This window comes from Cellulosimicrobium sp. EB106-03-01-XG111, from assembly GCF_058792115.1.
In genome coordinates this window covers 57672-107346 of record NZ_JBYTEQ010000020.1, presented here as the reverse complement: position 1 = coordinate 107346, position 49675 = coordinate 57672, and the positions used below count along the sequence as shown (strand labels likewise).

The 49675-nt window shown below is 75.8% G+C and carries 46 protein-coding genes and 1 tRNA gene (1 of these 47 running past the window's edge); 14 read left to right on the top strand and 33 right to left on the bottom strand.

The features are described 5' to 3' along the window. Nucleotides 1–256 precede the first annotated feature (256 nt). The 4 genes from AC3WT4_RS15855 to eda form a co-directional block, all read right to left on the bottom strand. Complete coding sequence (locus AC3WT4_RS15855; protein ID WP_492315890.1) at nt 257–721, bottom strand: TFIIB-type zinc ribbon-containing protein; 465 nt, start codon at nt 719–721, stop codon at nt 257–259. 111 nt (nt 722–832) lie between these two features. Next, entirely contained in the window at nt 833–1228 is a 396-nt protein-coding gene (locus AC3WT4_RS15850) for a DUF8817 family protein (RefSeq protein ID WP_143031191.1), read from the bottom strand. Nucleotides 1229–1315: 87 nt separating this feature from the next. Continuing rightward, nucleotides 1316–2437 carry a PfkB family carbohydrate kinase gene (locus tag AC3WT4_RS15845; protein ID WP_492315889.1) on the bottom strand — a complete coding sequence of 374 codons (1122 nt, stop codon included), beginning with the start codon at nt 2435–2437 and terminating at the stop codon, nt 1316–1318. Between the two features lie 2 nt (nt 2438–2439). Continuing rightward, complete coding sequence (gene eda / locus AC3WT4_RS15840) at nt 2440–3099, bottom strand: bifunctional 4-hydroxy-2-oxoglutarate aldolase/2-dehydro-3-deoxy-phosphogluconate aldolase (RefSeq protein ID WP_108047384.1); 660 nt, start codon at nt 3097–3099, stop codon at nt 2440–2442. A 70-nt stretch (nt 3100–3169) separates the two neighbouring features. Here eda and AC3WT4_RS15835 point away from each other — a divergent pair, with 70 nt between their 5' ends. Beyond that, complete coding sequence (locus AC3WT4_RS15835; RefSeq protein ID WP_108047386.1) at nt 3170–4027, top strand: IclR family transcriptional regulator; 858 nt, start codon at nt 3170–3172, stop codon at nt 4025–4027. A 45-nt stretch (nt 4028–4072) separates the two neighbouring features. Further along, nucleotides 4073–4456: a universal stress protein gene (locus AC3WT4_RS15830; protein ID WP_074809141.1), complete on the top strand. Its 384-nt coding sequence runs from the start codon at nt 4073–4075 to the stop codon at nt 4454–4456. A 51-nt stretch (nt 4457–4507) separates the two neighbouring features. Here the strand turns inward: AC3WT4_RS15830 and AC3WT4_RS15825 are convergent, their stop codons facing one another. Then, on the bottom strand, nt 4508–5386 hold the full coding sequence (locus tag AC3WT4_RS15825) for an SDR family oxidoreductase (protein WP_061266945.1): 879 nt from the start codon (nt 5384–5386) through the stop codon (nt 4508–4510). 141 nt (nt 5387–5527) lie between these two features. On the opposite strand from AC3WT4_RS15825, the gene AC3WT4_RS15820 reads away from it, so the two are divergent. Then, nucleotides 5528–5935, top strand: coding sequence for a winged helix-turn-helix transcriptional regulator (locus tag AC3WT4_RS15820; RefSeq protein ID WP_074809138.1), 408 nt, complete (start codon nt 5528–5530; stop codon nt 5933–5935). A 4-nt stretch (nt 5936–5939) separates the two neighbouring features. On the opposite strand, the gene AC3WT4_RS15815 is transcribed toward AC3WT4_RS15820, so the two are convergent. Together AC3WT4_RS15815 and AC3WT4_RS15810 are read right to left on the bottom strand one after the other, a co-directional pair. After that, nucleotides 5940–7016, bottom strand: coding sequence for a hypothetical protein (locus AC3WT4_RS15815; RefSeq protein WP_492315888.1), 1077 nt, complete (start codon nt 7014–7016; stop codon nt 5940–5942). 2 nt (nt 7017–7018) lie between these two features. Next, the gene (locus AC3WT4_RS15810; protein WP_492315887.1) at nt 7019–8182 is read right to left on the bottom strand and encodes an SPFH domain-containing protein; all 1164 of its coding nucleotides are present in this window, start codon (nt 8180–8182) and stop codon (nt 7019–7021) included. Between the two features lie 237 nt (nt 8183–8419). On the opposite strand from AC3WT4_RS15810, the gene AC3WT4_RS15805 reads away from it, so the two are divergent. Further along, complete coding sequence (locus tag AC3WT4_RS15805) at nt 8420–9142, top strand: nucleotidyltransferase family protein (protein WP_492315886.1); 723 nt, start codon at nt 8420–8422, stop codon at nt 9140–9142. A gap of 51 nt (nt 9143–9193) precedes the next feature. Here the strand turns inward: AC3WT4_RS15805 and AC3WT4_RS15800 are convergent, their stop codons facing one another. Genes AC3WT4_RS15800 through AC3WT4_RS15790 form a run of 3 tightly spaced genes read right to left on the bottom strand, consistent with a single transcriptional unit; the run spans nt 9194 to nt 14291 of the window. Beyond that, nucleotides 9194–12151 carry a molybdopterin-dependent oxidoreductase gene (locus tag AC3WT4_RS15800; protein WP_492315885.1) on the bottom strand — a complete coding sequence of 986 codons (2958 nt, stop codon included), beginning with the start codon at nt 12149–12151 and terminating at the stop codon, nt 9194–9196. Then, nucleotides 12148–13017 (bottom strand): FAD binding domain-containing protein, encoded by an 870-nt coding sequence (locus AC3WT4_RS15795; protein WP_400110400.1) that lies wholly within the window; start codon nt 13015–13017, stop codon nt 12148–12150. Before AC3WT4_RS15795 ends, AC3WT4_RS15800 begins: the two co-directional genes overlap by 4 nt. Continuing rightward, the gene (locus AC3WT4_RS15790; RefSeq protein ID WP_492315884.1) at nt 13017–14291 is read right to left on the bottom strand and encodes an XdhC family protein; all 1275 of its coding nucleotides are present in this window, start codon (nt 14289–14291) and stop codon (nt 13017–13019) included. The genes AC3WT4_RS15795 and AC3WT4_RS15790 overlap by 1 nt, the downstream gene beginning before the upstream one ends. Before the next feature lie 256 nt (nt 14292–14547). On the opposite strand from AC3WT4_RS15790, the gene moaA reads away from it, so the two are divergent. Further along, nucleotides 14548–15654 carry a GTP 3',8-cyclase MoaA gene (gene moaA, locus AC3WT4_RS15785; RefSeq protein ID WP_074809126.1) on the top strand — a complete coding sequence of 369 codons (1107 nt, stop codon included), beginning with the start codon at nt 14548–14550 and terminating at the stop codon, nt 15652–15654. Between the two features lie 100 nt (nt 15655–15754). After that, on the top strand, nt 15755–16027 hold the full coding sequence (locus AC3WT4_RS15780; RefSeq protein ID WP_143031189.1) for a hypothetical protein: 273 nt from the start codon (nt 15755–15757) through the stop codon (nt 16025–16027). Nucleotides 16028–16194: 167 nt separating this feature from the next. Here AC3WT4_RS15780 and AC3WT4_RS15775 read toward each other — a convergent pair whose 3' ends face one another. The 4 genes from AC3WT4_RS15775 to AC3WT4_RS15760 all read right to left on the bottom strand — a co-directional run bounded on the left by AC3WT4_RS15775 (nt 16195) and on the right by AC3WT4_RS15760 (nt 20057). Further along, nucleotides 16195–16644, bottom strand: a complete 450-nt coding sequence (locus tag AC3WT4_RS15775) for a molybdenum cofactor biosynthesis protein MoaE (protein ID WP_492315883.1) — start codon at nt 16642–16644, stop codon at nt 16195–16197. Then, entirely contained in the window at nt 16641–17960 is a 1320-nt protein-coding gene (locus AC3WT4_RS15770; RefSeq protein WP_492315882.1) for a molybdopterin molybdotransferase MoeA, read from the bottom strand. The genes AC3WT4_RS15775 and AC3WT4_RS15770 overlap by 4 nt, the downstream gene beginning before the upstream one ends. Nucleotides 17961–18042: 82 nt before the next feature. Next, entirely contained in the window at nt 18043–19518 is a 1476-nt protein-coding gene (locus tag AC3WT4_RS15765; protein ID WP_492315881.1) for an NCS2 family permease, read from the bottom strand. A 59-nt stretch (nt 19519–19577) separates the two neighbouring features. Beyond that, nucleotides 19578–20057, bottom strand: a complete 480-nt coding sequence (locus tag AC3WT4_RS15760) for a nucleoside deaminase (RefSeq protein WP_400110392.1) — start codon at nt 20055–20057, stop codon at nt 19578–19580. Nucleotides 20058–20453: 396 nt separating this feature from the next. Between AC3WT4_RS15760 and nhaA the strand changes: the two genes are divergently transcribed. Then, nucleotides 20454–21869, top strand: coding sequence for a Na+/H+ antiporter NhaA (nhaA, locus tag AC3WT4_RS15755; protein WP_492315880.1), 1416 nt, complete (start codon nt 20454–20456; stop codon nt 21867–21869). Between the two features lie 75 nt (nt 21870–21944). On the opposite strand, the gene AC3WT4_RS15750 is transcribed toward nhaA, so the two are convergent. Further along, nucleotides 21945–22487 carry a DsbA family protein gene (locus AC3WT4_RS15750; RefSeq protein WP_255438050.1) on the bottom strand — a complete coding sequence of 181 codons (543 nt, stop codon included), beginning with the start codon at nt 22485–22487 and terminating at the stop codon, nt 21945–21947. 34 nt (nt 22488–22521) lie between these two features. Then, nucleotides 22522–23652, bottom strand: coding sequence for a T6SS phospholipase effector Tle1-like catalytic domain-containing protein (locus tag AC3WT4_RS15745; protein ID WP_257419085.1), 1131 nt, complete (start codon nt 23650–23652; stop codon nt 22522–22524). Between the two features lie 193 nt (nt 23653–23845). On the opposite strand from AC3WT4_RS15745, the gene AC3WT4_RS15740 reads away from it, so the two are divergent. Beyond that, complete coding sequence (locus AC3WT4_RS15740; RefSeq protein WP_492315879.1) at nt 23846–24967, top strand: M15 family metallopeptidase; 1122 nt, start codon at nt 23846–23848, stop codon at nt 24965–24967. Between the two features lie 57 nt (nt 24968–25024). Here the strand turns inward: AC3WT4_RS15740 and AC3WT4_RS15735 are convergent, their stop codons facing one another. The 3 genes from AC3WT4_RS15735 to AC3WT4_RS15725 all read right to left on the bottom strand — a co-directional run bounded on the left by AC3WT4_RS15735 (nt 25025) and on the right by AC3WT4_RS15725 (nt 27849). Continuing rightward, a complete protein-coding gene (locus AC3WT4_RS15735) occupies nt 25025–25306 on the bottom strand; it encodes an acylphosphatase (RefSeq protein WP_492315878.1) in 282 nt (93 codons plus the stop codon). Beyond that, entirely contained in the window at nt 25303–25779 is a 477-nt protein-coding gene (locus tag AC3WT4_RS15730) for a dsRBD fold-containing protein (protein ID WP_061266925.1), read from the bottom strand. The genes AC3WT4_RS15735 and AC3WT4_RS15730 overlap by 4 nt, the downstream gene beginning before the upstream one ends. 75 nt (nt 25780–25854) lie before the next feature. Continuing rightward, nucleotides 25855–27849, bottom strand: a complete 1995-nt coding sequence (locus tag AC3WT4_RS15725) for a thioredoxin domain-containing protein (RefSeq protein ID WP_492315877.1) — start codon at nt 27847–27849, stop codon at nt 25855–25857. A 95-nt stretch (nt 27850–27944) separates the two neighbouring features. On the opposite strand from AC3WT4_RS15725, the gene AC3WT4_RS15720 reads away from it, so the two are divergent. Then, entirely contained in the window at nt 27945–30212 is a 2268-nt protein-coding gene (locus AC3WT4_RS15720; RefSeq protein WP_492315876.1) for a serine/threonine-protein kinase, read from the top strand. A gap of 68 nt (nt 30213–30280) precedes the next feature. On the opposite strand, the gene AC3WT4_RS15715 is transcribed toward AC3WT4_RS15720, so the two are convergent. From AC3WT4_RS15715 to AC3WT4_RS15685, 7 genes are all read right to left on the bottom strand, one after another. Continuing rightward, a complete protein-coding gene (locus AC3WT4_RS15715; protein ID WP_492315875.1) occupies nt 30281–30763 on the bottom strand; it encodes a hemerythrin domain-containing protein in 483 nt (160 codons plus the stop codon). 261 nt (nt 30764–31024) lie between these two features. Continuing rightward, complete coding sequence (locus AC3WT4_RS15710; RefSeq protein WP_108047417.1) at nt 31025–31822, bottom strand: amino acid ABC transporter ATP-binding protein; 798 nt, start codon at nt 31820–31822, stop codon at nt 31025–31027. Beyond that, on the bottom strand, nt 31819–32748 hold the full coding sequence (locus AC3WT4_RS15705; protein ID WP_051876628.1) for an amino acid ABC transporter permease: 930 nt from the start codon (nt 32746–32748) through the stop codon (nt 31819–31821). The genes AC3WT4_RS15710 and AC3WT4_RS15705 overlap by 4 nt, the downstream gene beginning before the upstream one ends. Nucleotides 32749–32755: 7 nt before the next feature. Continuing rightward, complete coding sequence (locus tag AC3WT4_RS15700) at nt 32756–33637, bottom strand: ABC transporter substrate-binding protein (RefSeq protein WP_074809105.1); 882 nt, start codon at nt 33635–33637, stop codon at nt 32756–32758. A gap of 199 nt (nt 33638–33836) precedes the next feature. After that, a tRNA-Met gene (locus tag AC3WT4_RS15695) sits at nt 33837–33910 on the bottom strand. Between the two features lie 62 nt (nt 33911–33972). Next, nucleotides 33973–35025 carry an aldose 1-epimerase gene (locus tag AC3WT4_RS15690; protein WP_492315874.1) on the bottom strand — a complete coding sequence of 351 codons (1053 nt, stop codon included), beginning with the start codon at nt 35023–35025 and terminating at the stop codon, nt 33973–33975. 131 nt (nt 35026–35156) lie between these two features. Beyond that, entirely contained in the window at nt 35157–38216 is a 3060-nt protein-coding gene (locus AC3WT4_RS15685; protein ID WP_257418479.1) for a UPF0182 family membrane protein, read from the bottom strand. A gap of 163 nt (nt 38217–38379) precedes the next feature. Here AC3WT4_RS15685 and AC3WT4_RS15680 point away from each other — a divergent pair, with 163 nt between their 5' ends. Then, nucleotides 38380–39009 (top strand): PPA1309 family protein, encoded by a 630-nt coding sequence (locus AC3WT4_RS15680; protein ID WP_228087919.1) that lies wholly within the window; start codon nt 38380–38382, stop codon nt 39007–39009. A 15-nt stretch (nt 39010–39024) separates the two neighbouring features. Here the strand turns inward: AC3WT4_RS15680 and AC3WT4_RS15675 are convergent, their stop codons facing one another. Both AC3WT4_RS15675 and AC3WT4_RS15670 read right to left on the bottom strand, forming a co-directional pair. Then, on the bottom strand, nt 39025–40134 hold the full coding sequence (locus AC3WT4_RS15675; protein WP_492315873.1) for a YlbL family protein: 1110 nt from the start codon (nt 40132–40134) through the stop codon (nt 39025–39027). A 68-nt stretch (nt 40135–40202) separates the two neighbouring features. After that, nucleotides 40203–41315: an NAD-dependent epimerase/dehydratase family protein gene (locus AC3WT4_RS15670; RefSeq protein WP_492315872.1), complete on the bottom strand. Its 1113-nt coding sequence runs from the start codon at nt 41313–41315 to the stop codon at nt 40203–40205. 69 nt (nt 41316–41384) lie between these two features. On the opposite strand from AC3WT4_RS15670, the gene AC3WT4_RS15665 reads away from it, so the two are divergent. Next, entirely contained in the window at nt 41385–42971 is a 1587-nt protein-coding gene (locus tag AC3WT4_RS15665) for a zinc-dependent metalloprotease (protein ID WP_492315871.1), read from the top strand. Between the two features lie 16 nt (nt 42972–42987). Here the strand turns inward: AC3WT4_RS15665 and AC3WT4_RS15660 are convergent, their stop codons facing one another. Next, the gene (locus tag AC3WT4_RS15660) at nt 42988–43572 is read right to left on the bottom strand and encodes a YgjP-like metallopeptidase domain-containing protein (protein ID WP_400110368.1); all 585 of its coding nucleotides are present in this window, start codon (nt 43570–43572) and stop codon (nt 42988–42990) included. Between the two features lie 235 nt (nt 43573–43807). Here AC3WT4_RS15660 and AC3WT4_RS15655 point away from each other — a divergent pair, with 235 nt between their 5' ends. Beyond that, complete coding sequence (locus AC3WT4_RS15655; RefSeq protein WP_492315870.1) at nt 43808–44908, top strand: ThiF family adenylyltransferase; 1101 nt, start codon at nt 43808–43810, stop codon at nt 44906–44908. Here the strand turns inward: AC3WT4_RS15655 and AC3WT4_RS15650 are convergent. The 3 genes from AC3WT4_RS15650 to AC3WT4_RS15640 all read right to left on the bottom strand — a co-directional run bounded on the left by AC3WT4_RS15650 (nt 44882) and on the right by AC3WT4_RS15640 (nt 47868). Further along, nucleotides 44882–45313, bottom strand: a complete 432-nt coding sequence (locus tag AC3WT4_RS15650; RefSeq protein ID WP_081600232.1) for a WhiB family transcriptional regulator — start codon at nt 45311–45313, stop codon at nt 44882–44884. The genes AC3WT4_RS15655 and AC3WT4_RS15650 overlap by 27 nt on opposite strands. Nucleotides 45314–45491: 178 nt before the next feature. Beyond that, nucleotides 45492–45647, bottom strand: coding sequence for a hypothetical protein (locus AC3WT4_RS15645; protein ID WP_167405678.1), 156 nt, complete (start codon nt 45645–45647; stop codon nt 45492–45494). A 166-nt stretch (nt 45648–45813) separates the two neighbouring features. Beyond that, nucleotides 45814–47868 (bottom strand): ATP-dependent helicase, encoded by a 2055-nt coding sequence (locus tag AC3WT4_RS15640; protein WP_492315869.1) that lies wholly within the window; start codon nt 47866–47868, stop codon nt 45814–45816. A gap of 126 nt (nt 47869–47994) precedes the next feature. Between AC3WT4_RS15640 and AC3WT4_RS15635 the strand changes: the two genes are divergently transcribed. Continuing rightward, nucleotides 47995–48261, top strand: coding sequence for a mycoredoxin (locus AC3WT4_RS15635; protein WP_074809076.1), 267 nt, complete (start codon nt 47995–47997; stop codon nt 48259–48261). Between the two features lie 136 nt (nt 48262–48397). Here AC3WT4_RS15635 and nudC read toward each other — a convergent pair whose 3' ends face one another. After that, nucleotides 48398–49537, bottom strand: a complete 1140-nt coding sequence (gene nudC, locus AC3WT4_RS15630; RefSeq protein WP_492315868.1) for an NAD(+) diphosphatase — start codon at nt 49535–49537, stop codon at nt 48398–48400. Between the two features lie 125 nt (nt 49538–49662). Here nudC and AC3WT4_RS15625 point away from each other — a divergent pair, with 125 nt between their 5' ends. Next, nucleotides 49663–49675: the start of a phosphotransferase gene (locus tag AC3WT4_RS15625; RefSeq protein ID WP_108047431.1), read on the top strand. The gene runs 908 nt beyond the window's last position; 13 of the gene's 921 nt are visible here — the first part of the coding sequence; it begins with the start codon at nt 49663–49665; its stop codon lies beyond the right edge, outside the window.

Below are 49675 nucleotides of genomic sequence, written 5' to 3'. Positions count from 1 at the left end.
GGGGGGGGGGGGGGGGGGGGGGGGGGGGGGGGGGGGGGGGGGGGGGGGGGGGGGGGGGGGGGGGGGGGGGGGGGGGGCGCGGGGGCCCCCCCCCCCCGCGGTGGTCGCCGTGACCGCGACGCGGGCCCCCGCCTCGCCGAGCGCGCGGGCGACGGCGCGCCCGATGCCGCGGCTGCCGCCGGTGAGCAGGGCCGTGCGGCCGACGAGCGAGAACGAGTCGAGGACGGTCACGCGGGACAGTCGACCACGGGGCGCGTCAGAAGTCGAAGAGGTCCTCGAGCCACGACTCCTTCTTCTTGCGCTTGCGGTAGCGGGGGTCGTAGCCGTCGCGGCCGTCGTACCGGCGGTCCCGGTCGTCGCGGTACCGGTCGTCGCGGGGACGCTCGTCATAGCGGTCGTCGCGGTAGCGGTCGTCGCGGTAGCGGTCACGGTCGTCGTCGCGCCGGTCGCCGTACCGCTCCCCGGAGCGCGGGGCGGGGCTGCCGTAGTCCGCGGCGGCGGCCGGCGGGTACGACGTCGGTGCCGGTGCGGCGGGTGCGGGCGGCGCGGCGGCGCCCGGGCCCGCGGCCTCGGCGGCGATCTCGCCCTCCACCGAGCGGTCGATGATCTTGTCCAGCTCGCCGCGGTCGAGCCACACGCCGCGGCACGTGGGGCAGTAGTCGATCTCCACGCCCTTGCGCTCGGTCATGACGAGCACGGTCTGGTCGGTGGGGCACAGCATGTCTGCCTCCTCGCGAGATGGGCCGGGCGCGGTCGGCGCCCGCACCGGTACTGCGCAGTCCAACGCGGTTCCCGCGCGGGCGGTTCCCGGCCCGGCAGGTGGGACGGCGGGTCAGCCCGTGCGGCGCTCGCTCGCGAGGCGGTCGCGCAGCTCGTCGGCGAGGTGCACCTCGTCGTCGAGGGCGGCGAGCGCGTCGGCCACGCGCGGGAGGAAGTCGGCCCCGGCGCGGAACCACTCCACGCCCTCGAGGAAGCGCGCGGCGGCCGCGTCGTCGTGCAGGGCGAGCGCGAGGTCGGCACGGAGCACCAGGGCGCGGAACCGGACACGCTCGGCGACGGTGCGGGTCCGCACCCCCTCGGCCGCGAAGGCCCGGTCCAGGACCTGGGCGGCACCGGCCGGGTCGCCCGCCGCGCGGAGGATGCGCGCGTGCTCCAGGGCTCGGCCCAGGTCCGGCGGTTCCTCGGCGCCGCGGCGGGGCAGCCCGGGCACGAAGGCCCCACCAGCCACGCCGCACCTCCCGCCTCCCGCCGACAGCGCGCCCACACTAACCCTGGACGTGCGGCCCGGCACGGCGGGAGACGGGTGGCGAAGGGGTCAGCGCTGCACGCGCGCGCTGCCGCCCGACGCGAGCTTGCGGACCTCGGCGAGCGACGCCGTCGACGTGTCGCCGGGGGTCGTCATCGCGAGCGCCCCGTGCGCCGCGCCGTACTCGACGGCCTCCTGGATCGAGCCGAGCTCCATGAGCCCGTACGCGAGGCCCGACGCGAACGAGTCGCCGCCGCCCACGCGGTCGAGGATCTCCAGGCCGGGGCGGTGCGTCGCCTCCGCGAAGCCCTGCACGCGCGACCACGCGATCGCGCCCCAGTCGTTGACCGTCGCGGTCCGCACGCCGCGCAGCGTCGTCGCGACGACCTGGAAGTTCGGGTACTCCTCGGCCGCGCGCGTGATCATCGCGCGGAACGCGGACGTGTCGAGGTCGGTGAGGTTCTCGTCGACGCCCTCGACCGCGAACCCGAGCGACGCGGTGAAGTCCTCCTCGTTGCCGATCATCACGTCGACGTACCGCGCGAGGCGGCGGTTCACCTCCTGCGCGCGCTCGACGCCGCCGATGCCCTTCCAGAGCGAGGGGCGGTAGTTGAGGTCGTAGGAGACGACCGTGCCGTGGCGGCGGGCGGCGGCCATGGCCGCCTCCGCGACGTCCGCGGACGACTCCGACAGCGCGGCGAAGATGCCGCCGGTGTGGAACCACCGGATGCCGCGGCCGAACACGTCGTCCCAGTCGACGTCGTCGGGCCGGAGCTGGGCGATCGCGGTGTTGCCGCGGTCGGAGACGCCGACCGCGCCGCGCACCCCGAACCCGCGCTCGGTGAAGTTGAGCCCGTTGCGCACCGTGCGGCCGATGCCGTCGTCCTCGCGCCACCGGACCCAGCGCGTGTCGAGCCCGCCCGTGAGCATGAGGTCCTCGACGAGGCGCCCGACCTCGTTGTCCGCGAGCGCGGTGACGATCGCGCCGCGCAGGCCGAACGCGCGACGCAGGCCGCGCGCGACGTTGTACTCGCCGCCGCCCTCCCACACGTCGAAGCTGCGGGCCGTCTTGATGCGGCGCTCCCCCGGGTCGAGGCGCAGCATGACCTCGCCGAGCGCGACGACGTCGTAGGCGCAGTCGGCCGCGGGGCGGACGGCGAGCGGGGCCCGGGCGGTGAGGGTGTCGGTCATGGTCAGGCTCCTTCGGCGGGGTGGGGGGCGGACGCGGCGAGCGCGACGGCCTCGCGCGTGCGGCGCGTGATCTCGGCGGTGTCGCCCGCGCGCACGAGCGCGGCGTCGACCATCCAGGAGCCGCCGGCGGCGAGCACGGCGGGCAGGGCCAGGTAGTCGAGCAGGTTGGCGGCGCTCACGCCGCCGGTCGGCACGAACCGCAGGCCGGGGAACGGCGCGGAGAACGCCGTGACCGCGGCGGGCCCGCCGACGACGTTCGCGGGGAACAGCTTGACGACGTCGAGGCCGAGGTCGAGCGCGGCGATGACGTCCGACGGCGTCGCGACGCCCGGGACGACGGGCACGCCGAGCTCCTGCGCGCGGCGCACGACGCCGGCGGAGAGCCCGGGCGAGACGAGGAACCGCGCCCCGGCGTCGACCGCCTCGTCGACCTGCGCGGCCGTGACGACGGTGCCCGCGCCGACCAGCACGTCGGGCACCTCGCGCGCGATCGCCTCGATCGCCGCGCGCGCCCCGGCGGTGCGGAACGTGACCTCGGCGACGGGCAGGCCGCCGTCGCGCAGCGCGCTCGCGACGAGGACGCCCTGCGCCGCGTCGTCGACGACGACGACCGGCACGACGCGGGCACGCGCGATCCCCTCCAGGGGTCCCAGGGGTGACATCCAGGCTCCGTTTCGCTATGGTGAACACCTGTTGTTCACTACGGAACGCACTCTAGGCGAAGGAGTCACGATGGCGGAAGCCGGACGTGCGCCGTCGGGCACCCCGGGGGCGGCCGAGAGCCCGCTCGGCAGCGTCGACAAGGCGCTCGTCGCGCTCGAGGCGCTCGCCGCGGCCGGTCCCGGGGGTGTCGCGCTCGGGGACCTCGCGCGCTCGCTCGGGCTGCACAAGGCGTCGCTGCACCGCACGCTCGCGGCCCTGCGGTTCCGCGGGTACGCCGAGCAGGACGCGACGACCGGCGACTACCGCCTCGGCCCGGCGGCGACGGCGCTCGCGACGGTCTACCTCGGCGAGGAGAACCTCCCCGCGCTCCTGCACCCGGTGCTCGTCGCGGTGTGCCGCGCGACCGACGAGCTCGTGCACCTCGGTGCCCTCGCCGGCACCGAGATCGTCTACCTCGACAAGGTCGAGCCGGCGCGCGCCGTCCGCGTCTGGTCGGCCGTCGGCCGGCGCCGCCCGGCGGCGACCACCGCGCTCGGGCGCGCGCTGCTCTCCCAGCGGGCTCTCGACGAGGGTGCGCTCGCCTGGTACGCGGCCGCCGCGCCCGAGGACCACCCCGTGACGCCCACCGCGCTGCGGGCGACGTGCGAGGCCACGCGCGCGACCGGGTTCGCCACGGAGACGGAGGAGAACGAGCCGGGCATCAGCTGCGTCGCCGTCCCGGTCCTGCGCGCCGGGCAGCCGGTCGCCGCCGTGAGCGTCACGGCGCCCGCCGAGCGGCTCGGCGCGCGGCGCCGGCGGGAGATCGAGGCGATCCTGCGCGAGGTCGTGCCGCCCCTGCTGCCCCCGACCCTGGCGGTGCCCGACGCCGTGCTCCGCGACCCCGGTGACGGCGCGACCCGCCGACCGGCGACGGACGCCGCGCTGTGAGAGAGTTCAACCGCAGCACGACGGAATGACGGAAGGGCCCGCGCGATGACCGTCCTCGTGGCGTACAACGACTCCCCGCAGGGCGAGACCGCATTCCGGGCGGCCGTCGCCGAGGCGGTCCACCGCTCGACCCCCCTCGCGGTCCTCGTGCTCACGCCGCAGGACGCCGACGCGGGCGTCCCCGCGAGCCTCGCGCACCTGCTCGACACGCTCCCCGCCCAGGTCGCGCGCCCCGAGGTCTCGTACCGTCCCGAGCACCGCGACCCGGCCGAGGCGATCATCGACGAGGCCGAGCGCACGACCCCCGACCTCGTCGTCGTGGGGGCGCGCAAGCGCTCGCCCGTCGGCAAGTTCCTGCTCGGCAGCACCACGCAGCGCGTCCTGCTGGACTCGCCCGTCCCGGTGCTCGTCGTCAAGGCGTCCCACTGACGGACGCCGCCGCGCGGCCGCCCGGTCGCCCGGACGGCCGCGCCGCCCGGCTCAGCCCTGCGCGACGGCGGCGCGCAGCCCGTCGACGAGCGGCGTCGTCGGGCGGCCCAGGAGCCGGCGGAGGTCCTCGGTGACCTCGGCGAGCAGGCCGTCGCGGATGTTGCCGTCCAGCGCGACGACGAACCCGGCCGTCCCCTCGTCCAGGCCCGCGCCCAGCAGGAGCGCGCGGTGCTCGTCGGGCGACACGCGCCGGTAGACGACGGGGCGCCCGAGCACCTCGGCCGCCGCGGCGGCCAGGTCGTCGTACGTCCACGCGACGTCACCGCTCAGCTCGTACACGGCGCCCGCGTGCGCGGACGCGTCCTCGTGCGCGGCGAGCGCGACGACGGCCGCCGCCTCGGCGAAGTCCGCGCGGCTCGCGCTCGCGACGCGGCCGTCGCCCACGCTCGCGACGATCTCGCCGGACTCGCGCGCGGCGAGCACGTCGCCGACGTAGTTCTCGGTGTACCAGTTGTTACGCAGGACCGTCGTCGCGAGGCCCGAGGCGGCGAGGAGCTCCTCGGTCGCCTTGTGCTCGGGCGCGAGCACGAGCGCGGACGTCGTCGCGTGCGGGGCGCTCGTGTAGACCACGCGCGCGACCCCGGCGGCCCGCGCGGCGTCGACGACGTTGCGGTGCTGCTCGACGCGCTGCCCGACCTCGGACCCGGAGACGAGCACGAGGACGTCCACCCCGGCGAGCGCGGGGGCGAGCGTCTCCGGCTGTGCGTAGTCGGCCTCGCGGACCTCGACGCCGCGGTCGGCGAGGTCCGCGACCTTGGCGGTCGTGCGCGCGAGCGCGACGACCTGAGACGCGTCGGCCCCGCGGGCGAGGAGGGACTCGACGACGAGGCGGCCGAGGTGGCCGCTTGCTCCGGTGACGGCGATGGACATGCGCGGGCTCCTTCGAGTGCGGGGCGCGGCCGGTCGACCGCGCGACCACCAGCATGCGCTTACTTTTCGTAAGTGCCAACCATGAGTGAGTGCGACCTATCTCACAGCACTCGCCACAGGCGGGCGCCGTATCCTGGGGCGATGACCACCGACGCCCGTCCCGTGGAGGACACCGGACCCACCGACGCGATGGTGGCCGACGTCTTCCAGCGCGGCTGCACCTCGCGCCACGTGCTCGAGGCCGTGACCGGGCGCTGGGGCGTGCTCACGGTCGCGGGCCTGCGCGACGGCGCGGTGCGCTTCAACGCGCTCCGCCGCCGCATCGACGGGGTCAGCGAGAAGATGCTCGCGCAGACCCTCCAGTCGCTCGAGCGCGACGGCATCGTCGTGCGCGAGGTGCGGGCGAGCATCCCGCCCCACGTCGAGTACTCCCTCACCGACCTCGGGCGCCGCGTCGCGGACAGCCTCTCGGGGCTCATCGACGTCCTCGAGGGCGCGGTCGACGAGGTGTCGGCGTCCCAGCGCGCGTACGACGCGCGCCGGGACTGACCGCTCACGTCTGCGAGCGCACGTACCACCAGACGAGCGCGGCGACCACGAGCAGGCCCGCCACGACGGCGAGCACGATCTTGCCGACGCTGTAGGGACGTCGTCCGACCACCTGTCCCGTGTTCGCGTTGACCATGACCTGCCACTGCCTGCCCGCGTACACGTACGTCGCGACCCACAGCGGCAGGAGCACGAGCTTGAACATCACGTCGGCGTAGGCGGTGCGGACCGACCCCACGCGCTGCTCGTCGCCGCCGATGTCGCGCTCGACGTCCCTCCGGATCACCGGGGCCATCTTCTGCTGCGCCCGCTCGAGCCCGACGGGCGGCTCGACCTCGTAGCGCGCCGCGGCGAACCCGGCGAGGTACTCGGCGCGGAACGGCACGGCCTGCGCGAGCGGCCACGGCCCGAGCCGGGCGAGGTCGCGCTCGGCGACCTGGGACGACGCGGGCACGAGCACGTCGTCGAAGTCGCGCGCGACGTGCCCCGCGACGTGCGTCCAGCTCACGCGCCGCTCCTGGCGCTCCTGGTCCCCCTGCTTCACGGTGACGTAGTACGCGTCGCCGCGCTGCCCCGTGTACGCGGACGACGTGCGCGCGTCGAACGTCCAGTGCGGCACGTACGAGCCGTGCAGCGACTCGGTGTCCCCCACCTTCTTCAGCTCGGCCGGCGCGAACCAGCGCGAGCGGACCCACCGCCGGAACGCCTCGCGCGCCTGCGCCTGCTCGACGCCGAACGGCACGACCGCCTCCGGCTGCACGAGCCCGTCGGTCTCGGCCGCCACGACGAGGTGCCCGCCGCAGAACCGGCACGCGACGGACAGGTCCGTGCCCTGCGTCGTCGCGCCGCAGCCGTCACACACGAGGGTGCGGGCGTCGAGGAGCCCGGCGCGCACGCCCCCCTGTGCCGCGGCCCACGCGTCGAAGGAGTGCTCGTCGACCGCATCCCCCGGCGCGTGCACGATGTCGACCGTGCCGCCGCACGCGACGCAGCGCAGGTGCTGCGTGCCCGGCGCGTACGCGAGCTGCGACCCGCACGCGTCGCAGCGCGTGCGGACCAGCTCACCCCGGGTGTCGCTCACCGTCAGCCCGCCGCCGGGTCGCTGGAGGTGCCGGTCGGGGTGCCCGTCGGCGGCAGCGGCGGCGGGGTCGCGGCGAACAGCGACGCGAGCGCGGGTACCTGCCCGGCGGGCGTCCACGCGTTCATGCCCTGCTGCCAGACGAGCGAACCGCGCGTCAGGGCCCCGGACCGGACGTGGCCCGCGAGGTCCGCCGTCGTGCCGGGACCCGCCTGCGCGCCGTCCACGGCCCAGTACCAGGGCGACTCCGCGGCGGGCAGCGGCGGCGGACCGGCGGGCGCCGCCGGGGCCTGCGGGGCCGACGGCGTCCCGAGCGACTGCGCGAGCTGCTGCCCCATCGCGGCCCCGAGGCCCATCCCCGCACCGAGGCCCAGGCCGTCGCCCGCCCCGCCGGGGTTCCCCGCCGCGGTCTCGATCGCGTTCGCCGCCTGGAACCTCGTGTACTGGTCGAGGTTCCCGACGACGGCCATCTGGGTCCGCTTGTCGAGCGCCGCCTCGACCTCGGGCGGGAAGGAGACGTTCTCGAGGACGAAGCGCCGGACGGCGATGCCGTACTCCGACAGGTCCTCCGAGAGCTGGCCCGCGAGGCGCGTGGCGATCTGGCCCTGGTTCGCGGCGAGGTCGACCGCCGCGACGCCGGCCTCCGCGAGCGCCGGCCCGAGCTGGCCGACCACGAGGCGGCGGAAGTAGTCGCCGATCTCGTCGGTGCGGAACTGCGGGTCGGTGCCCACGAGCTGGTGCAGCAGCGCCGCCGGGTCCACGACCTGCAGCGCGTACGTGCCGAACGCGCGCAGCCGCACAGCGCCGAGCTCCGGGTCGCGCAGGATCACCGGGTTCTGCGTGCCCCACGTGAGGTCGGTGAGCTGGCGCGTCGTGACGAAGTAGACCTCCGCCTTGAACGGTGAGCTGAACCCGTGCTTCCAGCCCTGCAGCGTCGACAGGATCGGCAGGTTCTTGGTCTCGAGCGTGTACGTGCCCGGCCCGAACACGTCGGCGAGCCGGCCCTCGCTCACGAAGACGGCGCTCTGCCCCTCGCGCACGACGAGCTTCGCCTGGTTCTTGATCTCGTTGCCCTGGCGCGGGAAGCGCCAGACGATCGTGTCCCGGCTCTCGTCGAGGAACTCGACGATGTCGATCAGCTGGCCGCGCAGCTTCTCCATGAAGCTCATCCGGACTCCTTCGCTCGTCGTGCGGGACGGTCGTCGGCGAGCAGGTCCGCGACCCGCCGCGTCGCCCCGGCGCGCCGAGCATAGCGGCATCCCAGCCTGCCGATGAAACCCCCAAGGCTTGGTAAAAACGACTGGTCGCCGCGCGGTCGTGTCCAGGCCGACGAACCCGCGGCTGCGGCCCACGGACGAGGCCGCCCGAGGAGGGACCCGGTGTTCGGCGGCACCTATCCTGGCCGGGTGCCGACCCCGCCGACGACCGCGCCCGCGACGCCCACCGTCGCCGTCCTCCTCGCGGCCGGGGCCGGGACGCGCCTCGGCCGCGGCCCCAAGGCGCTGCTCCCCCACCGCGGCGGGACGCTCGTCGAGCACGCGACGAGGACCCTGCTCGCGGGCGGGTGCGACGCCGTCGTCGTGGTGCTCGGCGCCGAGGCCGCGCGCGTGCGTGCCGGGTCGTCGCTCGACGGCCCCGGGGTGCGCGTCGTCGAGAACCCCGACTGGGCCACCGGGATGGCCTCGTCCCTGCGCGTCGGCGTCACCGCCGCTCTGGACCTGGTCCCCGCCCGGGTCGTCGTCGCGCACGTGGACCAGCCCGGCGTCGGGCCCGACGACGTCGCGCGCCTCCTCGCCGCGCACCGCCCCGGGCGCGTGACGGCATCGCGGTGGCTCGCCGCCGCCGAGGGCGTGTCGCAGGGCGCGGTGGGGTCGCAGGGCGCTGCCGACGACGCTCCGGGCGCGGAGCGCGCGCCGACGGCGGGACGACCTCGGTGGGCGCACCCGCTCGTCCTCGACGCCGCGCTCGCGGGACCCGCCGCCGCGAGCGCCCGCGGCGACCACGGCGCGCGCGACTTCCTGCGCGCCCACGCCGACCTGGTCGACGTCGTCGACCACCCCGGCGACGGCCGCGACCTCGACACCGCGGCCGACCTCGACCTCCTCGACCCGCCGCCCCGCCCCCGCTGAGTGCATGAAACAGTCGCGCCGACCGACGTCGGACGCGACTGTCTCACGCACTCAGCGGGTGGGGGTGGCGGCCTTGATGCCCAGGTAGACGCGGTCGCGGGCGAGCGGGAGCTCCGTGAACCGCACGCCCGTCGCGGCGCGGACCGCGTTGGCGAGCGCGGGCGCGACGGGGTTGAACGGGCTCTCGCTCATCGACTTCGCGCCCATCGGGCCCACCGTGTCCGACGTCCGCGCGAAGTAGACCTCGCTGCGCGGGGTGTCCGCGAACGTGGGCAGGTGGTACTGGCGGAAGATGTCCGTCGTGACGCGGCCCGACTCGTCGACCACCACGTTCTCGTAGAGCGCCGCGCCGAGGGCCTGCGCGATGCCGCCCTCGACCTGGCCGCGGCACTGGCGCGGGTTGACGACCTCCCCGGCGTCGGCGGCCTGGACCGACTGGAGGATGCGGATCTCCCCCGTCCCGCGGTGCACCGCGACGCGGAAGCCGTGCACGTTGAACGCGACGGAGCGCGGGGTGCCGCCCCAGCGGCCCTCGGCGACGAGGTCGATCCCCGCGTCGCCGGCGGCGCGTGCGACGTCGGCCAGCGGCAGGACCGTCCCGGCGCAGTCGACGCCGCCGGGCACGAGCCGGCAGTCGCCGGGCGCCGCGCCCGCGACCCCGGCCGCGACCTTGAGCACGGCCTCGGCAAGATCTTGTGCGGCGGCGAGCGACGCCTTGCCCGCGACGACCGTGCCGGTGGACCCGAACGCCCCGGTGTCGTGCTCGACGAGGTCGGTGTCGGACTGCCGCACGACGACGTCGGCGGCGTCCTGCCCGAGCGCGCCGGCGACGAGCTGGGCGTGGACGGTCGTCGTGCCGTTGCCGAACTCGGCGGTCCCGACCTCGGCCTGGACGACCCCGTCCGGCCGGATCCGCACGCGGGCGTGCGAGTAGTGCCCGCGGGGCGGGACGGTGTCGATCATGGACAGCGCCGTCCCCTCGCCGACACCCCACTCCGGGCCCAGGTCCGGGAGCGCGTCCGGCCCGGACCCGGCGCCCGCCCCGTACGCGGCGACGTCGCGCGCCCGGCCCCGTGCGAGCGCGTCGGCGGCCAGGTCGAGGCACTGGTCGAGCCCGTAGCTGCCGTAGAGCACGTCCTCCTCGGGGGTCGGGTGCGTGGAGAGCATGGGGTCGCCGTCGCGCACGACGTTGCGCCGCCGCAGCTCGACCGGGTCCATCCCGAGCCGGCGCGCGAGCTCGTCGACCGCCGACTCGACCGCGAAGATCATCTGCGACAGCCCGTACCCGCGGAACGCGCCCGCGGGCACCGTGTTCGTGTAGACGCAGTGGGCGTCGACCTTCTTGTTGTCGCACCGGTAGACGGCGAGCGACTCGCCGCACCCGTGGAACATGACGCCCGGGCCGTGGTTCCCGTACGCCCCGGTGTTGCTGAGGACGTCGAGGTGCAGCGCGGTGAGGGTGCCGTCGCGGCGCGCGCCCGCGCGCACGCGGATGCGGAACGGGTGGCGCGTCGTCGTGCCGACGAACTGCTCGCGGCGCGTGAGCTCGAGCTGCACGGGCCGGCCGAGCCGCAGGGTCGCGAGCGCGACGACGTCCTCCGTGAGCACCTCCTGCTTGCCGCCGAACCCGCCGCCGACGCGCTCGCAGTGCACGCGCACGCGCTCCGGGTCGAGGTCGAGGACGCGCGCCAGGTGACGGCGCGCGAGGAACGGCACCTGCGTGGACGACCGCACGACGAGCCGCCCGTCGTCGTCGAGCGACGCGACGGCGCAGTGCGTCTCGAGCGCCGCGTGCTGCACGCGGTGGGTGCGGTACGTGGCCTCGTGCACGACGTCGGCCTCCGCGAGCCCGCGCTCGACGTCGCCGAGCTCGCTGTGCACCTCGGCGACGACGTTCGCCTCCGGCCGCGAGACGCGCGCGGCGGCGGCGTCGAGCTCGGGGTGCACGAGCGGGGCGCCGGGCGCCATGGCCTCTTCCGGGTCGACGACGGCGGGCAGCGGCTCGTACTCGACGCGGACCCGACGCACGCCCTCCTCGGCCGCGGCGACGGTGTCGGCGACGACGGCCGCGACCCGCTGGCCGACGTGCCGCACGACGTCGTCGAGGATCCGCGTGTCGTCGGGGTCGTCGGTGAACAGCTCGTGCTGCGCGGTCGAGAACCGGGTCGCGGGAGCGTCCTCGTGCGTGAGCACGGCGTGCACGCCGGGCACCGCGAGCGCGTCCGTGGTGTCGATCGCGACCACGCGCGCGTGCGCGTGCGGGGAGCGCACGAGCTTGAGGTGGAGCAGGCCCGGGTAGTCGGCCGGGTCCACGTCGAGCGTGTACCGCACCGTCCCGGTGACGATCCCCCGCCCCGTCGGCGCGGGCACGTCGCGCCCGAACGCCCGACCCGCCGAGGGAGAGGCCTGGTCACCCGAGGTAGAGGCCCGGTCGCCGCCCGACGGCGCGCGCTCGCCCGTGCCCGGTGCGGTCCCGGTCGTGTCGCCGCGGTCGAGGACGGCGTCCTCGATCGCGCGGTACCCGGTGCAGCGGCACAGGTTGCCCTTGAGGTTGCGCGGCAGGTTCTCGCGCTGCGCGTCGTCGAACGTCGCGGCGGTCATGATCATCCCGGCGGTGCAGAACCCGCACTGGAAGCCCTGCGCGTCGAGGAACTGCTGCTGCACCGGGTGCAGCGCGTCCTGCGGGCCGTGGGGGGCGTGGTCGCACGCGCCCGCGGGCTCGTCCCCGGCCGCGCCGCCCGGGCACGACGTCGCCGCGAGCCCCTCGATCGTCGTCACCTCGTGACCGGCCGCGCGTCGTGCGGGGTAGACGCACGAGTGCACGGGGACGCCGTCGACGTGCACGGTGCACGCGCCGCAGTCACCGCCGTCGCACCCCTTCTTCACGCCGAGCGCGCCCTGCTCGCGCAGGTAGGTGCGCAGGCACTGGCCCGCCCGCGGCTCGGTGCGGGCGGTGCGGCCGTCGATCGTCACCGGCGGGGCCGGGTGCGGGGCGGGCGTCGTCGTCATCGGAGGCCTCCGTCCGAGGTCGTGCCGTCGACGAGCTCCGCGCGGATCTGCTCGCCGAGGCGGTAGGTCATGTCCCGGCGCCACTCGGGCAGCCCGTGGATGTCGTCGTGGTAGAGGTCGGCGGGGATCGCGCCGTCGAGCGTGGTGACGAGGTCGGCGGCGGTGGGCAGCGCGTCCGCCGCGAAGCGGAGCTGCACGGGCCGGCGCGTCGAGGCGGTGACCGTGAGGACGAAGGCGCCCCCGGCGTCGGGCGGGTCGACCCGGCCGACGAGCAGCACGCCGGAGCGCCCGAGGTTGGACAGCGACAGGCGGCGGAACGCCGTGCGCGAGCGCAGCGCGTGGTCCGGCAGACGGATCGCGCGCAGGAGCTCCCCGGGCGCGAGCGTGTTGCGCAGCTCGCCCGTGACGAGGTCGACGACGGGCTGCTCCCGGCGGGTGCCGCCCGGCCCCCAGACCTCCGCGACGCCGTCGAGCGCCGCGGTGAGCGAGATCATCGGCCCGGCCGGCAGGGACGTGCAGACGTTGCCTCCGACGGTCGACGTGTTCCAGATCTTGAACGACGCGACGAAGCTGTCGCAGCACGGCCGCACGAGGTCCAGCGCGCGCCACCGCTCGCGCACGGGCGCGGCCTGCGCGCTCTCCTCGAACGCCCACAGCTCGGCGACGGTGCACGTCGCGGCGATCTCGAGCCCGTCGTCGGTGACCGTCAGCGCGGGCCACCCCGCGCTCGTCAGGTCGAGCAGGCGCCGGAGCGTCTCGCTGCCGTAGGAGAACAGGACGGTCCCGCCCGCGAGCCACGCGTCGCCCTCGCGCCATTCGGCGGGGTCGGCGGTCGGGACGAGGTCGGTGACGGTGCCCAGGTCCATCAGGGGGCCTCCTCGGGGTGGGGGCGGTGCGTCGGTGCACCGTCCGGTCGTGCGGCGGACTCCGCGTGGAGCGGGCCCGAGCTGCTGCTGAGCGGGACGACGGCGGAGCGCCCGTGCCGGGTGGCGACGAGCTCCGCGGTGACGGAGACGGCGACCTCCTCGGGCGTGACGGCGCCGAGGTCGAGCCCGATGGGCGACCGCAGACGCGCGAGCGCGGCCTCGCCCACGCCCTCGGCACGCAGCGCGGCGGCGCGCTGGGCGTGCGAGCGGCGCGAGCCCATCGCGCCGACGTACGCGAGCGGGAGGTCCAGCGCGAGCCGCAGGAGCGGCACGTCGAACTTCGCGTCGTGCGTGAGCACGGCGACGGCGGTCCGCGCGTCGAGCCGGCCCGCGGCGGCCTCCGCGGCGAGGTAGCCGTCGGGCCAGTCGACGACGACCTCCGCCTCGGGGAAACGGCGTGGGTCCGCGAACACCTCGCGCGCGTCGACGAGCGTCACGCGGTAGCCGAGGAGCCGGACGTGCCGCACGAGCGCGCCCGCGAAGTCGTTGGCCCCGCACACGAGGAAGCGCGGCGCGGGCAGCCGCGTCTCGACGAGCAGCGTGACCGGCTCGACGTCGTCGCACGGGTCACCCGGGACGGCGGCTCCTGCCCGGACCGGCGCGCCGGCGCGCGCCTCGGGCGACGACGGACGCGCGCCCGGCCCGCCGTGCGCCGCGTGCACGGTCGCCGTGCCGCCCGCGCGCAGCACCGCCACGACCTGCGCCGCGGCGGCGGCCAGGCTGTCGGGGCCGACGAGCCCGCGCAGCACCCGGGCGACCGCTGCCTCGTCGGCGGCGCCCGGGTCGTCCACGACGACGGCCGTGCGCGCGCCGCCGTCGATGCGGCGGACGAGGGCCACGGGCGCGGCGGGCTCTTCTCGCGCCGCGAGCGCGTGCAGGGCGCGCGTCGCGTCGTCGTCCGGCAGGACAGGCTGGACGTGGACGTCCAGCGTCCCGCCGCAGCTCAGCCCGACGGCGAACGCGTCGTCGTCGCTGTACCCGAACGTCTCGCGGTGGCTCGTGCCGGACGCGATCGCGTCGAGCGCCGCGGCGTGGACGGCGCCCTCGACGCACCCGCCGGACAGGCTGCCGAGCACGGCGCCGTCGGCGCGGACCGCCATCGCGGTGCCGACCGGGCGCGGCACGGACCCCGACGCGGCGACCACCGTCGCCACGGCGAAGGGCGGCTGCCCCGGACCGAGCCAGGGGGCGAGCCGGTCGACGATGTGGAGCATCGTGGCCTCGCTTCCGCAGGGTGCCGGCGTACCGGCGTCCTTCCAGTGAACCCTTGCGGTGAGTCCCCTGCGTGTCCTGGCCCGCGTCCGCTGTGACGCGCCCGAAACACAGGGCTTGAATCCGCCGTGGACCCCCTCCGACCCACGAAGAGGAGTTCCGCCTGATGGAATTACAGTTCCATTCGACGAACTCCACGCTAGCACGGGGTGAGGCGCAGGTCACCGTCCCGGCGCGGCGGACGACTACCATCGGCCCATGACCGCCGTCTCGCTCGGGATGCCCAGGGTGCGGTCCGCCGCGCCTCCGGGCGCCCCGGACGGCCTCGACCCGGCCCGCCCGGCGACCGACGCGCTCGTCGACCGGTACGGCCGCGTGGCGCGCGACCTGCGCATCTCCATCACCGAGAAGTGCTCGCTGCGGTGCACGTACTGCATGCCCGCCGAAGGGCTGCCCGCGATCCCCCGCGAGGACCTGCTCACGCCCGACGAGATCGGCCGCGTCGTCCGGGTCGCGGTGGCGCGGCTCGGCATCACCGACGTCCGGTTCACCGGCGGCGAGCCGCTCCTGCGGAACGACCTCGCCGACATCCTGCGCGCCGCGCGCGCCGCCGCGCCGGGCGTGTCCCTCTCGCTGACGACCAACGCGATCGGCCTCGACAAGCGCGTCCGCGGGCTCGTCGACGCCGGGCTCGACCGCGTGAACATCTCCCTCGACTCGGTCGACCGCGCGCACTTCGCGCGCCTCACGCGGCGCGACCGCCTGCCCGACGTGCTCGCCGGGATCCGGGCCGCGCTCGACGTCGGCCTCGCCCCGGTGAAGCTCAACGCCGTCCTCATGCCCGAGACGCTGGCGGGCGCGGCCGACCTCCTCGCGTGGGCCGTCGAGCACGGCTGCCACCTGCGGTTCATCGAGCAGATGCCGCTCGACGCCGACGGCCGCTGGACACGCGACGACCTCGTCTCCGCGACGGACCTCCTGGACGTGCTGGGCACCCGCTTCGACCTGCTCGAGGTCGGGCGCGACGACCCGTCGGCGCCCGCCGAGGAGTGGCTCGTGGACGGCGGACCCCAGACGGTCGGCGTCATCGCCTCCGTCACGCGCTCGTTCTGCGGCGCGTGCGACCGCACCCGGCTCACCGCCGAGGGCACGGTGCGCTCGTGCCTGTTCGGCGACGACGAGACCGACCTGCGCGCGATCCTGCGCTCGGACGACCTCGACGAGGACGAGCGCGACGACGCCCTCGCCCGCGCGTGGCAGGGCGCGATGTGGCGCAAGCCGCTCGCGCACGGCAGCGACGCCCCGACGCTCGCCGCCGACGCCTTCGCGGCGACGACGCGCAGCATGGGCGCGATCGGCGGCTGAGCCGCGCACCGGCAGTGGTGGCGCAGATCATAGGGTGAAGCCGGTCACCTCGGTGCATCAGCCCAGGTCAGAGCCGCCGTCTCTTCCTACCATGGATCTCGTGACGACGATCTCTCCCGCACCCACCAACCGCCCCTCCTCCTCGATCTCCGGCGCGTCCTCGACGACCCCGGACAACAGCGCGTCCGCGCTCCCGATCTACCGCACCGACGAGCGGTCCGGCTCCTGGAAGGCCGGCACCAAGAGCGTCCTGGGCGCGGCCGTCGGCGCCGTCGTCGGGGTCGTCGTGCTGAGCTGGTTCGGTCTCGTCCTCGGGACCGCCGTCGGCCTCGGCATCGGCATGCTGCTCGACAACCGCCCCACCGCGCGCTGACCCGACCGTCCCCTCCCGGCCCGAGCGGCCGGGCAACCCGCCCGACATCGTCGTCGCCCGGCGGTCCCGAAGGAACTCACGAGAGGCGAGAAGTGGCCCCTCCCCGGCTCCGGCCGGGGGCCACTTCTCGCCTCTCGTCGTCTGGCCGGCGGTCCGGGGGCGTGGCCCTACAGCCCGACCCACTCCGAGACGCCGTCGTCGAAGTGCTGGCGCTTCCAGATCGGCACCTCGGCCTTGATGCGCTCGACGAGCAGCGAGCAGGCCTCGAACGCCTCGCGGCGGTGGCCCGCGGCCGCGGCCGCGACGAGCGCGACGTCACCGATCCCCAGGCTGCCGTACCGGTGGACCGCGGCGACCCGCAGCCCCGTCTCGGTCGACACGTGCGCGACGCAGCGCCGGATCACGGCCGTGGCGTCGGGGTGCGCCTCGTAGTCGAGCCGCGTCACGCCCCGACCGCCGTCGACGTCGCGCACCACGCCGCGGAACGTCACGACCGCCCCGCACTTCGGCCCCCCGACGGCCTCCTCGACGGCGCGCGACACGGCGTCGTCGAGCACGTCCGTCGTCACACGGCTGGGATCCGTGGGCGGCGCGCCGCCGTCCGAGTCCTGCGTCACAGCTCCCGCACCTCCACCTCGGTCCCGGCGTCCCACTCTGTCACGTCGGCCGGGACGTCCACGAGCACGTCCGCGCGCGCCATCGACGCGACGAGGTGGGAGCCCGCTCCCCCGACGACGCGCACCGTGCCCCCCGGACCCGTCGCGCCCCGCAGGAGCTGCCGCTTGCCCGCGGGCGAGGTCAGCGGCTCGGCGAGCACCGCCGTGCGCACGCGCTCGGCGCCGGGCAGGCCCGCGGCCCGCTCGAGCGGCTCGCGCAGGAACATCGCGAACGACACCTGCGCGCTCACCGGGTTGCCCGGGAAGGTGAGCACGGGCACCCCGTCCACGGTGCCGAACCCCTGCGGCCCGCCCGGCTGCATCGCGACCGAGCGGAACGTCACGTCCGACGACGCACCCCCGCCGAGGACGTCCTTGACCACCTCGTACGCGCCCTGCGACACGCCTCCCGACGTCACCACGAGGTCCGCGACCGCCGCGGCCTCGGCGAGCACGACGGCGAACCGCTCGGCGTCGTCGCCGCACCGGGCCGTGAGCACCACGTCGCCGCCCGCGCGCCGCACGGCGGCACCGAGCGCGTCGGCGTTCGCGTCGAAGACCTGCCCGGGGCCCGGGGTCTCTCCCGGGCCGACGAGCTCCGACCCCGTCGACAGGACCGCGACGCGCGGCCGCGCGACGACCCGGACGCGCCCGACCCCGCACGCCGCGGCGGCGGCCAGGTGGTGCGGCGCGAGGACCGCCCCGTCGGGCAGCAGGACGTCGCCGGGGCGGACGTCGGAGCCCGCCTCGCGCACGAAGTCCCCCGCGGCCCGCGGTACCCGGACCTCGACGGCCTCCGCCGTGCCCGGCGCGGCGAGAGCGTCTCCGGCCGCCGGACCGGTGCGGTCGTCCCGCGCCGCACCCGTGGGCGTGCGGGCGAACGTCCCGGTCGCGGTGTCCTCGACGGGCACGACGGCGTCCGCCCCCTCGGGAACGGGCGCGCCCGTCATGATGCGGGCGGCCGTGCCCGGCGCGAGCCGGGGCGGGACGCCGGGCGCCGCCGCGATCTCGGCGACCACGTCCAGCCGGACGGGGGCCTGCGCCCGCGCGTCGGCGACGTCCGCGGCGCGGACGGCGTACCCGTCCATCTGCGAGTTGCGGAACAGCGGGACGGCGACGGGCGCGACGAGGTCCCCCGCGAGGACCCGGCCGAGCGCGTCGGCGAGGTCGACGTCCTGGGTGCGGGCGCGCCGTCGGTCCGCGTCCGCGAGGGGTGCGAGGAGGGCCGCGACGTCCGCGCGGTGCTCGTCGACGCTCACCCGTGCTGTCCCGGCCATGCCCGTCCTTCCCGTTCCCCGCACGCCGACGGGCCACCCGGAGGAGCGGGCGACCCGTCGGCCGTGCGGTCGATGTCGAGGCTCAGCCTCCCACGACCGCGGTGAGCGGACCGCGCACGAAGTACACGACGAACCCGGCCGCGACCACCCACAGCAGCGGGTGGACGTCGCGCGCCCGCCCGCACGCGGTCCGCAGCAGGACCCACGTGACGAACCCGATGCCGATGCCGTTCGCGATCGAGTACGTGAGCGGCATCGTCACGATCGTGAGGAACACCGGCAGCGTCACCGTGAAGTCGGTGAGGTCGATCTCCTTGATCTGGCCCATCATCATCGCGCCCACGACGACGAGCACCGCGCTCGCGACCTCGATCGGCACCACCGCCGTGAGCGGCGTGAGGAACATCGCGACGAGGAAGAGCCCGCCCGTGACGACCGAGGCGAGGCCCGTCCGCGCGCCCTCGCCCACGCCCGCCGCCGAGTCGACGAACACCGTGTTCGACGACGACGACGTCGCCCCGCCGACGACCGCGCCCACGCCCTCGACGACGAGCGCCGACTTGATGCGCGGGAAGTTGCCGTCCGCGTCGGCGAGGCCGCCCTGCTTGGCGAGCCCCGTCATCGTGCCCATCGCGTCGAAGAAGTTCGTGAAGAACAGCGTGAACACGAGCATCGTCGCCGCGAGCGCCCCGATCCGGTCGAACGCGCCGAACGAGAGCTGCCCGAACAGGCTGAGGTCGGGCACCGACACGAGCGAGCTGGGCAGCGCCGGCACGGTGAGGTGCCAGCCGCCGGGATTCGTCTCCGACGCCGGGCCGAGGTGCAGCACGGACTCGGCGACGATCGCGACGACGGTCGTCGCGACGAGCCCGATCAGCAGCCCGCCCTTGACCTTGCGGGCCACGAGGACGCCCATGGTGAGCAGCCCGACGACGAAGACGAGCGTCGGGACCGAGGTGATGGAGCCGCCGTCGCCGAGCTGCACGGGCGGCCCGCCCGGGGTGCGCGTGACGAACCCCGCGTCGACGAACCCGATGAACGCGATGAACAGGCCGATGCCGACCGTGATCGCGGCCTTGAGCTGGCGCGGGACGGCGTTGAAGATCGCCGAGCGCGCGCCCGTCACGGCGAGCAGCACGATGAGCAGGCCGTTGACGAGCACGAGCCCCATCGCCTCGGGCCACGTGACGTCGCCGATGACGGCGACGGCGAGGAACGAGTTGATGCCCAGCCCGGCCGCGAGCGCGAACGGGAGGTTCGCGACGAGCCCGAACAGGATGGTCAGGCCACCGGCGGCGAGGCCGGTCATCGCGCCGACCTGCGCCGTCTGGAGCCAGCCGCCCGCGACGTCGACGGGCGCGTTCTCGGCGCTCGTCCCGCCGAGGATGAGGGGGTTGAGGATGACGATGTACGCCATCGCGAAGAAGGTCACCAGCCCGCCGCGGAGCTCGCGCCCCGTGGTCGATCCGCGCTCGGTGATCCGGAAGAAGCGGTCGAGCCGGCCGGCGGCCGGCCCCGTGCCGCGTGCGTCGTCGTTCCCGGCGGTCTGCCGCCGCATGCCGAGGAGAGTCACGTCCTTGTGCCCTTTCCCGAGGTACCGATCGACCGCGCGGCCGGTCAGTACTCGACCCGGGAGTCGAGGGCGCGCCAGGCGTCGAACGGCGCGGTGGCGGTGGCCGTGCGCTCGTGCACGACCTGCATGACCCGGTCGGCCGGGTCGGCGTCGAAGAAGTCGTAGAAGGCGGCGTCGTCGAAGCCGGCGCGCGCGGCGTCGTACCGGTCGGCGGCGTAGTGCACCGCGTGCACGCGCGCCCAGAGGGCGGACGCGAGGCACATGGGGCACGGCTCGCAGCTCGAGTAGAGCGTCGCGCCCGTGAGGTCAAAGGTGCCGAGCGCGGCGCACGCGCGCCGGATCGCGGTGACCTCGGCGTGCGCGGTGGGGTCGTTGTCCTGCGTGACCCGGTTGTTGCCCTCGAACACCTGCCCGTCGGCGGTGACGACGACGGCGCCGAAGGGTCCTCCGGCGTGCGCGACGCTGTCGACCGCGAGGGCGACGGCTCGGTCCAGGTGTGCTGTGTCCACGACAAGAGTGTCCATGGTGAGTCTCCACGGTTCGGGCAGCGACGCCGGGTGCTCCGCCTCCGGCGTCCGGGCTCGTCGGTGAGCCGGGAGGAGGCGGCCGGCGGGCCGCTGCAGGCGAGTTGTCACGTCCGCCTGGTAGGTAGCTGCCGGTGTCGGATCGATCGTGTCGACCACCGAGCGTGTCGCTCGGCCCGGGCCCGCCGTTGGCACTCTCGACGGTAGCAGCGCGTGACGGACGCCACAAGGGTTTCGGAAGAACTTTTCCGAGATGCGGATATGTCGGACGGACAGAGCCCCGCGCTCGATGCTCCCGCGAGGTCTGTTGCGGAAGGATCTGCCGCCCGGAAGAGTTGTCCCAGCGCAGGTCCGACGCCCGGGGCGTCGCCCCGTCCCGACCCACCCGGAGGCCCAGTGACCGAGCCCGCTCCGCCGTCGTCCCTCCCCGTCGTCCGCGTCCCCGCCCGACCGGGCCCGCCGCTGCGCTTCCAGCTCCGCCCCGTGGCGCCCTCGCTCCGCTCGTTCCTCGCGACCGAGGCGGGCGGCGCCGTCCTGCTCCTCGCCGCCACGGTCGTCGCGCTCGTGTGGGCGAACTCCGCGTGGTCCGGCGCCTACGACGCGCTCTGGTCCACGGAGGCGGGCTGGCGCGTCGGGCCGTGGACGTTCGAGATGGACCTGCACCACTGGGTCAACGACGCCGCGATGGCCGTGTTCTTCCTCGTCATCGGCCTCGAGATCAACCGCGAGGTGACGAGCGGCGAGCTCCGCAACCGCCGCACCGTCGCCGTCCCGGCGCTGGGCGCGCTGGGCGGCCTCGCCGTGCCCGCGCTGATCTACCTCGCGTTCAACGTGGGGTCCCCCGCGCAGCACGGCTGGGGCATCGTCATGTCGACGGACACCGCGTTCCTCGTCGGCATCCTCGCACTGTTCGGGCCGCGCTGCCCCGACCAGCTCCGGCTCTTCCTCCTCACGCTCGCCGTCGTCGACGACATCGGCGCCATCACCGTCATGGCGCTCTTCTACACCGACGACCTGTGGCTCCCGGGGCTCGGCGTCGCCGCCGTGCTCGTCGCCGTGATCCTCGTGCTGCGCTGGCTCGGCGTCTGGCGCCTCACGCCGTACGCGTTCGCCGGGATCGCGCTGTGGGGCGCGGTGTACGCCTCGGGCGTGCACGCGACGCTCGCGGGCGTGCTCGTGGGCCTGCTCGTGCCGTCGGGCTCGTCGCGACCCGTGGACGTCGCCGTCGTGCCGAAGTACGCCAAGCGGCTCGCGCAGGAGACGACGGCGGAGCGCGAGCACCTCACCGAGCTCGCCGCGCGCGCGGCCGTGCCCACGAGCGAGCGCCTCCAGCGCGTGCTGCACCCGTGGAGCGCGTACGTCGTCGTGCCCGTCTTCGGCCTCGCGAACGCGGGCGTGCGGCTCGACGGCGAGTCGCTGCGCGCCGCCGCCACGTCGCCCGTGACGATCGGCGTCGCCGTCGCGCTCGTCGTGGGCAACGCCGTCGGCATCTTCGGGGCCGCGACGCTGGCCCTGCGGCTCGGCCTCGGCGACCTCCCGGGGCGGGTGCGCTATTCCCACCTGCTCGGCGGGGCGATCCTCGCCGGCATCGGGTTCACCATCTCGCTCTTCATCGCCGAGCTCGCGTTCGACGACGAGGCGCTCATCGAGCAGGCCAAGATCGGCATCCTCGCGGGCTCGCTCGTCGCCGCCGTGCTCGGCTCCGTGGCGCTCCGGCTCTTCGGCGAGCGCTGGCCCCTGTGCTCGCCCGGGGCGGACGGCCCGCCGCCCGAGCTGCCGCCGCTCCCCTGGCACCCGCCCGCGACCACGTGACCGCACGGCGCGGCGCGGCGCGGCACGGCGCGGGCCGGGGTCCGGCCGGCCGGGCGCTCGGGCCTGCGCGGTGACCTACGACCGCGCGGCGGCGATCGCGGCCCGCAGGCCCTCGGCGGTGACGCGGCCGCGGTAGCGGACGCCGTCGACGAAGAGCGTCGGGGTGCCCTGCACGCCGACCGCGAGCGCGTCGGCGTAGTCGCGCTGCACCGGGGCGGCGTGCTGCTGGGCCGCGTCCCCGACGACCGACGCGCCGTCGAGCCCGAGCTCCTCGGCCCGCTCGGCGAGCCCGGCCTCGCCGAGCTGGTCCTGGTGCGCGAACAGCGCGGCCTGCATCTCCCAGAACCTGCCCTGGGCGGCGGCCGCCTCGACGGCGAGCGCGGCCGACAGCGCGTGCGGGTGGATCTCGAACAGCGGGAAGTGGCGGAACACGAGGCGCACCCGGCCGCCGGAGGACTCGACGACCTGCCGCAGCACCGGGGCGGCGGCGGCGCAGTACGGGCACTCGAGGTCGCCGAACTCGACGATGGTGACGGGCGCGGCGGGGTCCCCGAGGACGTGCGCGTCGGCAGGGACGAGCTGCTCGGCCGGGACGCGGTCGGGGGTCTGCTCGCTCACGCTGCCCAGCATGGCACGCGGGCGGCACCCGTGGTCAGGCGAGGGCGAGCGGCCGGGTCTCCTGGGCGGCGCCCGGCACCGGCTCGACGAGGCGTGCGAGGTCCGGGCCCGCGCTGTCGCGCCACCAGCCGAGGTTCCGCGCGTGGCGCGCGTAGACCGACGCGGGGTCGGCGCTGAGCGTCACGGCCGTCTCGGCGAGGAGGACGGCGTCGACGGTCTCGGGCGGGGTCGGGACGCCCGCGAGGACCCGCAGCGCGCCGCGGAAGCGCGGGCGGTGGTGCAGGCGCTTGACGAGGTTGAGCGCGCCGAAGAGCAGCCCGGGGCGGACCCGGCAGACGAGCTCGTCGTCGCGGTGGAGCTGCGCGCGCAGGCGCTCCTCATCGACGACGAGACCGCGCGCGACGGCCTCGCCGAGCATCCACAGCAGCGCGGTGTCCGAGAGGGCGCGCGCCCGCGCGCCGCCGCCGACGTCGCTGTGCCCGCCGGGGAACCAGACCTGCTTGACCCGGGACGCCATGGCCACGGGCACGTCCCACAGGCACGGCTCGAACGTGATGCGGCGGTCGTCGATGGCGAGCGCCTGGCGGGCGCACCGGACGTCGGTCGACAGACGCAGGTCGTGGAACCGGCTGCGGCGGCGTGACAGCCCGGGGACGCCGAGCGCACCCACCGTGTCGAACACCCCGAGGAACGCGACGGGCACGTGGTCGTGGCAGTACGCGGCGCGGAACGTGCGGGCACGCTCGGCCCGGCGGGCGGGGTCGCGGTCGCGGTAGACCTCCTCGGCCTCGCACAGGTGGTCGCGCGCGAGCGCGTCCTGGGTGAGCAGCCCGACGGTCGCGACCATGCCGACGACGCTGCGCGCCGTGTACGCGCCGCGGCTGAACCCGAAGACGTAGATCTCGTCGCCGGGCTCGTAGTTGAGCGCGAGATGCCGGTACCCCGCGACGACGTTGCGCGTCAGGCCGTACCCGAACGCCCCGCCGAGGAGCCGGTCGACGAGGTAGCCCTGCGCCCCGACCCCCTCGACGGAGAACACCATCTGCTGGACGCCGTCCGGTCCGATGCCGGTGCGGACCGAGCGCGCGATCTTCTCGATGTTCGACACGCTCGCGTTCACCGGCGAGTTCCACGTGCCGTCGCAGCACAGCACCAGCCGCTTCATGGTCCCTCCTCGATCCGCCCCCGGCGGCGCGTCGGGGACACCATCTGGGGAGGGTCGTCGCGCCCCGGCTGATGCACGACGGCGCCCGCCGACGCACGGACCGGTCGGGGTTCGTGAGCAAGCCGTGAGCGTGTCCGTGCGCACCCCCGGATCCGTCCGGGACGGTCGCCGTCGTGCCGTAGGTTCTGGCGGTGTGACCGCCACGAGCACCGCCCCGCCCGCCGGCCCCGCGGACCACCCGCCGGGTGGTCGGGAGCGCCGGCACGCGCGCGAGCCGCGCCGGCACCGGGGCGCGTGGATCGCGGCCGTCGTGGCGCTCGTCCTCGTCCTCGGCGGGGGCGGCGGGGCGTTCGCGTGGTACCGGGACACGGAGTACGACGCGCTGGCCGACCGGACCGCGACCGCCGAGGACCTCCTCGCGGCGTCGGACGGGAAGGTCGCCGACCCGGCGGTCCGGGCCGCGCTGACGACCGAGGTGGACGACGCCCGCGCCCTGCTCACGGCGCCGTTCCTCGACCGGATGACCACGGGTACGGACGCGGCGGACCGGTCGCTCGTGTCGGCCTCGGACGCCGTGCACGCCTCGATGCTCGACCACGCGCGCGACGAGGTGACCGCGGCGCGCGCGAGCCTCGCACCCGCCCGCGAGCTCGGCGAGAAGATCTACGCCGCGACGGAGGGCCTCGGCGCCGACGAGGCGGTCCGGGCCCGGCTGCGCGACGCGCTGGACACCGCGGCCGCGGCCGACGACGCCGCGGAGGCGGGGCTCGCGGGCGACGACCTCGCGACGCTCGAGCAGGCGGTGCTCGACCTGGGCGCGGGCCTCGGGGTCGTGAGCACGTCGACGGAGGAGACGTCGGTCGCGCAGGACGCCGTCTCGTGCCCGGCGCCGGACCAGGTGTGGGACCCCGACGGCGGCCGGGTGCCCGACTCCGCCCTCGCGCCGATCCCGTGGTCGCCCGGCGACCGGGTGCGCGCCGACGTGCTGGACGGGCTCGTCGCCCTCGACGCCGCGCACGTCGAGCGGTTCGGCGTGCACCTGACGATCAACTCCTCCTACCGGACGTTCGAGGAGCAGCAGGGCCTGTACGACCCGTCGTCGCCGATCGCTGCGCCGCCCGGGTGCTCGAACCACGGGCTGGGGTTCGCCGTCGACCTGGGCGGCGGCGTCCAGGCGTTCGGCACCCCGCAGTACGAGTGGCTCAAGCAGCACGCCGAGACCTACGGCTGGACGCACCCCGACTTCGCCGAGCCCGACGGGCGCGTGCCCGAGCCGTGGCACTGGGAGTCCGTGCTGGCCCGCGCGGACGGCTGAGCGCGGCGCCGTTCCGGGTAACGCCGAGGAGCGCCGAGGAGCGCCGGGCGCGAGTCCTCAGGAGGCGTGCGCCCGCTCGACGTCGACGTGCGTGACGTCGCCCGGCGTCGGGCCGTCCCGCAGCCAGGCGACGAGGCGGTCGACGGCGTCCGGCGCCCCGGACGCGACGACCTCGACGGTCCCGTCGGGCCGGTTGGTCGCCGTGCCGTCGAGGCCGAGCACGGCGAGCCGCTCGCGCGTCGCCCAGCGGAAGCCGACGCCCTGCACGCGCCCGTGCACGAGCGCCCGCACCGCGGCGTCCGCAGCACCGGGTGCCGCGCCCCCGCCCGGGCGCGTCACTGGTGCACGTGCGCCGGGGCGCCCGTCGACGACGCGATGTCCGACTCGGCGTCGTCCAGCAGCCGGTCCGCGAGCCGGCGCAGCGCCCGCCCGACGGCGATCTCGTCGCCGATGAGCGGGACGTCGCGGTCGTGCGGGTCGCGCCTCGCCCGCCCGACGGTCCGCACGTGCTCGGGCGTCTCCGCGACGAGGACCGCCTCCGCCGTGGTCCGGCCCTCCGACTCGACGACGCTCACCTGCACGCGCCACACCTTCGTGGTGTCCGTGCCGTCGCCCGTCTCCGCCCCCGGGACGTGCTCGACGTAGCTGTCCGACCCCGGGTAGACGAGCGTCCGCTCGCCCGTGTCGGCCCACTCGACGAGGTACGGCGGCGAGCCGTCCTCGTGCCGCAGCTCGACCACGACCCCGTCGCGCACCGCCCCGCCGACGACGCCCGAGGCGGTCACGATCCTGTCCCCGACCGATGCCCTCATGGCTCCTCCTCGTGCCGCACCGCTCTTCCATCATGCGACCGTGGTCCGTGCCCTGCACCCCGGTGCGCGGGGACGTCACGCCCCGAGCTGGGCCCGCAGCGCCGCGGGGTCGTGCACGGGGAGCCGGCACACGAAGTCCGCGCACAGGTAGGCGCCTGGCCCGCGGTCGGCGAGCAGACCGACGCCGTCGGCGGCGAGGGCCGCGGCGTCGCCGGGCGTCGCGGCGAGCAGCAGCCCGCCCGGGTGGTACCAGTCGCGCGCGGCGGCGAGGAACCCCTCGCGCCGGTCGGCGTCGGCGACGACCACGAGCTGGTGGGGCGGCTCCGCGAGCCCGACGGCGACGCGCAGCACGCCCGCCGCGCCGAGCGGGTGCTCGCTCGCGGAGGCGGACGCGGCGACGTGCGCGAGCGCGGCGTCCCGGTAGCGCGGCTCGCCCGTCGCGAGGTGCGCGAGCAGCGCGGCCCGGGCGGCCGCCGTCGTGCCCGAGGGCACCGCGCCCTCCGACGGGTCCGCCGCCGCTCCGGCGGCCAGCCCGAGCTCGGTGAGCACCGGGTCCGTGCCCTGCGGGGGCGTGAGGTCGCCGTCCGGGCCGACGGTCGCGTCGACGAGGCGCAGGCCCTCGCGCACGTACCGCACCTCCCCGGTGAGTCCCCCGAGCACGAGGAGCGCCGCCGCGAACGCGCCGTGGTCCTCCAGCGTCGCGACGGCGTCCGAGACGACGCCGCCCTCCGACGCCCGCACGAGCGACCCGTCGGCCCGGACGTGGGTCGCGAGCAGCCGGTCGGCGGCCGCGCGCGCGGCGTCCGTGAGGTCGGGCAGCGCCAGGTGGTGCCCGGCGCGCGCGAGCGCCTCGATCGCGAGCGCGTTCCACCCCGTGAGCACCTTCGTGTCGAGCGGGGGCGGCTCGTGGTGCGCGCGCTCGCCCGGCGGGAGCAGGTGGTACCCGCCCTCGACGCGCTCGCCGTCCACGACGGACTCCGAGTCCTGGGCGCTCGCGAACGCGCCGTCGGCCAGGCGCAGCACGCGCAGGAGGAAGCGCCCGACGTCGCCCGCCACCTCGGCGGTCGCCTCGCCCGGGTCCGGCGTGCCGGGCGCCTCGGCGGGCGTGCGCAGCGGTCCGTCCACGGGTCCGGTGCGGCGCAGCACGGCGAGCGTCGTCGCCGCCGAGAGCAGCTGGGCGTTGTCGTAGAGCATCCGCTCGTAGTGCGGCTCCGACCAGTCGGGCCGGGTCGCGTACCGGAAGAACCCGCCGTCGACGTCGCGCAGCGGGCTCGCCGCCATCGCGTCGATCGTGCGCCCCGCGAGGACGAGCGCGCGCCGCGCGACCTCCGGGTCCACGACGGACGACGCGGCGACGTCGAGCAGGAGCTCGAGCGCCGGGGCGACGGGGAACTTGGGCGCGCCGCCGAAGCCCCCGTGCACGCGGTCCTCCGCCGCCTCCAGCCGGTCGACGACCCGCCGGGCGTGCTCGGCCGGGTCGGCCACGAGCCCGCCGTCGGCGGCGGCGGACGTCCCCGAGCCGTCGACCGCCGTGGCGGCCGCGCGGGGCACGCCCGTCCGGCGGCCCGCCGCCGCGTCGCGCAGCGCGGCGCGGATCGCGTCCCCGGTCTCGACCGCCTGGTCGCGCCGCTGCTCCCAGGCCTGCGCGACGGCGTCGAGCACGTCCCGGAACGCGGGTCGCCCGGCGACGGGGACGGGCGGCCAGTACGTGCCCGCGTAGAACGGCGCGCCGTCGGGCGTCGTGAACACCGTGAGCGGCCAGCCCAGGTCCGGGGTGAACGCGCTCGCCGCGGCGAGGAGGCTCGCGTCGACGTCGGGGTGCTCCTCGCGGTCGACCTTCACCGCGACGAACCCGCGCGCGAGGAGCGCTCCGACGTCCGGGTCCGAGAAGCTCTCGCGCGCCATGACGTGGCACCAGTGGCACGTGGCGTACCCCACCGACACCATGACCGGCACGTCCCGGCGGCGCGCCTCCGCGAACGCCTCGGCGCTCCACGGGTACCAGTCGACCGGGTTGCCGGCGTGCTGGCGCAGGTACGGGCTCACGGCGGCGGCGAGGCGGTTGACCATGACGTCCAGCCTCCCAGGTCGACGCGACGCTCGCGGCCCGGGCCGTCGGAGTCGTCTGCTCCGGCCAGGAGCGGCGCGCTTGTAACGTTGCGCCCATGCCCGGCCCCGAGCAGTCCCCCCTCGCGGTGGCGACCGACGACGACACCCGCCTGACCACGCAGGCCCCCGCCGACCACGCCGGGCCGACGTCCGCCGCGCGCGAGGTCTCCGTCCGACGTGCTGCCACACCGGAGGCCGGGCCGGGCCCCGCGCCCCTGCCCCGCCGGCCCGTCCGCCAGGTGCCGGCGAGCGGTGACCGCAAGGGCCCGTTCACCCTCGCCGACGTGCTCGGGCACGGCGGGTTCGCGCACGTCTACCGCGCGACGGACGCGGACGGCGCGGAGGTCGCCGTGAAGGTGCTCACGGGTCTCCAGGAGGGTTCCCGCGAGCGCTTCACGCAGGAGGCGAGGCTGCTGCAGGCCGTGGGCGGGCGCGGCTTCCCCGCGTTCGTGCGCTCGGGCCTGGACGACGACCAGCCGTGGTTCGCCATGGAGCTGGTCCCCGGCGCCACGCTGCGCGAGCAGGTCCGCGCGTCGGGCCCGCTGGACGGACGGCAGGCGCTGCGGCTGGCGTCGCACGTCGCGGAGGCCCTGCTCGTGCTGCAGGAGCAGCACTGCGTGCACCGCGACCTGAAGCCCGCCAACATCATGGTCGACGGCGACCGGGCGGTCCTCATCGACCTCGGCATCGCCAAGCTGTTCGACACGGCGACGTCCACCCAGCCGGTCGGGACGCTCGCGTACATGGCGCCGGAGCTGTTCGCCCGCCGCGTGCACCCCCGGTCGGACGTGTACGCGCTCGGTCTGCTCCTGATCTTCGCCACCACGGGAGTCGTGCCGGCGGACCTCAACTTCCTCGGCCGCGACCTCGAGGCCGACGACCTCGTGCGGGAGGTCCCGGACGACCTGGTCGGGGTGCCGGCCGGGACGGAACCGGCCCCGTCCCCCGCCGAGCTGCCCGAGATCGACCCCCACCTGCAGGACCTGATCCTGTCGATGACCCGCTACCAGCCGAACCACCGCCCCGCGCTCGAGAGCGTCGTCGCGGTGCTGCGCGCCCGGCTCGCCGGTGAGGCCGCCGACGACACCCTGCTCGTCACGTCACGGATCGTGGCCGACGGCGCCACCGCGGCCGAGCGCGCGCTGGGCCCGGTCGCCGGGCTGGCCGCCGCCACCGGCGCACCCGTCCGGGCCGAGCGGGCGGCGCAGGTCCCGTCGGTCGGCAGGGCGGCCGACGCCGCCCGCGTCCGGGAGCCGTGGCACGCCCTGGTCTACGACGCGACGCTGATGAGCGTGCTGGCCGAGGTGCACGGCGACGGGTTCGACGGCGCGGCCGCCGAGGTCATCGCCGACCACGTCGCGAGCATCGGCGCCCACGTGGCCGACGGCCGGACCCCGGCGGAGCTCAAGGACTGGCTCTGGCAGGCGATGCGGTGGCAGGCCGCGGCACCGCCCGCGGGGCACGCCGACACCCTGCGCGGGTGGCGCGAGTACCGCCGCCCGACGCCCCCGATGCTGCTCGTGCCAAGCTCCGGCGCCGAGCCCGCGGCCCGGGCCGCGCGGGCGCGGGCGGACGGCCCCGTCCCCGTGCCGGCGTCCGCCTCCCCGGACCCGCGTCCCTGGCCGGTGCCCGTGCAGCGCGTCTCCACGCTGGGCCGCGGTCCGTCGGCGCTGCCCCGGCCGGAGCCGGTCCCGCCCGCTGTCGGGCGGACCCGCGTCATGGACTCCCCCGACCTCGTCGCCACGCAGGTCGGCCGGCCGGTCCCGCCGTCGGTCCCGCCGCGCCGGAGCCCCGTCCAGCACCTCGGCCCGACGCCGTCGTCGCCCTCCGCGCGTCCGGGGTCCGCCCGGCCACGGATCGCCGGCGCGGCGGTCACGAGCACCCCGGCCCCGCGCGCCGCCGGCCCGTCCGCGGCCACGACGGCGCCGCACGAGGAGGCGGCCCCGGCGTCCGCCACGCGGTCCGCACGGCCCGTCCGACCTGCCGCGTCGTCGTCCCGGGACCGCTCCCGGGTCGGCGGCGCGCTCCTGCGGGCTCTTCCGCGCGTCCTCGCGGTCCTGGCGGTCCTGCGCACGCTGTGGCTCGTGCCCGACGGCGCGGCCCGCCAGAGCCAACCGTTCGTCCCCCTGCCGCCCCAGCTCCTGGAGACCCTGCGCGTCTCGGTCGACCTGGCCCCGCTCGTCGACGGTCCCGTGCTCGCCCTGGCGGCGCTCGCGGTGGCCGTGGTGCTGCGTGTCACCGGGCAGCGCACGTGGACGTGGCCGTACGTCCTCGTCGCCTGCGCGTCGGTCGCTGCCACGGTCGTGCTCGTGCTGCGAGGCTGACCGGGGTCCGGGCCGGCCCGGGCGGCGCCGCGCGGTGCCGCCCCACCGCGATCTCGGAGCGCGTGGGCTCAGAGCGGCCCGAGCACGTCGTCGCGCGGCGCCCTGAGGTCGAGCGCCGCGAGGACGCCCCCGAGCGCGCGCTCCTCGTACCGGAAGTGCGACTCCATGATCGCGCCCACCCCGTCCAGGTGACGCACGACGGCGTCCCGCGACGCGACGCGGTCCGTCGCCCGGTCGAGCGCGTGCTCGAGGTCGGCGACGAGGTACGCGATCATCCCGTGGTCCTGGCGCAGACGCCGCAGGACGTCGGCGAGGTCGGGGTGACGCCGCTCGAGCTCGGGGAAGAGCACCGCGTCCTCGGCGGTGTGGTGCCGGGTCAGCGCGGTGCAGAAGCCCCGGCAGTACACCAGCAGGTCGGCGACCGGATCGGCCGGGTCCGGGTCGTCGTGGGCCGTGTCCCGTACCAGCTCCAGCGCGCGTCGCAGCCGGCCGTGCACCGCCTGCATCTCGTCGTACCAGGCCTCGAGCCTGACCTTCTCGCCCTCACCCACCGGTGAGGAACGAGGAAAGGGTCCGTGACGTCACGGCTCCCCCTTCCGGGTTCGGCGCCTCCATGCCTGACGCGGTCCGCCACCGGCACGCGACGCTGGGCGCGAACCTACCAGCAGGATCGCCGGGTCGTCCTGCGTCGCGCCGTCGGACGAGAACGACCTCACGCGCCGTCGAGCACGACGTCGCCGTCGTCCCGGGCGTCAGGACGACGGCAGCCTCGTGCTGGGCGCGGTCCCGAGGGCGCGGTCCCGAGGGCGCGGTCAGGCGTGCAGACGGCGCAGGAACGCGCGGGTCCGCTCGCGCTGCGGGTCGCCGAGCACCTGCTCGGGCGTGCCGCGCTCGTGGACGCGGCCCTCGTGGAGGAAGCAGACCTCGTCGGCGACGCGGCGCGCGAACCCCATCTCGTGCGTCGCGACGAGCATCGTGCGGCCCTCCGCGCGCAGCTCGGCGAGCAGGTCGAGCACCTCGCCCACGAGCTCGGGGTCGAGCGCGGACGTCACCTCGTCGAGCAGGAGCAGCTCGGGACCGTTGACGAGGGCGCGCGCGATCGCCGCGCGCTGCTGCTCGCCGCCCGAGAGCTGGTCGGGATAGGACGTCACCTTGTGCCCGAGCCCGACGCGGCCCAGCATCTCGACCGCCGCCGCCTCCGCCTCGTCGCGCGAGCGCCGGTGCACGAGCCGGGGCGCGAGGGTCACGTTGTCGAGCACCGTGAGGTGCGGGAAGAGGTTGTACGCCTGGAAGACCATGCCCATGCGGGCGCGGACCCGGTTGGCGTCGAGGCGCGGGTCGGCGACGTCCTCGCCGTCGAGCAGGATCTGGCCGTCGTCGACCTCGTCGAGCAGGTTGACGACGCGCAGCAGCGTCGACTTGCCCGAGCCGGACGACCCGACGAGCACGACGCACCGGTGCGCGTCGACGTCGAGGTCGATGCCGTCGAGCACGACCCGCCGCCCGCCCGGGGCGCCCGTGGCCGGGTACGTCTTGCGCACGCCCCGCAGAGACAGCAGATGACGCCCGTCCCGGGGGCTCGTGCCGGTCGGCGTCGCCGAGGCGCTCATCGGATGTCCCCCGCCCCGCTCACCGTCGCGAGCGACCGGCCCCAGCCGCGACGCGCCTGGTACGCGTCGACCGCGCGCGTCAGCGGGAACGACACGAGGAAGAACAGGATCCCCGCGACGACGTAGGGCGTGAAGTTGTAGCTGCCCGTCGTCGCGATCTGCGCGGCGCGGATCGCGTCGACGGCGCCGAGGACGGAGATGAGGCCCGAGTCCTTCTGCAGCGAGACGAGGTTGTTCGCGAGCGGCGCGGTGACGTTCCGCACCGCCTGGGGCAGCACGACCCGGCGCGTCGTCTGGGCCCGCGTGAGGCCGAGCGAGCGCGCCGCCGCGACCTGCGACGGGTGCACCGACTCGATCCCCGCCCGGAACACCTCCGCCAGGTACGCGGTGTACGTGAGGACGATCGCGAGCGCCCCGAGGAACGCGCCCGACGTCGGCAACCACTCCAGCCGCAGCGCCGGCAGCCCGAACCCGACGAGCAGCAGCACGAGCAGGAGCGGCACGCCGCGGAACAGGTCGACGTACACCGTCGCGAAGGCCCGCAGCGGGAACAGCGCCGGGATGCGGCTCGTTCGCGCGACCGCGAGGCCGAGGCCGAGCACCGTCCCGACGACGCCCGCGACGACCCACACGCGCAGGTTGAGCCACAGGCCCTCGAGGATCGCGGGCAGCGACTCCCACGCCATCGCCGGGTCGAAGAACGCGGTCCGCGCCCGCTCCCAGCCCGGCGCGTTGACGACGACGAGCACGACCGCCGCGACGACGAGCACCGTGCTCACGAGCGCGACGAGGAGCGAGCGACGCCGCTGCGCGCGCCGGAACGCGGCGCGGTCGAGCGCGAGCGGCGACGGCGACCACGCGGCAGCCGGCACGGCGTCGGGCGACCCGACGCGCCCGGGCGGGCGCGCGTCGTCGGGCACGGTCATGGCCGGGTCACTGGAGGACGGGGATGTCGTCCGACTTGAGCCACGTCGTGCGCAGCTCGGCGAGCGTGCCGTCCGCCTCCAGGTCGTCGACGGCCTGCGACACGCAGCCCGTGAGCTCCGAGCCGAGGTCGAGCACGAGGCCGTACTGCTCGACGACGCCCTCGTCGGGCAGGGTGCCGATGACGACGGAGTCCGGGAAGTACTCGGTCGAGGCGGCGACGCCCTGGTCGACGTCCATGACCATCGCGTCGATCGTGCCGGACTGCAGCGCCTGCATGCCGTCGCCCGCGGCGCTGTACGGCGAGATGTCGGCGTCCTCGCCCCACGCGGCCTCGGCGAGCGTGAGGCTCGTCTGGGCGGCGGTGACCCCGATGCGCGCGCCGTCGAGCTCGGCCAGCGTCGTCGCGCCCGCGTACGGGCCGTCCTCCATGACGATGACGCCCTGGCGCGTCGTGAGGTACGGGCTCGAGAAGTCGACGGCCTGCTTGCGCTCGTCCGTGATCGACGTCTGGTAAGCCGCCACGTCGAACGGCTTCACGGCCGGGCTGATGATCTGCTCGAACGTCACGGTCTCCCACACGACGTCGTCGGCCGCGTAGCCCAGGCGGTCCGCGACGGCGTAGATGAGCGCCGACTCGAAGCCCTCGCCCGAGTCCTGCTCCCCCACGTACCACGGGGAGTACGGCTCGCCGGCGCCGACGGTCAGCACGCCGTCGGTGAGCGTCGGGAGCGCACCCGGCTCGCACTGCGCGGCGTCACCCGACGCGCTCTCGCTCGGGCTCGCGGCGTCGCCGCCGTCGTCGGCACCCGACGAACAGGCCGCCAGCGTGAGCGCGGCGACCGCCGTGACGGCGGTCAGGACGGCGGGACGGGGACGCAGACGGCGCATGGTGACCTTCCGGGTGTCGGGCGCCCGCGGGAGTGGTGGGCGCCGGCCACTGACGATAACGCCGGGCCGTGGGCCGTGGCTTCCCCCGCCCGCGCCTCGGCCGGGTGGGGCGCGTCACAGCACGGAGACACTGACCGTGCACGGGACAAAGCGAGAGGCCCTCGGTCAGCATGTCTGCTGACCGAGGGCCTCTCAGGAGTAGCGGGGGCAGGATTTGAACCTGCGACCTCTGGGTTATGAGCCCAGCGAGCTACCGAGCTGCTCCACCCCGCGTCGGTGATCACTACTCTACGTGAGGTTCCGGACCAGGCCAAATCGGGTGGACGAGACGTGGGTCACGCCAGGACCTCGACCCCGAACGCGAACTCCCGGACGGCCCCCGGCTCGAGCCGCACGTCGGCGGCGCAGTCGGGACGGTTGAACGCGTCGGTCAGCGTCTCCACCGGCTCGACGGCGATCGCCGCGCGGCCGCGCCGCGCCAGACCGTCGCCCGTGTAGACGTGCACGAGGCCGCGCTCCTGCCAGACGGCGAGCCCCTGCCCCGTGGCGGGGTCGCGCACGACCGTGCGCGCGCGGCCGTCGGCGTCGACCCGGAGGTCGGCGAACGCGTGGTCGAGGCTCGCGCCCGCGAGCGGGAGCGGACCGACGCCGTCGATCGCCCCGAACGCGGCCTCTCCCGCGAGCGGGAGCATGCCGGCGTCGGTCACGACGGCGCGACGGGCCGGCACGGTGAGCTCCAGCGCGTCGACCGTGCCGTGCCCGGGGACCCGGAGGTAGGGGTGCCAGCCGAGCGAGACGGGGGCCGCCGTCGTCCCGACGTTGCGGGCGCGCAGCATGACGTCGAGGGAGCCGGCGCCGAGGACGTACCGGACCTCCAGCACGAGCGCGAACGGGTAGCCCGCGTGCGCGTCGGCGTGGACGACCGTCCGGAGCGTCACGGACTCCCGCTCTGCCCCGTCGACGACCGCCGCGTCGCGCGCGGCGACCTCGCTCTCCCCCGCGCCCTCGACGACCGTCCAGTCGAGCGTGCGCGCGAACCCGTGCATGGTGAGCGGCTCCCACGGGAGCACCGGGGGCACGTGGTGCCGGACGCCGTCGAACACGTACTCCCCGCCCGCGAGGCGGTTGACGAACGGCGCCATGAGCGCCGACCGTGCGGCGTCGTGCGCGGCGACCTCCGCCTCGTCGGCGTACCCGTCGACGAGGTCCTCGACGCGCTCGACGCCGTCGGCGCCGCGCCAGGGGGCCCGCCACGCGAGGACGGCCGCGCCCCGCAGCGCGACCACGAGCTCGGCGCCGGACGTGTGGTGCAGCCGCACCGCCAGCACGGTCGTGGTGTCGTCGCCCGCCGCGCTGAAAGCGTTGCTGCAAACCGTTGCAGAAGTCACGAGGAGCGATCCTCCCGCTCGGGGCGGGAAATGACAACTCCGTCCCGGCAGCCGCAGACGACGGACGGGCGGGGACACCCGCTGGTGTCCCCGCCCGTCCGTGGCGGTGCGTCGCTCGCGCGACGGGTGCGTCAGCCCGCCGACGACTCCGTGTCGAGCGCCTGCTCGGCCGCGAGGGCCGACTCGAGCGCCTGCTGGAGGCGGTCCTGCGCCTCGCCGTAGGCCGCGAAGTCGCCCTCGGCGAGCGCCGCCTGGCCGTCCTCGATGGCCTGCTGCGCCTGGCGCAGCGCCTGGTCGAGCTCGGCGCGCGCGCCGCCGTCGACCGTGCCGCCGTCGGCCGGCGGGGCCGGCTCCTCGGTGGCCGGGGGCTCGGTGCCGGGGTCCGTCGTGCCCGGGTCGGTCGTGCCCGCGTCCGGCGACTCGCCGTCGGCCGGCTGGTCCGGGACCTCGGTCTCGACGCCGCCGTCCGCGTCGCCGGCGTTCGCGCCCGAGTCGCCGCCGAACACCTGGTCCAGCGCCTCGTCGAGCGTGTCGGCGAAGCCGATCTCGTCGCCGAAGGAGACGAGCACCTTGCGCAGCAGCGGGAACCGCGTGCCCTCGGTCGACTGGACGTACACCGGCTGGACGTAGAGCAGGCCACCACCGACCGGCAGCGTCAGCAGGTTGCCGTTGATGACCGTCGAGTCACCGCGGCGCAGCGCCAGCAGGCCGTCGGCCGCCGTCGGGTCGGTGTTGAAGTTGTTCTGCACCTGCCCCGGACCGGGCACCGTCGCGTTGCGCGGCAGCTCGAGGAGCCGCAGCGTGCCGTAGTCCTCCGACCGCACGCCCGCCTCGCTGCCCGGTTCCGCGTCCACCGCGAGGAAGCCGGTGAGGATGTTGCGGTCCGAGCCACCGCCCGGGATGTACGTCGACATGAGCGAGAAGGTCGGCGCCTCCTGGCTCGGCATCTGCAGCGTGAGGTAGTACGGCGGCTGGAGCGGCTTGACGTTGCCGCTCGCCGTCGGGTCCTCCGGGCTGCGCCAGAAGTCCTGGCCCGAGAAGAACTCGTTCGCGTCGTCCACGTGGTAGCTCGCGAGGAGCGTGCGCTGCACCTTGAACAGGTCCTCGGGGTAGCGCAGGTGGCTCATGAGGTCGCCCGAGATCTCGGACAGCGGCTGCACGGAGCTCGGGAAGACGTTCGACCACGCCTGGAGGACCGGGTCCTCCGTGTCCCACGCGTACAGGTCGACCGAGCCGTCGTACGCGTCGACGGTCGCCTTGACCGAGTTGCGGATGTAGTTCACCTGCTGCGGGGCGAGCGCCTCGACCGAGTTGGCCGCGACGAGCGAGTCGCGCGTCGAGTCCTCGAGCGACTCCGACGTGGAGTACGGGTAGGCGTTCGACGTCGTGTAGCCGTCCACGATCCACTTCACGCGGCCGTCGACGACCGCGGGGTACACGCGCCCGTCGAGCGTGAGGTACGGCGCGACCTTCGCGACGCGGTCGCGCGGGCTGCGGTCGTAGAGGATCTGCGACTCGTCCGTGACCCGGTCGGAGAACAGGATCTGCTCGGACCCGAACTTCAGCGCGTAGAGCACCTTGTTGACGAACGACCCGACGCTCGGCCCGGCCTCGATCTCGTCCGTGGGGAACGTGTTGTTGACCTGGCCGCCCGCGTCGTCCACCGGGTAGTCGAGCTCCCACGGCTCACGACCCTCGGGCGCGCCGACGATCGAGTACTCGGGCGCCTCGGGCGAGAAGTAGATGCGCGGCTCGTAGCCGCCCGCGTCCGTGAAGGCGCCCGTCGACGGGATCGAGCCCTCGTAGAACGCCGGCCGGCCGTCGGGGCCGATCTGGTTGCCGTACGCCGCCACGACGCCGAAGCCGTGCGTGTAGACCGTGTGGTCGTTGACCCAGTTGCGCTGGTCGGCACCGAGGCCGTCCTGGTTGAGCTCGCGCACGGCGATGACCGTGTCGCGGCTCTCGTCGTCGATCTTGTAGCGGTCCACCGACAGCGAGCTCGAGAACTGGTAGTACTGCTTGTTCTGCTGGAGCTGGCTGAACGACGGGCTGACGATCTCCGGGTCCAGGAGGCGGATCGACGCCGTCGTGTCCGCGTCCTCGCGCAGCGCGCCGGCCTCGGCCTCCGTCTTGGCGTTGTACTGCTCGGTCTCGACGTCGTCGATGCCGTAGGCGGCCTTCGTCGCGTCGATGTTGCGCTGGATGTACTCCTCCTCGAAGTCCTGCGCGTTCGGCGTGACCTGGAAGCGCTGGACGACGGCCGGGTAGATCCCGCCGATCGCGATGGCCGAGACCACCATGAGGCCCACGCCGATGGCGGGCAGGCGCCAGTTGCCGCGCACCGCGGTCACGACGAACAGGGCCGCGACGAAGAGCGCGACGACCGTGAGGATCGCCTTGGACGGGATCACGGCGTGCACGTCCGCGTACGACGCGCCGTCGAACTTCGCGCCGCCCGAGGTGAGGATCGAGTACCGGTCGAGCCAGTAGTTCGCGCCGATGAGGACGAGCAGCAGCGCGGCGATCACCGAGAGCTGGACGCGCGCGGCGGTCGTCGTGCGGGGGCCCGCGTCGGAGCCGCCACCGATCCGCAGGCCGCCGTAGAGGTAGTGCGTCGCGACCGCGGCGATGCCCGCGATGATGACGACCGCCATGAGGAAGCTCACGACGAACCGGAGGGCGGGCAGCGTGAACACGTAGAAGGACAGGTCGATGCCCCACTGCGGGTCCGTCGTGCCGAACGGGACCGAGTTCAGCGCCAGGAGGACCGTCTGCCACTGCGAGGACGCCGCCGCGCCGGCGAAGAAGCCGACGAGCGCCGGGGCCACGATCATGACGACCTTGCGCAGCGGCTCGATCGCCTCGCGGTACTGGTCGAGGGTCGCCTGCTCCGGGGTGGACGGCGCGTAGATGGGCCGCGACCGGTACGCGAGCGAGAACGACAGGAAGACGAGCCCGCCCATGACGAGGAAGCCCGCGACGAACAGGGCGATGCGGGCGCCCCACTGGGTCCACAGGACGTTCGCGAAGTCGAGCTGCTGGAACCACAGCACCTCGGTCCAGAACTGGGCGAGCAGGAGCAGGAGGACGACGAGGGCGCCGACGACGGCGATCGCGATCCCGATCGGGCTCCGGCGCCGGGCGGGCCGCCCCCCGGAGGACGGCCGGCGGGGCGCTGCGGCGAATGACACGGTGGGTATACCTCTTCGGTCGTGGCTCGGGCGTGCACCGGGGTCAACGCCCGGTCCTCCCCCAAGGTTCCCACGGTCCGGCGCCCCGTGGGGGACGGCCGGGCACCCGGCCCGCGGCGGCGCGGGGCGGCGCGGGGCGGCGACGATGAGGGACGATGGGGTCATGCCCCAGCCTGACGACGCCGCCCCCGGTCCCGACGCCACCACCCCCGTGCCCGGACCCGACGCCGGTCCCGACCCGGTCGCGCCCGGCGGTCCCACCCCCCAGCACGCGCTCGCGCTCGCGGTCCACGAGATCGAGACGCACGCGGCCGACGCGGGCTGGGACGTCCCGCCGCGACTCTTCGCGCTCGTCGGGACGGCGGGAGCCCTCGGCGCCGACCCGACGCTCGCCGACCGGCTCCCGCCCGACGTCGTCGCCGCGGCCGAGGCCGACCCGCACCACCTGCTGTCGATCGAGCAGGAGGGCTTCGCCGTGGACGGCGACCTCGAGGACGGGCTCGCCCGCGTCGCGTGGCCGGAGACCGTCGACGGTGCCGCGCTCGTCGTCGAGCGGATCGTGCTGCCGCCGGCCGCCGAGGAGGGCGTCCCCGACGACCCGGACGCCGCGCTCGACTACCTCACGAACCACCCCGACCGGCAGGACGTGCGCCTCGCCGTCGGCGTGCTGCGTGACGGGCCCACGTGGTGCGCCGTCCGGTCGCGCGCCCACGACTCGGCGACCGACGTCGCGGGCGGCCCCGACCTCGTGCCCGGGCTGGTCGAGGCGCTGCGCGCGACGCTCGAGGACTGACGCGCGCGGGCGGCGTCAGCCGCGCGCCTCGCACGTGGGCAGGGAGTCGCCCTCGCCCGCGCCGATCGCCTCCATCGCCGCGCGCGCGTCGGCGAGCGTCGAGACCGCCGCCACGTGCAGGCCGTCGGGCACGTTCCCCACGACCTCGGGGCAGTTGGCCTGCGGGGCGAGGAACCACGTCGCGCCGTCGCGCAGCGCGCCGTAGAGCTTCTGCTGGATGCCGCCGATCGGACCCACGGCGCCCTCGACGCTCATGGTGCCCGTGCCCGCGATGACGACGCCGTTCGCCTCGTCCTCGGGCGTGAGCTGGTCGACGATCCCGAGCGCGAACATGGTGCCCGCGCTCGGGCCGCCGATGTCCTCGATCTGGATCTCGACGTCCACCGGGAAGTCGAACGCCGGGTCGATGAACACGCCGAGCAGCGCGGTGTCGCCGCCGTCCGTCGTCGCGACCGTGAGGTCCGTCTCCGCGCCGTCGCGCTGCACGCGCAGCGTCACGTCGTCGCCCGGGTCGACCGCGGCGAGGCCGTCGATCAGGTCCTGGTACGTCCGCACGGGTGTGCCGTCGAGCGCCACGATGACGTCGCCCGGCTCGACGACGCCGTCGGACCCGCTGTCCGGCACCGTGCCCTCGACCGTGAGCGTCGCGGGCACGTCGTACCCCAGCTCGGTGAGCGCGGCGACCGTCGCGTTCTCCTGCGAGCTGATCATCTCCGCCTGGCCCTGCTGCTCGGTCTCCTCCTTGGTGCGGCCCGTCGGGAAGACCTCCTCGACCGGGCGCACGCTGCGCGACCGGTCGAACCACCCCTGCACCACCTGGCCGAGGTTCACCGGGTAGCCCGGGCCGCCGGCGACGGACACGGTCGTCAGGAGCAGCTCGCCCGTCGAGTCGTAGGTCTCGGCGCCGGTGATCGAGATGAGGGGCGTGCCGTCCTGCTGGCCGAGCGTGTCCTCCGTCGGGCCCGGCGACCGCACCGCGTACGGCGCGGGCAGGATCGCGAGGCCCGCGACGAGCAGGGTCGTCGCGAGCAGGGAGATGCCGAACGTCAGCGACCGCCGGGTCACGGGCGGCGGGTCGTGCTCGTCCTCGGCGAGGAGGGCGTCGAAGGAGGGGGCGTCGCTCACCGGGACATCATCCCCGAGTTTGCTGGGATCTCCCTGCCGACGACGTGGACGCCACCCGGGAGTCGCCCCTACGGGCGGCGCGAGCGGGCCTGCCGCCAGACGGCGGCCGTGCCCAGGACCGCGACGGCCGCCCCCGCCGCGCCGAGCGCCGCGGCGTCCCGACCACCGAACCGGCGACCGCCGACGCCCGTGCGGCCGCGCACCTCGGCGAGGAGCACCTCGAGCGCCGCGGCGCCCGACCACTCCGGCCGCCACCCGGCGTCGTGCAGGCGCCGCGCCGAGACCGACCACGGGTGCACGACGAACGCGAGGTCGTTCGCCGGTGACGGCAGCGCACCGACCCGGTGCAGCCGCTCGGCCGTCCCGAACGCCGTCGCGGGCGGGAGCTGCACCGTGCGCATCCCCGCCGCCGCGGCCACGGTCTCCGAGTCGAGCGCGTCGGGCTCGCCGTCGCGCACCGGTCCGGCCGTCAGACCGCCGACGAGGCCCTGGTCCAGCGCGACGCGCACCGCCCCCACCACGTCGTCGACGTGCACGAGCTGCCACGTGCGGCCGCCACCGCGCACCGTGAGCAGGCGCGGGGCCTCGAAGTGCCGCGTGAGCACGGTGTCCACGCCCGGCCCGACGACGACCGCCGGCCGGACGAGCGCGAGCGGCACCCCGCCGAGCGCCTCCCGCAGCGCGTCCTCGAACGCCACGAGGTCGCCCGCGAAGCCGGGCCCGTCGTCGGGGGCCACGGGGTCGTCGTCGTCGATGACGCCCCGCTCGGGCGACGCGCCGTGCACCGCGGCGGACGACACGGCGACGACGTGCTCGATCCCTGCCGCGACCGCCGCCTCCCCCGCGCGACGGCCCAGGAGCGCGAGGCGGGCGCGCTGCTCCGCGTCCGTCCGGGCGCGCGGCGTCCCGAACTCGCCCGCGGGCGCCACCACGACGAGACGTCGCGCCCCGACGGGCCAGACGAGCGCGTCCACGGGCGACGCCTCGGCCGCGCCCAGGCCCGCGCGCACCGCGTCCGCCACCTGCCCGACGCCGACGACCACCACCGGGTCGCGGTCGACGACGTCGTCCGCCGGGGTGGTCGCCGCGCTCGCGGTGGGGTCCTCCCCCGGACCGGCCGGGGGCTCGCCCGTCGTGGGGAGCGCCTCGCTGCGCCGTGAGCGAACCCGGCCCTCGGACATGGCCCAGCCCCCGTTCTCGGCGCTCGATCGTGGTTACGGTGATCACCGACGCTACCGTGAGGAGTCGCCATGAGCAGCCTTCCCCCCGACCGCACGCCCGGACCGGACGACGACACGCCCTTCGACCCGCGGTTCGAGGAGCTGCTCCGCTCGATGCTCGGGCCCGACGCCGACGAGGCGCTGCGCGAGCTGCGCGCCCGCGGGCTCGACCCGCAGGCGCTCGCCGCGGGTGGCGCGGCCGACCCGCAGCTCTTCCAGCACGTCCTCGCGCAGGTCCAGCGCATGCTCTCGACGCCGAGCGACGGCCCGGTGAACACGGACGTCTCGCACGACGTGGCGCGCCAGGTCGCCGTCGCCGAGGGCGACCCGTCGATCTCGCCGGCGCAGCAGCGCGCGGTCACGGAGTCGCTGTCCGTCGCCGAGCTCTGGCTCGACGCCGTCACCGACCTGCCGCCGTCGGGCGGGAAGAGCCAGGCGTGGAGCCGGTCCGAGTGGGTCGAGCACACGCTCCCCGCGTGGAACGAGCTCGTCGCCCCGGTCGCCGCGTCCGTCGCGGACGCGCTCGCCACGGTCCTGCGCGACCAGCTCCCCGAGGGCATGGGGGACGACACCTCCGCCCTGCCGGGCGTGGGGTTCACGCTGCCCGGCCTGCCCGCAGACGCGCTCGGTCTGCCCGCGGGCGACCCGGCCGCGCTCATGCGACGCCTCGGCTCCGCGGTGTTCGGCATGCAGGTGGGCCAGGCGGCCGGGACGCTCTCGCGCGAGGTCTTCGGCGCGACCGACGTCGGGCTGCCGCTGCTCGACCGGCCCGCGACGGTCCTCCTGCCCACGAACGTCGCGGCGTTCGCCGAGGGCCTCGACGCCCCCGCGGAGGAGGTCCGCCTCTTCCTCGCCCTGCGCGAGGCCGCCCACGCGCGCCTGTTCACGCACGTCTCGTGGCTGCGCGGGCACCTGCGCGGGCTCGTCGACGCGTACGCGCGCGGCATCACCATCGACCTCTCGGCGCTCGAGTCCCAGCTCGCCGACGTCGACCTCGCGGACACCGACGCGCTCCAGCGCGCGCTGTCGGGCGGCGTCTTCGGCCTGCAGAACACGCCCGAGCAGCAGGCGACCCTGGCGCGCCTCGAGACGACGCTCGCGCTCGTCGAGGGCTGGGTCGACGAGGTGACCGCCGTCGCCGCGCTCCCCCACCTGCCCCACGCCGTCCCGCTGCGGGAGATGCTGCGCCGTCGTCGTGCGGCGGGCGGGCCCGCGGAGCACACGTTCGCGACGCTCGTCGGCCTCGAGCTGCGCCCCCGGCGCTCGCGCGACGCGGCCGCCCTGTGGGCGCTCATCGCGGCGCAGTCCGGCGCCGGCGCGCGCGACGCCGTGTGGGACCACCCCGACCTGCTGCCCGACGGGACCGACCTCGACGACCCGTCCGGCTACGAGGGGCGGCGCGCCGCGACCCGCGCGGAGGAGGCGGACGTCGACCGCGCGCTCGAGGAGATCTTCCGTGCCGCGGAGGGTTCGCCGAACGCCGGACCGTCGCGCGAGGGCTCCGACGAGGGCGGCGCCCCGGCTGCCGACACGCCGACGGACGGCCCGGCCGCAGACGGACCGACGGAGGACGGCGGGACGGACGACGCGGCCGGCCAGGGCGGCGCGCCGCGCTGACCTGGTCCCCTCCGGGTCAGTTCGCCGTCTCCGCGGGCGGTGCCGTGGTTCCCGCGGCGCCGTCCCCCGGCTCGACGTCCGCGTCGTCCGGCTCGAGGTCCGCGTCCCGCGAGAACGACACGCCCTCCAGGAACCCCCGCGCCCGCTCCGTGCGCGGGTAGGCGTCGAGCAGCTTCCAGAACCCCGGGCCGTGACCGGCGTGGAGCAGGTGCGCGAGCTCGTGCAGGAGCACGTAGTCGAGCACCCAGGACGGCATCCCCCGGACGCGCGTCGAGATGCGGATCGTGCCGTCGATGAGCGTGCACGAGCCCCACCGGCGGTCCTGGTTCCCGGCCCACCGCACGCTCGTGGGCCGCGCGCGGCCGTCCAGGTACTTGTCGGACAGCTCGAGGGCGCGGCGCTCCAGCTCCGCGTCCGACGGCCGCCGCCGACGCTCGGAGTCGGCGAGGCGGTCGAGCATGCGCTGGACCCACTCGCGCTCCTGCGCGCGCGTGAACCGCGCCGGGATCGCGACGATCGTGCGCTCGCCGTCGCGGTAGGCGCTCACCGTGCTCTTGCGTCGGCGGCTGCGCCGAACCTCCACGATCGTCTCCCGGACCACGCCTCAGACCGTAGTGGTTCTCGCCACGAAATGGCAGGGGCGCGCACGGAGTGGCGCGCTCTCCCGCGGAGTTCGGTCGAGCGGACGACGTGGAGACCTGTGGCGACGGCAAAGAGTTCCTCCCCGCCGGACCATCGGGGCGGAGCCTGTGGACAACCGTCGGCGGCTCTCGGGCCCGTGCCAGGCTGACGTCGGGCGTCCGGCCGGACGCCGCACGACGACGGACGGAGGAGCCGTGCAGCGACGACGCGTGCTGCGACCCGAGGCGCCGCTCCTGCGGCGCGGCCCCGGCGAGGTCCAGGTCGGCACCGACCCGCGGTGGTCGGTGCGGCTCACCGGGCTCGACGCGGACGAGGAGCGCTGGCTGCGCGCGCTCGCCGGGCCCGCGCGGCGCGGCGACGCACCCGACGTCCCGGGCTCCCCGGCGCAGCGCACGCGCCGCGCCGCGCTCGTCCGCCTGCTCGACGAGGCGCACCTCCTCGTCACGGCGCGCCGGCGCCGGCCGACGTCGCCCGCCCCGGGGCACGGTGCGGCGGACCTCGCCGTGCTGTCGGCGTTGCTGCCCGACGGCGCGGGGCACCGCGTGCTCGCGGCGCGTGCCCGGGCGACGGTCGCCGTCGTCGGGCTCGGGCGGGTGGGTGCCGCGCTCGCCCTCCACCTCGCGACGGCGGGGGTGGGCGCGCTCGTGCTCGACGACCCGGGCACGGTGCTCACCACGGACGTCGGGGGCGGGGCCTACCGGCTGCGGGACGTCGGGTCGCCGCGCGAGGGTGCGGTGCGGCGGATCGTCGAGGAGGTCGCCCCGGGCGTCGTGACGGCCTCGACCCCGGTCACGCCGGAGGAGGCACGGGCGCCCGCGCCCGACGTCGTCGTCGTGATCGAGCACGGAGCCGCGGACCCGGTCCGGGTCCGGAGGTTGGTGGGTGCGGGGGTCGCGCACCTGTCGGTCGTGGTGCGCGAGGCCGACGTCGTGGTCGGGCCGTTCGTCCGGCCGGGGCTCGACCCGTGCCTGACGTGCGCGGACCTGCACCGCGCGGACGTGGACCCCTGCTGGCCGCAGGTCGCGCGACAGCTGCGCGAGGCGTCCGCGCACCGGGGCGAGGAGACGCTGCTCGCGGCGTCGGCCGCGGCCGTCGCGCTCGGTCAGGTGCTGGCAGCCCTGGACGGGCTGGTGCCCCGCGCAGCCACGGCCGGCATCGAGATTCCTGCTCCCGATGCCGTGCCGCGGCTGCGCGGGTCGAGCCGCCACCCGCGCTGCGGGTGCGGCGAGCTGGCGCGCACGCCCCCGGACGGGGCGCCGCTGCCCATGTCAGGCCGCCGTCGAGGCGCCGACTGACGCCTCGGTCCGTGCGGCCTCCTGGGCCTGGCGCTCGGCCTCGCGGGCGAGCACCTCGGCCTTGCTCGGACGGCCGCGGCCGCGCTTGCGCGCGACCACGACGCCGTCCACGAAGACCTCGCCACCCCAGACGCCCCAGGGCTCGCGGCGCTCGACCGCACCGGCGAGGCAGCCCTCGACGAGCGGGCAGGTGCGGCACAGGGCCTTGGCCTCCTCGACCTCGGCGGTGCGCTCGGCGAACCAGAGCTCCGGGTCGTTGGTGCGGCAGGGCAGCAGGCCCGCGAGAAGGCGGTCGAACTCCGCGGAGTCGTTCTCGCCGAGCGGCGTGGCCAGTGGTTGGTGAGGGACCCAGGGGCCGGATCCCCCCTGAGCGGTGATGTTGTCGAGCAGCGCGGTGAGCCGCACGATGTCCTCCAGTGATGTCCTGTCGTGGGTGTGAACGTCGTCGTCACAGGACCCTGAGGACAGCGGCCCCGTCTCGTGGAGACGGGTGGGGCCGGTGATCCTCATCGGCGGACGTGCTCGGAGAACACGAAGGCCGCGGGTCCTAGAGGGACTCCGCGGCCTGGAAGGTTCCGGTCGGTCAGACCGGGTTCGTCCTGGTGGCGGAGTCGGGAGCGGGGCGGGCGATGAAGGTGCCGCCGCGGTGCGCGATGGCACGCGGACGGAGCTCTCCTGGCGTGCCCGTGTACGCGGACGCGTGATCCAGCAGGTTCGCCATGGCGATCTGGTTGTTCATCAGCTCTCCCACCCCCTCTCTCCATCAGGCGCCCGCCTCTCGGCGCGCCCCTTCCCAACAGGACTCGTCGACCATATGCCGCCTCTCACAGGAGGCACAACTTATTTACGAGAAATTCTTCGACGAGTTCACCCGGCCCTCGTCGGGGGGCACGGACGGGGGCTCCTCAGCCCTCCGCGCGGCGCACGATCTCGAGGATCGTGGCCCCGTACCGCTCGATCTTCGCGGGCCCCAGACCGTTGATGCGTGCGAGGTCGGCCTGGCTCGTCGGCCGCGTCTCGGCGACGGCCGCGAGCGCCGAGTCCACGAGCACGGTGAACGCCGGCTTGTCCGTCTCCTGCGCGACCTGGCGACGCCACTCGCGCAGCTCCTCGAACAGCGCCTGGTCGTACTCCCCCGTGAGCCGGACCTTGGCCTGCCCCGCGCGCGCACGCCGCGTCCCGCGCGCGCCCGGCTCGTCGGGCCAGAGCCCGTCGAGGAACCGCGTGCGCCGGCGCGTCGCCCGGCCGCCGGGGTTGCGCGAGCGAGCGAACGAGAGCTCGAGGTGCTCGCGCGCCCGCGTGATGCCGACGTAGAGCAGCCGGCGCTCCTCCGCGACCGCCTCGTCCGTCTCCGCGAGGGAGATCGGCATGAGCCCCTCGCTCATCCCCGCGAGGAAGACGGCGTCCCACTCCAGGCCCTTGGCCGCGTGCAGCGACGCCAGGGTCACACCCTCGACCGTCGGGGCGTGCTGGGCTGCGGCGCGCTCGTCGAGCTCGGCGACGAAGGTCGCGACGGTCGGGGCCGGGGCGTCGGACGCCGCGGCGAGCCCGGCGACGTCGTCGGCCAGCGCGACGAGAGCCTGCGTGGACTCCCAGCGCTCCCGTGCCGCGCCGCGCGCGGCCGGCGGCGCGGGGGCCCAGCCCGCGGCGGCCAGGACGTCGCGCACCGTCTCCGGCATGGGGACGTCCGGGTCGGCGGAGCGGGCCGCCCCGCGCAGGAGGACGATCGCGTCGCGCACCTCCTTGCGCTGGAAGAAGCGCTCCCCGCCCCGCACGAGGTAGCCGATGCCCGCGTCCGCGAGCGCCGACTCGAACGCCTCCGACTGCGCGTTGGTCCGGTAGAGCACCGCGATCTCGCTCGCGCGCGTGCCCGCCGCGAGGAGCCGCCCGATGCGCTGCGCGATCCCGCTCGCCTCCGCCTCGTCGTCGTCGTACGCGGTGAAGGCGACGGGCGGCCCCGCCGGCCGCTGGGCGACGAGCTCGAGCGCCTGGTGCGCGCCGCCCGCACGACCCGCGCGCGCGAGGAGCTGGTTCGCGAGGTTCACCACCTGCGGCGTCGAGCGGTAGTCGCGCACGAGGCGGATCACCTGCGCCTTCGGGTGGGTGCGCGAGAAGGTGAGGAGGTGGTGCGGCGTCGCGCCGGTGAACGAGTAGATCGTCTGCGACGGGTCGCCGACGACGCACAGCTCGTCGCGCCCCCCGAGCCACTGGTCGAGGACGAACTGCTGCAGGGGCGAGACGTCCTGGTACTCGTCGACGACGAAGTGGCGGTACTGGCGCCGCACCTCGTCGGCCACGGCGCCCTGCGTCGCGAGCATGTCGCCGAGCATGAGGAGCACGTCCTCGAAGTCGATGACCGACCGCTCGGTCTTCACGTCCTCGTAGGCCGTGAGGAGGCGCGCGACGGTCTGGTGGTCGTACCCGGCGGGGGGCTCGCGGTCGATCGCCTCGCACGCCCGGACGTAGTCGTCGGCGGTGACGAGCGAGACCTTCGCCCACTCGATCTCCGACGACAGGTCCCGCACCGCGACGCGGTCCACCCCGACGCCCAGCCGCCGCGCCGACTCCGCGACGACGGGCGCCTTGTGCTCGAGGATGCGCGGCGGCGCCCCGCCGACGACCTTGGGCCAGAAGTAGCCGAGCTGGCGCAGCGCGGCCCCGTGGAACGTACGCGCCTGGACTCCCGTCGCACCGAGCTCGCGCAGGCGCGTGCGCATCTCCCCCGCCGCGCGCGCCGTGAAGGTCACGGCGAGCACGCTCGTCGGCACGTACACGCCCGTGCGGACCCCGTACGCGATGCGGTGCGTGATCGCGCGCGTCTTGCCCGTGCCCGCACCGGCGAGCACGCACACGGGCCCGCGCAGCGCGACCGCGACGTCGCGCTGGTCGGGGTCGAGGGCGTCGAGGATCTCGTCGGCGGAGCGGTGGGCGAGCGGGCGTGAGACCGGTGGCGTGGACATCACCCGCGATTCTCGCAGGCCCGGCTGACACGCGGGCCGGGAACAGCGCGCGCTCCCCCGGTGTTACCGTCACGACCCGACCGCCCGCGGCACGCGCCGCCCGGAACCGCAGCAGGAGAGCCCTCGATGAGCACCGCCCCGACCCTTCCCGACGCCGGCTCGGTCGTCATGTACTCGACGACGTGGTGCGGGTACTGCCGCCGCCTCAAGACGCAGCTCGACTCCGAGGGCATCGGCTACACCGAGGTCAACATCGAGGAGACGCCCGGCACCGCGGAGTTCGTGGAGTCCGTCAACGACGGCAACCGCACCGTGCCGACCGTCGTCTTCCCGGACGGCTCCGCCGCGACGAACCCGTCCCTCGCGGAGGTCAAGAAGCGCCTCGCCGCCTGACGCGGCCGCAGGGGGGCCCGGCACGGACGGCCCGACGACGGCGCGTCGCGCCGCCCCCCGCAGCCCTGAGCCGCGCTCAGCCGCGCTCAGCCGCCTTCAGCCGCCTTCAGCCGCGCTCAGCCGCGCTCAGCCGCGCTCAGCCGTCGGCGAGGCTCGCGCCGAACCAGTCCTCGAGGAGCGCCCGCGCGATCGACGACCGGCCCGGCAGCAGCACCTCGCGCGACCGGACGGCCTCGGCGAGCTCCGCCCGCGTGAACCAGCGCGCGTCGGTGAGCTCGACGCCGTCCACGTGCAGCTCCGTCGTCAGGGCGCGGGCCGAGAAGCCGAGCATGAGCGACGCGGGGAACGGCCACGGCTGGCTCCCCCGGTAGGCCACGTCGCCGACGACGACGCCCGCCTCCTCCGCCACCTCCCGCCGCACCGCGTTCTCGAGCGACTCCCCGGGCTCGACGTAGCCCGCGAGGGTCGAGAACCGCCGCTCCGGCCAGTGGGCCGCGTGCCCGAGCAGCAGTCGCTCGTCGGACCCCTCGCCGTGCACGACGGTCATGATCACGGCCGGGTCCGTGCGCGGGTACAGCTCGACGCCCTGGGCCACGCAGCGGCGCGTCCACCCGCCCTTCTCGACGGTCGTCCGGCCGCCGCAGCGCGGGCAGCGCGGGTGGTTCGCGTGCCACGCCGCGAGCGCCACCGCCTCCGTCGCCAGACCGGCGACCGAGGCGGGGACCGCGCCGACGAGGTCGCGCAGCCCGGACCACGCGTGGTCGCGCGCGAGGACCGCGAACGGCTCCGACGCGTCGACGCCCTCGATGTCGACCTCCTCGGCGTCCGCGTCCTCGGGGAGCACGAGCGCGAGGTACGCCGTGCCGTCGTCCTCGCCGAGGAAGAGCCAGCGCGCGGGGTCCTCGTCGGTCGCCGGGTCCACGTCGCCGAGCTCGGCCGGGTCCAGGAGGGCGACGCCGTCGGCCACGCCGGGGCCGCCGAGCGCGAGCCGGCCGCGGTGGACGAGCAGGACGCGCGTCGTCGGCTGCGACCGCAGCGTGCGCACGAGGTCCCGCTCCGCGCGCCGGTGCTCCGCGCGGTCGACGAACGCGCCGTCGAGCGGCAGCGGGAGGTGGTCCAGCGGCGTGCGCGGCAGCACGCCCAGGCCGGGGGCCACACCCGCCGGCGTGCCGGTCGGGGTGCCGGTCCGGGCGCCGACCGGTGCGCTGCCGGGTCGGTCCGGGGTCACGGCAGGGTCGCTCGTGCCCGACGACGGCCGGGCGGCAGGGGTGCTCACCCCCCGACCGTAGGCCACCGGGGACCGGGCCACCCGCCTTGCGGGGGGCGCCGCCTCGCGAGGGTGCGGCGCCGGGGACGGCGTGGGTCGACCGGGCGCGTGCGGGGACCGACTACCGTGGTCGCGTGCCTCGTTCTC

Coding starts and splice junctions, on each gene's coding strand:
- AC3WT4_RS15640 (WP_492315869.1), bottom strand. CDS start 47,868: ATGTCCACGCCACCGGTCTCACGCCCGCTCGCCCACCGCTCCGCCGAC.
- AC3WT4_RS15810 (WP_492315887.1), bottom strand. CDS start 8,182: ATGAGCTTCATGGAGAAGCTGCGCGGCCAGCTGATCGACATCGTCGAG.
- AC3WT4_RS15730 (WP_061266925.1), bottom strand. CDS start 25,779: ATGAGGGCATCGGTCGGGGACAGGATCGTGACCGCCTCGGGCGTCGTC.
- AC3WT4_RS15835 (WP_108047386.1), top strand. CDS start 3,170: ATGGCGGAAGCCGGACGTGCGCCGTCGGGCACCCCGGGGGCGGCCGAG.
- AC3WT4_RS15855 (WP_492315890.1), bottom strand. CDS start 721: ATGCTGTGCCCCACCGACCAGACCGTGCTCGTCATGACCGAGCGCAAG.
- AC3WT4_RS15790 (WP_492315884.1), bottom strand. CDS start 14,291: ATGCTCCACATCGTCGACCGGCTCGCCCCCTGGCTCGGTCCGGGGCAG.
- AC3WT4_RS15665 (WP_492315871.1), top strand. CDS start 41,385: ATGAGCAGCCTTCCCCCCGACCGCACGCCCGGACCGGACGACGACACG.
- AC3WT4_RS15760 (WP_400110392.1), bottom strand. CDS start 20,057: ATGGACACTCTTGTCGTGGACACAGCACACCTGGACCGAGCCGTCGCC.
- AC3WT4_RS15845 (WP_492315889.1), bottom strand. CDS start 2,437: ATGACCGACACCCTCACCGCCCGGGCCCCGCTCGCCGTCCGCCCCGCG.
- AC3WT4_RS15700 (WP_074809105.1), bottom strand. CDS start 33,637: ATGCGCCGTCTGCGTCCCCGTCCCGCCGTCCTGACCGCCGTCACGGCG.
- AC3WT4_RS15725 (WP_492315877.1), bottom strand. CDS start 27,849: ATGGTCAACCGCCTCGCCGCCGCCGTGAGCCCGTACCTGCGCCAGCAC.
- AC3WT4_RS15745 (WP_257419085.1), bottom strand. CDS start 23,652: ATGAAGCGGCTGGTGCTGTGCTGCGACGGCACGTGGAACTCGCCGGTG.
- moaA (WP_074809126.1), top strand. CDS start 14,548: ATGACCGCCGTCTCGCTCGGGATGCCCAGGGTGCGGTCCGCCGCGCCT.
- AC3WT4_RS15680 (WP_228087919.1), top strand. CDS start 38,380: ATGCCCCAGCCTGACGACGCCGCCCCCGGTCCCGACGCCACCACCCCC.
- AC3WT4_RS15795 (WP_400110400.1), bottom strand. CDS start 13,017: ATGGACCTGGGCACCGTCACCGACCTCGTCCCGACCGCCGACCCCGCC.
- AC3WT4_RS15720 (WP_492315876.1), top strand. CDS start 27,945: ATGCCCGGCCCCGAGCAGTCCCCCCTCGCGGTGGCGACCGACGACGAC.
- AC3WT4_RS15830 (WP_074809141.1), top strand. CDS start 4,073: ATGACCGTCCTCGTGGCGTACAACGACTCCCCGCAGGGCGAGACCGCA.
- AC3WT4_RS15645 (WP_167405678.1), bottom strand. CDS start 45,647: ATGAACAACCAGATCGCCATGGCGAACCTGCTGGATCACGCGTCCGCG.
- AC3WT4_RS15670 (WP_492315872.1), bottom strand. CDS start 41,315: ATGTCCGAGGGCCGGGTTCGCTCACGGCGCAGCGAGGCGCTCCCCACG.
- AC3WT4_RS15705 (WP_051876628.1), bottom strand. CDS start 32,748: ATGACCGTGCCCGACGACGCGCGCCCGCCCGGGCGCGTCGGGTCGCCC.
- AC3WT4_RS15635 (WP_074809076.1), top strand. CDS start 47,995: ATGAGCACCGCCCCGACCCTTCCCGACGCCGGCTCGGTCGTCATGTAC.
- AC3WT4_RS15800 (WP_492315885.1), bottom strand. CDS start 12,151: ATGACGACGACGCCCGCCCCGCACCCGGCCCCGCCGGTGACGATCGAC.
- AC3WT4_RS15710 (WP_108047417.1), bottom strand. CDS start 31,822: ATGAGCGCCTCGGCGACGCCGACCGGCACGAGCCCCCGGGACGGGCGT.
- AC3WT4_RS15820 (WP_074809138.1), top strand. CDS start 5,528: ATGACCACCGACGCCCGTCCCGTGGAGGACACCGGACCCACCGACGCG.
- AC3WT4_RS15765 (WP_492315881.1), bottom strand. CDS start 19,518: ATGCGGCGGCAGACCGCCGGGAACGACGACGCACGCGGCACGGGGCCG.
- AC3WT4_RS15825 (WP_061266945.1), bottom strand. CDS start 5,386: ATGTCCATCGCCGTCACCGGAGCAAGCGGCCACCTCGGCCGCCTCGTC.
- AC3WT4_RS15770 (WP_492315882.1), bottom strand. CDS start 17,960: ATGGCCGGGACAGCACGGGTGAGCGTCGACGAGCACCGCGCGGACGTC.
- eda (WP_108047384.1), bottom strand. CDS start 3,099: ATGTCACCCCTGGGACCCCTGGAGGGGATCGCGCGTGCCCGCGTCGTG.